Origin of the sequence: Streptomyces sp. 130 (assembly GCF_007096885.1) — a bacterium.
Taxonomy (GTDB): Bacteria; Actinomycetota; Actinomycetes; order Streptomycetales; family Streptomycetaceae; genus Streptomyces.
On record NZ_VJNO01000008.1, the window covers coordinates 114506 to 169680 of the forward strand.

The 55175-nt window shown below is 72.6% G+C and carries 57 protein-coding genes (2 of these 57 running past the window's edge); 27 read left to right on the forward strand and 30 right to left on the reverse strand.

The genetic code is table 11. The features are described from left to right. From FKN01_RS09835 to FKN01_RS09850, 4 genes are all read left to right on the forward strand, one after another. Positions 1-727 carry the 3' portion of an amidohydrolase family protein gene (locus FKN01_RS09835; protein WP_143618607.1) on the forward strand. The gene continues 887 nt to the left of window position 1, outside the view, so only the last 727 of its 1614 coding nucleotides appear in the window; the start codon falls outside the window, past its left edge; its stop codon occupies positions 725-727. Positions 728-907: 180 nt separating this feature from the next. Next, positions 908-1360 carry a peptidoglycan-binding protein gene (locus tag FKN01_RS09840; RefSeq protein ID WP_143618608.1) on the forward strand — a complete coding sequence of 151 codons (453 nt, stop codon included), beginning with the start codon at positions 908-910 and terminating at the stop codon, positions 1358-1360. A 76-nt stretch (positions 1361-1436) separates the two neighbouring features. Continuing rightward, on the forward strand, positions 1437-2300 hold the full coding sequence (locus FKN01_RS09845) for a DUF1206 domain-containing protein (RefSeq protein WP_185992802.1): 864 nt from the start codon (positions 1437-1439) through the stop codon (positions 2298-2300). Positions 2301-2453: 153 nt separating this feature from the next. Further along, positions 2454-3434 carry a helix-turn-helix transcriptional regulator gene (locus FKN01_RS09850; protein WP_143618804.1) on the forward strand — a complete coding sequence of 327 codons (981 nt, stop codon included), beginning with the start codon at positions 2454-2456 and terminating at the stop codon, positions 3432-3434. A gap of 15 nt (positions 3435-3449) precedes the next feature. On the opposite strand, the gene FKN01_RS09855 is transcribed toward FKN01_RS09850, so the two are convergent. The 6 genes from FKN01_RS09855 to FKN01_RS09880 form a co-directional block, all read right to left on the reverse strand. Beyond that, complete coding sequence (locus tag FKN01_RS09855; protein WP_143618609.1) at positions 3450-3653, reverse strand: hypothetical protein; 204 nt, start codon at positions 3651-3653, stop codon at positions 3450-3452. Positions 3654-3837: 184 nt separating this feature from the next. Further along, positions 3838-4704 carry a serine protease gene (locus FKN01_RS09860; RefSeq protein WP_143618611.1) on the reverse strand — a complete coding sequence of 289 codons (867 nt, stop codon included), beginning with the start codon at positions 4702-4704 and terminating at the stop codon, positions 3838-3840. Between the two features lie 126 nt (positions 4705-4830). Then, on the reverse strand, positions 4831-5490 hold the full coding sequence (locus tag FKN01_RS09865; protein WP_143618613.1) for a response regulator transcription factor: 660 nt from the start codon (positions 5488-5490) through the stop codon (positions 4831-4833). Beyond that, positions 5487-6638, reverse strand: a complete 1152-nt coding sequence (locus FKN01_RS09870) for a sensor histidine kinase (RefSeq protein ID WP_143618806.1) — start codon at positions 6636-6638, stop codon at positions 5487-5489. The genes FKN01_RS09865 and FKN01_RS09870 overlap by 4 nt, the downstream gene beginning before the upstream one ends. A gap of 35 nt (positions 6639-6673) precedes the next feature. Further along, complete coding sequence (locus FKN01_RS09875) at positions 6674-7513, reverse strand: CPBP family intramembrane glutamic endopeptidase (protein WP_143618615.1); 840 nt, start codon at positions 7511-7513, stop codon at positions 6674-6676. A gap of 131 nt (positions 7514-7644) precedes the next feature. Continuing rightward, positions 7645-7986 carry a hypothetical protein gene (locus FKN01_RS09880; RefSeq protein ID WP_143618617.1) on the reverse strand — a complete coding sequence of 114 codons (342 nt, stop codon included), beginning with the start codon at positions 7984-7986 and terminating at the stop codon, positions 7645-7647. Between the two features lie 404 nt (positions 7987-8390). Here FKN01_RS09880 and FKN01_RS09885 point away from each other — a divergent pair, with 404 nt between their 5' ends. Both FKN01_RS09885 and FKN01_RS09890 read left to right on the forward strand, forming a co-directional pair. Next, positions 8391-9602 (forward strand): pyridoxal phosphate-dependent aminotransferase, encoded by a 1212-nt coding sequence (locus FKN01_RS09885; RefSeq protein WP_143618620.1) that lies wholly within the window; start codon positions 8391-8393, stop codon positions 9600-9602. A gap of 93 nt (positions 9603-9695) precedes the next feature. After that, on the forward strand, positions 9696-10091 hold the full coding sequence (locus FKN01_RS09890; protein WP_143618622.1) for a hypothetical protein: 396 nt from the start codon (positions 9696-9698) through the stop codon (positions 10089-10091). Between the two features lie 56 nt (positions 10092-10147). Here the strand turns inward: FKN01_RS09890 and FKN01_RS09895 are convergent, their stop codons facing one another. Together FKN01_RS09895 and FKN01_RS09900 are read right to left on the reverse strand one after the other, a co-directional pair. After that, complete coding sequence (locus FKN01_RS09895) at positions 10148-10660, reverse strand: hypothetical protein (protein WP_143618624.1); 513 nt, start codon at positions 10658-10660, stop codon at positions 10148-10150. A gap of 174 nt (positions 10661-10834) precedes the next feature. Beyond that, positions 10835-12661 carry a phosphoenolpyruvate carboxykinase (GTP) gene (locus FKN01_RS09900; RefSeq protein ID WP_143618626.1) on the reverse strand — a complete coding sequence of 609 codons (1827 nt, stop codon included), beginning with the start codon at positions 12659-12661 and terminating at the stop codon, positions 10835-10837. Positions 12662-12889: 228 nt separating this feature from the next. On the opposite strand from FKN01_RS09900, the gene FKN01_RS09905 reads away from it, so the two are divergent. Then, positions 12890-13585 (forward strand): hemolysin III family protein, encoded by a 696-nt coding sequence (locus FKN01_RS09905; protein WP_143618628.1) that lies wholly within the window; start codon positions 12890-12892, stop codon positions 13583-13585. Positions 13586-13637: 52 nt separating this feature from the next. On the opposite strand, the gene FKN01_RS09910 is transcribed toward FKN01_RS09905, so the two are convergent. Next, positions 13638-15647 carry a thioredoxin domain-containing protein gene (locus tag FKN01_RS09910; protein ID WP_143618630.1) on the reverse strand — a complete coding sequence of 670 codons (2010 nt, stop codon included), beginning with the start codon at positions 15645-15647 and terminating at the stop codon, positions 13638-13640. A 172-nt stretch (positions 15648-15819) separates the two neighbouring features. On the opposite strand from FKN01_RS09910, the gene FKN01_RS09915 reads away from it, so the two are divergent. Then, entirely contained in the window at positions 15820-16386 is a 567-nt protein-coding gene (locus FKN01_RS09915) for a Uma2 family endonuclease (RefSeq protein ID WP_143618632.1), read from the forward strand. Between the two features lie 233 nt (positions 16387-16619). Here FKN01_RS09915 and FKN01_RS33700 read toward each other — a convergent pair whose 3' ends face one another. Continuing rightward, positions 16620-16745 carry a nucleotide-binding domain-containing protein gene (locus FKN01_RS33700; protein ID WP_398931720.1) on the reverse strand — a complete coding sequence of 42 codons (126 nt, stop codon included), beginning with the start codon at positions 16743-16745 and terminating at the stop codon, positions 16620-16622. Next, positions 16717-17115 (reverse strand): hypothetical protein, encoded by a 399-nt coding sequence (locus tag FKN01_RS09920; RefSeq protein WP_143618634.1) that lies wholly within the window; start codon positions 17113-17115, stop codon positions 16717-16719. Before FKN01_RS09920 ends, FKN01_RS33700 begins: the two co-directional genes overlap by 29 nt. 115 nt (positions 17116-17230) lie before the next feature. Between FKN01_RS09920 and FKN01_RS09925 the strand changes: the two genes are divergently transcribed. Together FKN01_RS09925 and FKN01_RS09930 are read left to right on the forward strand one after the other, a co-directional pair. Next, on the forward strand, positions 17231-17653 hold the full coding sequence (locus tag FKN01_RS09925; RefSeq protein WP_143618636.1) for a hypothetical protein: 423 nt from the start codon (positions 17231-17233) through the stop codon (positions 17651-17653). Between the two features lie 348 nt (positions 17654-18001). Beyond that, positions 18002-21181, forward strand: a complete 3180-nt coding sequence (locus tag FKN01_RS09930; RefSeq protein WP_143618639.1) for a tetratricopeptide repeat protein — start codon at positions 18002-18004, stop codon at positions 21179-21181. A 45-nt stretch (positions 21182-21226) separates the two neighbouring features. Here FKN01_RS09930 and FKN01_RS09935 read toward each other — a convergent pair whose 3' ends face one another. Together FKN01_RS09935 and mca are read right to left on the reverse strand one after the other, a co-directional pair. Further along, positions 21227-21460 carry a hypothetical protein gene (locus FKN01_RS09935; RefSeq protein ID WP_143618641.1) on the reverse strand — a complete coding sequence of 78 codons (234 nt, stop codon included), beginning with the start codon at positions 21458-21460 and terminating at the stop codon, positions 21227-21229. A 1-nt stretch (position 21461) separates the two neighbouring features. Next, positions 21462-22343 carry a mycothiol conjugate amidase Mca gene (gene mca / locus FKN01_RS09940; protein ID WP_143618643.1) on the reverse strand — a complete coding sequence of 294 codons (882 nt, stop codon included), beginning with the start codon at positions 22341-22343 and terminating at the stop codon, positions 21462-21464. 152 nt (positions 22344-22495) lie between these two features. On the opposite strand from mca, the gene FKN01_RS09945 reads away from it, so the two are divergent. Then, on the forward strand, positions 22496-22912 hold the full coding sequence (locus FKN01_RS09945; RefSeq protein ID WP_143618645.1) for a DUF4307 domain-containing protein: 417 nt from the start codon (positions 22496-22498) through the stop codon (positions 22910-22912). A gap of 183 nt (positions 22913-23095) precedes the next feature. Next, positions 23096-23593, forward strand: a complete 498-nt coding sequence (gene greA / locus FKN01_RS09950) for a transcription elongation factor GreA (RefSeq protein ID WP_143618647.1) — start codon at positions 23096-23098, stop codon at positions 23591-23593. Positions 23594-23692: 99 nt separating this feature from the next. Here the strand turns inward: greA and FKN01_RS09955 are convergent, their stop codons facing one another. The 3 genes from FKN01_RS09955 to ilvA form a co-directional block, all read right to left on the reverse strand. Continuing rightward, complete coding sequence (locus tag FKN01_RS09955; protein ID WP_143618649.1) at positions 23693-24559, reverse strand: ABC transporter permease; 867 nt, start codon at positions 24557-24559, stop codon at positions 23693-23695. After that, positions 24556-25548 carry an ATP-binding cassette domain-containing protein gene (locus FKN01_RS09960; RefSeq protein WP_143618651.1) on the reverse strand — a complete coding sequence of 331 codons (993 nt, stop codon included), beginning with the start codon at positions 25546-25548 and terminating at the stop codon, positions 24556-24558. Before FKN01_RS09960 ends, FKN01_RS09955 begins: the two co-directional genes overlap by 4 nt. 102 nt (positions 25549-25650) lie before the next feature. Continuing rightward, on the reverse strand, positions 25651-26880 hold the full coding sequence (ilvA, locus tag FKN01_RS09965) for a threonine ammonia-lyase (protein ID WP_143618653.1): 1230 nt from the start codon (positions 26878-26880) through the stop codon (positions 25651-25653). 156 nt (positions 26881-27036) lie between these two features. Here ilvA and FKN01_RS09970 point away from each other — a divergent pair, with 156 nt between their 5' ends. From FKN01_RS09970 to FKN01_RS09980, 3 genes are read left to right on the forward strand one after another with little or no spacing between them, the layout of a single operon-like run. After that, positions 27037-27567 carry a MarR family winged helix-turn-helix transcriptional regulator gene (locus tag FKN01_RS09970; RefSeq protein WP_143618655.1) on the forward strand — a complete coding sequence of 177 codons (531 nt, stop codon included), beginning with the start codon at positions 27037-27039 and terminating at the stop codon, positions 27565-27567. 57 nt (positions 27568-27624) lie between these two features. Next, positions 27625-28119 carry a sigma factor-like helix-turn-helix DNA-binding protein gene (locus FKN01_RS09975; RefSeq protein WP_143618657.1) on the forward strand — a complete coding sequence of 165 codons (495 nt, stop codon included), beginning with the start codon at positions 27625-27627 and terminating at the stop codon, positions 28117-28119. Beyond that, entirely contained in the window at positions 28116-28364 is a 249-nt protein-coding gene (locus FKN01_RS09980) for a hypothetical protein (RefSeq protein WP_143618659.1), read from the forward strand. Before FKN01_RS09975 ends, FKN01_RS09980 begins: the two co-directional genes overlap by 4 nt. Before the next feature lie 460 nt (positions 28365-28824). On the opposite strand, the gene FKN01_RS09985 is transcribed toward FKN01_RS09980, so the two are convergent. Beyond that, a complete protein-coding gene (locus tag FKN01_RS09985) occupies positions 28825-29970 on the reverse strand; it encodes a cystathionine gamma-synthase (RefSeq protein WP_143618661.1) in 1146 nt (381 codons plus the stop codon). Positions 29971-30035: 65 nt separating this feature from the next. Here FKN01_RS09985 and FKN01_RS09990 point away from each other — a divergent pair, with 65 nt between their 5' ends. Further along, the gene (locus FKN01_RS09990) at positions 30036-31142 is read left to right on the forward strand and encodes a hypothetical protein (RefSeq protein WP_143618663.1); all 1107 of its coding nucleotides are present in this window, start codon (positions 30036-30038) and stop codon (positions 31140-31142) included. Between the two features lie 73 nt (positions 31143-31215). Beyond that, positions 31216-31881 carry a peptide-methionine (S)-S-oxide reductase MsrA gene (gene msrA / locus FKN01_RS09995; protein ID WP_143618665.1) on the forward strand — a complete coding sequence of 222 codons (666 nt, stop codon included), beginning with the start codon at positions 31216-31218 and terminating at the stop codon, positions 31879-31881. Between the two features lie 61 nt (positions 31882-31942). Here msrA and gdhA read toward each other — a convergent pair whose 3' ends face one another. From gdhA to FKN01_RS10020, 5 genes are all read right to left on the reverse strand, one after another. Further along, complete coding sequence (gdhA, locus tag FKN01_RS10000) at positions 31943-33322, reverse strand: NADP-specific glutamate dehydrogenase (RefSeq protein WP_143618667.1); 1380 nt, start codon at positions 33320-33322, stop codon at positions 31943-31945. Between the two features lie 349 nt (positions 33323-33671). After that, positions 33672-34031 (reverse strand): DUF1330 domain-containing protein, encoded by a 360-nt coding sequence (locus FKN01_RS10005; protein WP_143618669.1) that lies wholly within the window; start codon positions 34029-34031, stop codon positions 33672-33674. Between the two features lie 87 nt (positions 34032-34118). Then, on the reverse strand, positions 34119-34802 hold the full coding sequence (locus FKN01_RS10010) for an ABC transporter ATP-binding protein (protein WP_143618671.1): 684 nt from the start codon (positions 34800-34802) through the stop codon (positions 34119-34121). A gap of 35 nt (positions 34803-34837) precedes the next feature. Further along, positions 34838-36307 (reverse strand): ABC transporter permease, encoded by a 1470-nt coding sequence (locus FKN01_RS10015; RefSeq protein ID WP_143618673.1) that lies wholly within the window; start codon positions 36305-36307, stop codon positions 34838-34840. A 142-nt stretch (positions 36308-36449) separates the two neighbouring features. After that, complete coding sequence (locus FKN01_RS10020) at positions 36450-37715, reverse strand: Ig-like domain-containing protein (protein WP_143618675.1); 1266 nt, start codon at positions 37713-37715, stop codon at positions 36450-36452. Positions 37716-38127: 412 nt separating this feature from the next. Between FKN01_RS10020 and FKN01_RS10025 the strand changes: the two genes are divergently transcribed. Further along, positions 38128-38418, forward strand: coding sequence for a hypothetical protein (locus FKN01_RS10025; RefSeq protein ID WP_143618677.1), 291 nt, complete (start codon positions 38128-38130; stop codon positions 38416-38418). 4 nt (positions 38419-38422) lie between these two features. Here the strand turns inward: FKN01_RS10025 and hutH are convergent, their stop codons facing one another. From hutH to FKN01_RS10055, 5 genes are all read right to left on the reverse strand, one after another. Beyond that, a complete protein-coding gene (gene hutH, locus FKN01_RS10030; RefSeq protein WP_143618808.1) occupies positions 38423-39970 on the reverse strand; it encodes a histidine ammonia-lyase in 1548 nt (515 codons plus the stop codon). Positions 39971-40058: 88 nt separating this feature from the next. Then, positions 40059-41240, reverse strand: coding sequence for a GGDEF domain-containing protein (locus FKN01_RS10035; protein ID WP_143618679.1), 1182 nt, complete (start codon positions 41238-41240; stop codon positions 40059-40061). Between the two features lie 85 nt (positions 41241-41325). Then, positions 41326-42138 (reverse strand): enoyl-CoA hydratase/isomerase family protein, encoded by an 813-nt coding sequence (locus tag FKN01_RS10040; protein ID WP_143618681.1) that lies wholly within the window; start codon positions 42136-42138, stop codon positions 41326-41328. A gap of 329 nt (positions 42139-42467) precedes the next feature. After that, positions 42468-43646 (reverse strand): adenylate/guanylate cyclase domain-containing protein, encoded by a 1179-nt coding sequence (locus FKN01_RS10050; protein ID WP_143618683.1) that lies wholly within the window; start codon positions 43644-43646, stop codon positions 42468-42470. Between the two features lie 125 nt (positions 43647-43771). Further along, a complete protein-coding gene (locus FKN01_RS10055; RefSeq protein ID WP_143618685.1) occupies positions 43772-44635 on the reverse strand; it encodes a biotin--[acetyl-CoA-carboxylase] ligase in 864 nt (287 codons plus the stop codon). Positions 44636-44768: 133 nt separating this feature from the next. Between FKN01_RS10055 and FKN01_RS10060 the strand changes: the two genes are divergently transcribed. From FKN01_RS10060 to FKN01_RS10070, 4 genes are all read left to right on the forward strand, one after another. Then, positions 44769-46352: an acyl-CoA carboxylase subunit beta gene (locus FKN01_RS10060; protein WP_143618687.1), complete on the forward strand. Its 1584-nt coding sequence runs from the start codon at positions 44769-44771 to the stop codon at positions 46350-46352. Between the two features lie 14 nt (positions 46353-46366). Beyond that, positions 46367-46573 carry an acyl-CoA carboxylase epsilon subunit gene (locus FKN01_RS10065; RefSeq protein WP_143618689.1) on the forward strand — a complete coding sequence of 69 codons (207 nt, stop codon included), beginning with the start codon at positions 46367-46369 and terminating at the stop codon, positions 46571-46573. A gap of 77 nt (positions 46574-46650) precedes the next feature. Beyond that, on the forward strand, positions 46651-46779 hold the full coding sequence (gene mmpB / locus FKN01_RS33085; RefSeq protein ID WP_260696836.1) for a morphogenic membrane protein MmpB: 129 nt from the start codon (positions 46651-46653) through the stop codon (positions 46777-46779). A 76-nt stretch (positions 46780-46855) separates the two neighbouring features. Then, positions 46856-47467: a nucleoside triphosphate pyrophosphatase gene (locus FKN01_RS10070; protein WP_143618691.1), complete on the forward strand. Its 612-nt coding sequence runs from the start codon at positions 46856-46858 to the stop codon at positions 47465-47467. Positions 47468-47474: 7 nt separating this feature from the next. Here the strand turns inward: FKN01_RS10070 and FKN01_RS10075 are convergent, their stop codons facing one another. Then, on the reverse strand, positions 47475-47933 hold the full coding sequence (locus FKN01_RS10075) for a hypothetical protein (protein ID WP_143618693.1): 459 nt from the start codon (positions 47931-47933) through the stop codon (positions 47475-47477). A 372-nt stretch (positions 47934-48305) separates the two neighbouring features. Here FKN01_RS10075 and FKN01_RS10080 point away from each other — a divergent pair, with 372 nt between their 5' ends. Together FKN01_RS10080 and FKN01_RS10085 are read left to right on the forward strand one after the other, a co-directional pair. Next, complete coding sequence (locus FKN01_RS10080) at positions 48306-50060, forward strand: biotin carboxylase N-terminal domain-containing protein (protein WP_143618695.1); 1755 nt, start codon at positions 48306-48308, stop codon at positions 50058-50060. Between the two features lie 128 nt (positions 50061-50188). Further along, positions 50189-50809, forward strand: a complete 621-nt coding sequence (locus tag FKN01_RS10085; protein ID WP_143618697.1) for a TetR/AcrR family transcriptional regulator — start codon at positions 50189-50191, stop codon at positions 50807-50809. A gap of 33 nt (positions 50810-50842) precedes the next feature. On the opposite strand, the gene FKN01_RS10090 is transcribed toward FKN01_RS10085, so the two are convergent. Both FKN01_RS10090 and FKN01_RS10095 read right to left on the reverse strand, forming a co-directional pair. Then, complete coding sequence (locus tag FKN01_RS10090; RefSeq protein ID WP_143618699.1) at positions 50843-51802, reverse strand: DeoR/GlpR family DNA-binding transcription regulator; 960 nt, start codon at positions 51800-51802, stop codon at positions 50843-50845. Between the two features lie 197 nt (positions 51803-51999). Beyond that, entirely contained in the window at positions 52000-53439 is a 1440-nt protein-coding gene (locus FKN01_RS10095) for an NAD(P)H-quinone dehydrogenase (RefSeq protein WP_143618702.1), read from the reverse strand. A 261-nt stretch (positions 53440-53700) separates the two neighbouring features. Between FKN01_RS10095 and FKN01_RS10100 the strand changes: the two genes are divergently transcribed. The 3 genes from FKN01_RS10100 to FKN01_RS10110 all read left to right on the forward strand — a co-directional run. After that, a complete protein-coding gene (locus FKN01_RS10100) occupies positions 53701-54138 on the forward strand; it encodes a gamma-glutamylcyclotransferase (RefSeq protein ID WP_026171252.1) in 438 nt (145 codons plus the stop codon). A 108-nt stretch (positions 54139-54246) separates the two neighbouring features. Then, positions 54247-55071, forward strand: a complete 825-nt coding sequence (locus FKN01_RS10105; protein WP_143618704.1) for a purine-nucleoside phosphorylase — start codon at positions 54247-54249, stop codon at positions 55069-55071. Between the two features lie 83 nt (positions 55072-55154). Then, positions 55155-55175 carry the beginning of a phospho-sugar mutase gene (locus tag FKN01_RS10110; RefSeq protein ID WP_143618706.1) on the forward strand. The gene runs 1626 nt beyond the window's last position, so 21 of the gene's 1647 nt are visible here — the first part of the coding sequence; its start codon is at positions 55155-55157; the stop codon falls past the right edge of the window.

The window sequence follows — 55175 nt, forward strand, 5'->3', positions numbered from 1 at the left end:
CGTCGCGATGCTGCCCAGCTGGGCGAGCGAGGGCGGCCCGGAAGCGGTCCTGGCCCGGCTGGCCGACGCGGGGACGGCCGCCCGCATCCGCCACGACCTGGAGGTCGTGGGGTCGGACGGCTGCCACGGCGTGCCGATCGAGTGGGACACCATCGAGATCTCCGGCACCGGCGAGCCCGCACTCGCCGGATACGTCGGGCGTACGGTGGCCGAGTCGGCGGCCCTGCGGGGCGAGGAGCCCTGGGTGACCGCGCGCCGGCTGCTGGTGGAGGACCGGCTCGGGACGACGATCCTCCAGCACGTCGGCCACGAGGAGAACGTCCGGCAGATCATGCGCCACCGCGTGCACACCGGAGGCAGCGACGGCATCCTCCAGGGTGACAAGCCGCACCCCCGCGCGTACGGCACCTTTCCCCACTACCTGGGCCGGTACGCACGCGAGCTGGGCATCCTCTCCCTGGAGGAGTGCGTCGCCCACCTCACCGCCCGCCCGGCGGCCCGGCTGCGGCTCCCCGACCGGGGTCTCGTGCGCGAGGGCTACCGCGCCGACCTGGTCCTCTTCGACCCGGCGACGGTGGCGGCGGGCTCGACGTTCGAGGCGCCCCGCACCCTGCCGGTGGGCATCCCGCACGTGCTGATCGACGGCCGCTTCGTGATCGAGGACGGCCGGCGCACCCAGGTGCTGGCGGGGCGGTCCGTACGGAGCACGGACCGGCCGCGGGGCTGAGCGGCTCCCGGTGCCGGGTACGTACGGGCACCGGGGTGGCCGGATGCTGCCACGGGGGCGCCGGAAGATGCCAGCGGGGGCGCCCGAGGCGGGCCGTGCCGGGTGGAATCGTCGGTGCCGCCGGGCCCGGGCGGCCCGGGGAGCGAGAGCTCCGCGACCCTCGTACCGAACGGATTCCCCATGCGCATCCGCACCAACAGGTTCACCCGTGCCGCCGGTGTGGCGGCTTCGGCCGCCGCCCTGATCGGCGCCTCCGTCGCCCTCGCACCGTCCGCCGCGGCGGCGGACGACCCGTACTTCTGCAACACGTATTACGCCGACACCTCGTCCGACAACGCCAACCATGTCGTCGAGACCGTGAAGATCCCGATGAGCTGGGGCTTCGGCTACAACTGCAAGCTCCACCAGGGCGACCACGGGAGCGGGGTGAGCGCCCTGCAGCTGACCCTGAAGAAGTGCTACGGGCAGAGCATCGCCGTCGACGGCTCCTTCGGCCCGGCGACGTTCGCGGCGCTGAAGAAGGCCCAGACGAAGATGGGCGTCGCGTCCGACGGCGTGTACGGGTACAACACGCGCATGGCCATGAAGTGGGCGCACATGGCGGGCACCACGCTCTTCAAGTGCGCCCGCTGAGCACACCGGCCACTCCTGTCCGGTCCCGGCGGGCCGCGCCTCGTTTCCGAGGCCCCCGCCGGGGCAACCGGCCCCCATGGACATCTCTGCGAGAGCCTCGAAGAGTCACCTGAAGGCGCGGCGGGCGGGCGACAGCACAGCCGTGGAGGCGGCCGGCCGCGCGGGGTTCGCGGCACGCGGGGCCATCTACTTCCTGGTCGGCTTCCTCGCGCTGCGCATCGCGTTCAACGGCGGCGACAGCGACGGCAAGGGCGGCGGCGGGAAGCAGGCGGACCGGGGCGGGGCGCTCGCGGAGATCGCGCAGAAGCCCTTCGGGCACGTGCTGCTGTGGGTCCTGGGCATCGCGCTCGCGGGGATGGCCCTGTGGCGGCTGTCCGAGGCGGCGTTCGGCGCGGCGGGCCCCGACGGGCACAAGGCGACGAAACGGCTGGCCTCCGGCGGACGCGCGGTGTTCTACGGCTTCGTCGCCTACTCGGTGCTGATGTTCGCCGCCGGCGACAAGGGCAGCGGCAGCGGCAGCGGCGACGCCCGCTCGCAGGACGTCACGGCCCGGGCCCTGGACATGCCGGGCGGCCGGTGGCTGGTCGGCGCGGCCGGTGCGGGCATCGCCTGCGCGGGCCTGTGGATCGCGGGCCGCGCGGCGCTGCGCAAGTTCCACAAGCACCTGCGCCTGGGCGACATGTCACCGGCCGTGCGGCGGACCGTCGACATCACCGGGGTCGCCGGCGGTGTCAGCCGCGGGCTCGTCTTCGCGGTCGCGGGAGGTTTCGCGGTGTCGGCGGCGGTGAAGGCGCGGTCCGGCGAGGCCAAGGGCATGGACGACACCCTCCGCTCCTTCAGCGCCACCCCGGCCGGGCCGTGGCTGCTGGGCCTCGTCGCCGCGGGCCTGATCGCCTTCGGCCTGTTCTCGCTGGCGAACGCGCGGTGGCGCAGGATCTGAGCCCCGAGCCGGGGGCCGCCCCGCGCAAGGCGGCATGACGGCCCTCGGAAGATCCTTTACCGATCCCTTGCATGCGCCCTACACTCCCTCGACAAACGGCCCGCGAGGGCCGGCTGACCACGGGGCAGGGGGCATGCCGTGTTGGCGCACACCATGCAGGTACTCGGGCTGACAGCGGCCGAGGAGGACGTCTACCGGCATCTGCTGCGCAATCCCGGCGCCGAACCGGACGACCTGCACATCCTGCTGCGCTGCGCGCCCGAGGAGACGGACAGCGCCCTGCGGCGCTTCCGGGAACTGGGCCTGCTCAGGGAGGACGGCGGCTCCGTGTCCGCCCGCGCCCCCGAGGTCGTCGTGGGCAGGCTGGCCGAGCAGCGGCTGGAGGAGCTGTACGACAGCATCCGCACGCTGTCCCACCTCCAGCCGATCATCGACTCACTGGCCGACGAGGTCCCGGCCGAGGAGGCCGACCCGGCGGACGGGCCGACGGAACGCCTCACCGACATCGCGGACATCCGCACCCGGCTCGACGAACTCTCCTTCTTCGCCCGCTCCGAGGTGCAGTCGGCGGAGCCCTACGACGCGCTGACACCGGAGAACATCGCGCACGCCCGGCCGCTCGACATGCGGTGCCTGCGCCGGGGCGTGGCCATCCGCAATCTGGTCCGGGCCGCGGCGCTCACCGACCCGGCCACGCTGTCCTATCTGCGCGAGCTGAGCGCCGCGGGGGCACGGATCAGGGTCCTGGACACACTGGACGAGCTCATCCTGATCTACGACCGGCACACCGCGCTCGTGCCGATCGACCCGGCGGACACCGCCAAGGGCGCGCTCTGCTCCCGCGAACGCGGCATCGTCACCACGATCATCAACAACTTCGAACGGCTCTGGAGCGCGGCGGAGGACTTCGAGACCGCCGTCGGGCAGGACCGGACCGGTGAGGAAGCCGTCTCGGAGCTGCAACTGCGGGTCCTGGAGGCGATGTGCACGGTCGCCAAGGACGAGACGGGGGCCCGGAAGCTGGGCATCTCGCTGCGCACCTACCGGCGGCACGTCTCGGAACTGTTCCAGACGCTCGGTGCGGAGAACCGCGCCCACGCGGCCCTGCTGGCCCGTGAGCGCGGCTGGGTCTGACCCCGCACGCTCCTGCTACCGGCCGTCCTTCTGCCAGCCGTTGGCGACGCACTTCGCGTCACAGGTCCGGGGGTCGTACCCCACAGCGCCGAGGTGCGTGCCCTTCGCCCCCGGCCCGGCGGGCGCGAACGCCTGCTGGCCCGCCCCGGCGACGACCACCGCCAGCAGTGCGGCGGCCAGACCGCCGAACACCGTACGACGCGTGCTCCTGATGCTCATGTGCCCCCGTCTTTCCCGCCCCGGCTCTCGCGGACGTCCGTCACTCGATCCGGGCGTCGCACCGCCCGGTCCGTCGCGGCAGAGTCTGGCAGCGGAAGGGGCGGGGCGGCGGCGCGCGGAAGGGCAGTCACCTGCCGACGCCGTGCAGGATGCTGCCACGCCCGCCCCTTCTCACGGCCGCGGGTCACGGCTTGGGCAGCGCACACCCCGCGCGGTTCAGGTCGAAGACGTTGCCGGTGCCGACGCACGCGGCGATGCCGTAGGTCTCCTGGGCGTAGTTGATGCCCTGGCGGACCGTCACCTGGCCGTTCTCGTCGACCTCGCACGGGTTGTTGTCCGTGCAGCGCCCGCCGTCCTCGTTGCCGGTGTTGTTGACCGCGACGACCTTGCCGGTGGCGTCGTCGATCACCGGCGAGCCGGAGGTGCCACCGATGGTCTGGCAGGCGGAGGTGTAGCGGACCGAGTCCTTCCAGGTCCAGTCCCCCTCCTTGAGGCGGTAGACGAAGCCGTCCACGGCGCAGCTGTACATGCGCTTCCAGTACCCGGACGCGACGGTGATCGCGGTGCCCGCGACGGGATGCGTGGTGCTGAGCTCCAGCGCCTTGATGCCGTAGCGGCTCTCGATCTGCGCGTACGTGGAGGTGAGCTGGTAGACCGAGATGTCGGTGTCGGTCATCGTCCCGTACGCGATCTTGCTCGCCCGGAGCGTGCCGACGCCGCTGCCCGAGGCGTTGAGCAGGGTGAAGGTGCGGCTGGACGAGCGGTTGAAGACGACCGCGCCGGGGGCCGGGAAGCCGGTCTCCAGGCAGTGCCCGTTGGACAGCACGAGGGCGGGGTCGCCCGGCTGCGAGGAGGGTGTGCGGACGACCGAGCCGGAGCAGTTGCTGAGCGCCACGGTCCCGGCGAAGTTCACCGCCTTGGCGCGTACCGGCTTCTCGGACGCGGTCCGGGCGGCCGGTGCCGCCCCGTGGCTCGTGGCCGCGGTCGCGGGCGCGATGCCCGCTCCCAGGAGCAGCACCGCGAAGAGCGCACCGACGAGAGGCTTTTTCATGTGGGGGTCCCCTCTTGCGACTGAACAGAGCGCGACTGGCCTCTGCGACCGAAGTTCCTTCGGTTTGACATGCGCATGCTGGCGCATGGAGAGGGGGCGCACAAGGGGCGGTTTCCGGCCGCGCGCTCAGGTCGCCAGGCCGTGCCGGTAGGCGTAGACGACCGCCTGGACCCGGTCGCGGAGCCCGAGCTTGGCGAGGATGCGCGAGACGAACGTCTTCACGGTCTCCTGGCTGATCACGAGGGCGGCGGCGATCTCGCTGTTGGAGAAGCCGTCCGCGATGAGGCGCAGGACCTCCAGTTCGCGCGGGGTCAGCGGGATGTCCGAGGCGGTGTCCCCGGCGGGTCGGATGCGGGCGGCGTAGCGGCCGACCAGCCGGCGCGTCACCTCCGGGTCGATCAGCGCCTGGCCCGTGTGCACGGTCCGGATGCCGTGCAGCAGCTGGGCGGGCGGGGCGTCCTTGAGCAGGAACCCGCTCGCCCCGGCGCGCAGCGCCTCGTACACGTACTCGTCCAGGTTGAAGGTGGTCACCACGAGCACCTTGGCGGGCCGCTCCACGCCCGCCCCGGCCAGCAGCCGGGTCGCCTCGATGCCGTCGAGCTCGGGCATGCGGATGTCCATCACCACGACGTCCGGGCGCAGCCGCCCGGCCATCTCGACGGCGGTCCGCCCGTCCCCGCACTCGCCCGCCACCTCCAGGTCCGGCTGGGCGTCGATGATCGTGGCGAGGCCGGTGCGGACGAGCACCTGGTCGTCGCAGACGAGGACGCGGGCGGGCGCGGTCACGAGGCGCTCCCCGAGGGTATGCGGGCCCGCACGGTGAAGCCGCCGTCCGGACCGGGCTCCGCGCGGAACTCGCCGCCGAGGACGCCGACCCGCTCGCGCAGCCCGGCCAGCCCCCGCCCGCTGCCCGGCGGCACCTCGGTGCGCGTCCCGGAGCCGTCCGTACCGACCTCCACGGTGATCTCCCTTCCGCCGTGCCGCACGAGCACCGAGGTCCGGCTGCCGTGGGCGTACTTGAGGGCGTTCGTCAGCGCCTCCTGGACCACGCGGTAGGCCACCAGCTCGGCGCTCCCGGTGGACTCGGCGGGGGCGCCCTCCTCGCTGAAGTCCACGCTCTGCCCGGCCCGGCGCGCCTGCTCGACCAGGACCGGGATGCGGCCGGCGGACGGCGCCCTCTCGCCGGCGCCGTGGCCCGGGTCGAGCAGGTCGAGCAGGTGGCGCAGGTCGTTGACGGCCCGCCGCCCGGTGTCGGTGACGCTGCTCAGGGCGTGGTCGAGCCGGTCGGGCGCGGCGGTCAGATAGCGGGCCGCCTCGGCCTGGACGATCATCGCCGTCACGTGGTGGGTCACGACGTCGTGCAACTCCCGTGCGATGCGGGTGCGTTCGGCGGTACGGCTCTCCTCGGCGACACGGAGCCTGCGGTCGGCCTCGGCGGCCCGGGTGGCGCGCAGCCACGTTCCGACGCCCCACACGAGGGCCAGCACCAGGTAGAACGTCAGGAACTCGTCCACCGGTTCGGTGCCGTACCGGTGCAGGGCGAGCGCCAGCGGCACGTACGCGGCGGTCGCGGCGAGCGCCACCAGGCGCCGGGGGCGCTCCAGGTGGGCCCCCGTGCTCAGGACCGCGAAGGGCAGCGCGGTCCCGGCGACCAGGTGGTAGCCGCCGAGCTGGTCGACGGCGAAGCCCAGCGAGACCAGGGCCAGGCAGAGCACCGGCCACCGCCGCCGCAGGGCGAGCGACAGGCTCTCCAGCGCGGCGGCCGTCGCGGCCAGCGCGTCGAACGGACGCTCCGCCACGGCGCCGAGCTCCGTCCCGTGCCGGTGGAAGGCCGGGATGAGCGAAAGGGCGAGGAGCAGCAGCCCGAACGGCAGGTCGCGGACGGTGGTGTCGAGCCGCTGCCACCGCGCCGGCCGGTGGACGGCGGCGCCCAACCTGCGCCACCGGGCCGGGACTTCGCGGAGACTGATCACCGGGGCACTGTAATGGCGGCCGGGGCCGGGGCGGGGCGCCGTCCGCCACGCGGCACCAGATTGCCGCGCCGGCGGGCCAGCCACAGGAACGCGAGGGTCACGAGCGTCCCGAAGATCACGGAGTACACACTCGCCTCCGGCCCGAAGCCGCCGCCGGTGACCAGCGTGGAGCCGGTGGCCGTGGAGTCCAGGAGGCCCTGGGAGGCGCCGTTGCCCGAGACCTCCGAGCTGAAGATGCCCGCCGCGGCGAAGTTCCAGGCGAAGTGGAGGCCGATGGGCAGCCACAGGCTGCGGGTGGCGGCGTACGCGGCGCCGAGCATGCCGCCCGCCTCGATCGCGATGGCGAGCGCGCCCCAGAGGTTCGCGTCCGGGTTGACCAGGTGCATCAGCCCGAACAGCAACCCGGTCGACGTCAGCGCGATCCAGGTGCCGGCGCGCTCCTCGACGAGCCGGAACAGCACCCCCCGGAACACCACTTCCTCCGTGACGGCGGCAGCGGCCATGAAACCGACGAACCCGACCGCTCCCGTGACCGAGCCCAGGCCGTTCACCTCGTAGTCCCCGAGCAGGGCGATGTTCGCGATGACCGCCGTGAACAGCACCAGCCCGATCAGCGCACCGCGCCCCACGGCCGACGGCGCACCCTCCCGGGCCAGCTCGGTGACCGGGCGGCGTTCGGTGCGCCCCACCACCCACCGGTAGAGCAGGACGGCGAGCACCGACGTCACCAGGCCGGTCACCAGCGTGAGCCACGGATTGCCGTCCACCGCGTTGACGCACTGACCGCCGACCGCCCAGACCGCCACGACGGCCAGAAGTTGCCAGACCACTCTCATGGGTCCCCCTCGGACATGCCCGCGGCGACCTGCCGCGGCTGCCCCTGAACGCTATGGACGTCCGGCGCCGAAAGCGTCACCGCTGGGTGGACACCTGCGCGTAGCTCGCACGGGGGACAGCGCGGCCCGGGCTACGGTTTCGACACCGCCGCCGACACCGCCGCCGCCTCCCGCGACAGCCGCACGGCCTGCCGCAGGCTCAGCCCCGGCTCGGCCTGCCGCAGCGCCCTGACGGCCGCCACCGCGTCGAGGGGGCCGTCGTACCCGCCCGCCCTGATCCGCCGCCCGGCCCAGCGCCCGCGCAGCTCGGCGTCCGGCACCCCGTTCCGCGCCTCGGCCAGGGCCAGGGCCCGCTCCAGGCCGGGGCGGTCCGCGTCCGACGCCCGCCCCAGCTCCTCGCGCAGCGCGGCGGCCACGGCGTCCGCGTCCCGCACCACGATCACGGCCATGTCCTGCTTCCCGTTTCCGATCATGTGCCGACCCTCCCCGAAAGCGCCTTCGCGGTCACGGGGATTGAGCTACTCCAGAGGTACGGGCGGTGCGCAACCGCCGGACCGGGACCGCTCCTCCCCCGGACCGGCGCACCACCGCGGCACCGCGCGACGGCGGCCCGGTGCGAACGCCGGCCGGGGCGCGAACGCTTCCCGCGCGACCCCCTGCGCACACCACTCCGTGGCGTAAGTCACCCGTTCCGGTCCGTCACACCGCCGCGCCACCCCTTTCCAAGCCCCGGGCCCGCCGTGACCGGCGTTCCCACGGTTCGCGGGAGGCGGCGCATGGCGATGAAAGCCCGCGCGGAGGTACGCCCCCGCCCGGGCGGGCCAACCGGCGGGCGAAGCCCGGGCGGCCCGTGGGACACAGTCGTAAGCTCGCTGGCATGCAGGTCATCCAGTCCACGAAGCTCGCCAACGTCTGCTATGAGATCCGCGGCCCCGTGCTCGAGGAGGCGATGCGGCTGGAGGCGGCCGGGCATCGCATCCTCAAGCTGAACACCGGCAACCCCGCCGCGTTCGGCTTCGAGTGCCCGCCCGAGATCCTCGAGGACATCCTGCGCAACCTCTCCGGGGCGCACGGCTACGGCGACGCGAAGGGGCTGCTGTCCGCCCGCCGGGCGGTGATGCAGCACTACCAGACCAAGGGCATCGACCTGGACGTCGAGGACGTCTACCTCGGCAACGGCGTCTCGGAGCTGATCCAGATGTCGATGCAGGCTCTCCTCGACGACGGCGACGAGGTGCTGGTCCCGGCCCCGGACTACCCGCTGTGGACGGCCTCGGTCTCGCTGGCGGGCGGCACGGCCGTGCACTACCGCTGCGACGAGCAGGCGGACTGGATGCCCGACCTCGCCGACATCGAGCGGAAGATCACCGACCGCACCAAGGCGATGGTGATCATCAACCCGAACAACCCGACGGGCGCGGTCTACGACGACGAGATGCTGCGCGGTCTGACGGAGATCGCCCGCCGGCACAACCTGGTCGTCTGCTCGGACGAGATCTACGACCGCATCCTGTACGACGGCGCCACGCACACCCCGACCGCGACGATCGCCCCCGACCTGATGGTCCTCACCTTCAACGGGCTGTCCAAGAACTACCGGGTGGCCGGCTACCGCTCCGGCTGGATGGCCGTCTGCGGCCCCAAGGCGCACGCCTCCTCGTACATCGAGGGGCTGACGATCCTGGCCAACATGCGGCTGTGCGCCAACATGCCCTCGCAGCACGCGGTCGCCACCGCGCTCGGCGGGCGGCAGTCGATCAACGACCTGGTGCTGCCCGGCGGACGCATCCTGGAGCAGCGCGACGCGGCGTACGACCTCCTCACGCAGATCCCGGGCGTGACCTGCGTGAAGCCGAAGGGCGCACTGTACCTCTTCCCCCGGCTCGACCCCAAGGTCTACAAGATCAAGGACGACCGTCAGATGGTCCTGGACCTGCTGCGGGCCGAGAAGATCATGGTGGTGCAGGGCACCGGGTTCAACTGGCCGGACCCCGACCACTTCCGTGTGGTGACGCTGCCCTCGACGGAGGACCTGACGGATGCGATCGGCCGGATCGCCCACTTCCTGGACGGCTACAGCCAGGTGTAGCCCTCCGGCCGCTCCAGCTTCTCTCGAAGACAAACAACTTTAGACTGAATCCAAGGTAGGATGGTCCCTCACAGCACCACCAGGAGGCCATCCATGTACGAACCGATCCGCACCAAATCGGTCCACACACCGGCCGACCACGCCGGCGACTTCCCGCACCGCACCCGCGAGGAGGAGCTGGACATCCAGCTCGCCGGACACCTGGCCGCCCTGCTCGCGGTCACCGACGAGCTGGGTCTCGGCGAGGCGGGCGACCGCATCGCCGGGCAGGTGGCCAGGCTGCGCGGTGCCCCGCCCGTCCGCCACGCCGGACTGAGCGACGCCCCCGCGACCGCCCTCCACCGCCGCGCCCACGCCCTCGCGGGCCGGGCCCTGGTGGTGGCGGCGTCCCGCGCCGACACGGCGGTCGCGATCCTCTCGGCCGAGCGCATGGACGCCCACACCGAGGCGCTCGCCGCCGACGCGCGGACCCCGGTCGGCGCCCGCTGAACGGCCCCGGTCCGCGCACCTCCCGGGGCGCGAGGACCGGGTGCCGCCCAGGCCCCTCACCGGCCGCGCGAAGTCGCCTCCCGGGCCGTGCGCGTGGACTCGAAGGTCACGTCACCGAGCTCGCACTCGGCGCCGCCCCACACCGGGACAGGGCCGGTGACCCGCCGGGACGCCGTGGCGCCCACCGCCAGATCGGCCACGGTCACACCGCCCTCCCCCGCGTCCGCCCCACGCCCCCCGCCGCCCCGCAGGTCCCGGAACACCACGTGCACGGTGTACGTCCCGGGCCGCGCCGCCTCGCTCGTGACCCGTACGCCCGCCACCGGGCGGCCCGTCACCTCGTCCCGGGCACAGGAGGTGACGGTGACGTCCTCGACCGGGAACCGCAGGTTCTCGTGGACCCTGCCGGACACCCAGATGTACGCGAACAGGGTGCCGAGCAGGCCCACCACCGCCGCGCCGACCAGCCCGCCCACGGTGATCAGGGCCACCGTCCCGCCGCCCGTCCGGCGCCCGGGGAAGAGCGGCGGGCCGCCCTGCGACGTGTCCGGGTACGGCGGATACCGCATGCCGACGCCCCCTCCGCCTCCGCGCACCGGCGGCGCGACCGGGGCAACCGTACGGCCGCGCGCATCACTCCCGTAACTCCGTAGGGTCACAACACCAGTACGAACAGGGCGGGTCGGACAGGCCGACGGCCCCCGAAGCGGCTTCGGGGGCCGTCGCCGTGCGTACCCGAGGACTCAGCCCAGGCGCTCGACCAGCGCGCGGTACTCGTCCCACAGCTCCTTCGGCGTGTGGTCGCCGAAGGTGTTGAGGTGCTCGGGGACCAGCGCCGCCTCCTCGCGCCAGACCTCCTTGTCGACCTTCAGCAGGAAGTCGAGGTCGGCCTCGGAGAGATCCAGGCCCTCGGTGTCGATCGAGCCCTTCGCGGGAAGGATGCCGATCGGCGATTCGACGCCCTCCGCCTTCCCCTCCAGGCGCTCGACGATCCACTTCAGGACGCGGCTGTTCTCACCGAACCCGGGCCAGACGAACTTGCCCGCGTCGTTCTTGCGGAACCAGTTCACGTAGTAGATCTTCGGCAGCTTCGACTGGTCCGGCTTGTCGGCGCCGACCTTGAGCCAGTGGCCCATGTAGTCGCCCATGTTGTAGCCGCAGAACGGCAGCATGGCGAACGGGTCGCGGCGCAGCTCACCGACCTTGCCCTCGGCGGCGGCGGTCTTCTCGGAGGCGACGTTGGCGCCGAGGAAGACGCCGTGCTGCCAGTTGAAGGACTCGGTGACCAGCGGGACGGCGGAGGCGCGCCGGCCGCCGAAGAGGATGGCCGAGATCGGCACGCCCTTCGGGTCCTCCCACTCGGGCGCGATGATCGGGCACTGCCCGGCCGGCACGGTGAAGCGGGCGTTGGGGTGGGCGGCGGGCGTCCCGGACGCGGGGGTCCAGTCGTTGCCCTTCCAGTCCGTGAGGTGCGCGGGCGGCTCCTCGGTCATGCCCTCCCACCAGACGTCGCCGTCGTCGGTGAGCGCGACGTTGGTGAAGACGGAGTTGCCCCACATCGTCTTCATGGCGTTGGCGTTGGTGTGCTCGCCGGTGCCGGGCGCGACGCCGAAGAAGCCCGCCTCCGGGTTGATCGCGTACAGCCGGCCGTCCTCGCCGAACCGCATCCAGGCGATGTCGTCGCCGATGGTCTCCACGGTCCAGCCGGAGATCGTGGGCTCCAGCATCGCGAGGTTCGTCTTGCCGCAGGCGCTCGGGAACGCGGCGGCCACGTACTTCGACTCACCGCGCGGCGGGGTGAGCTTCAGGATCAGCATGTGCTCCGCGAGCCAGCCCTCGTCGCGGGCCATGACGGAGGCGATGCGCAGCGCGTAGCACTTCTTGCCGAGCAGCGCGTTGCCGCCGTAGCCGGAGCCGTACGACCAGATCTCGCGGTCCTCCGGGAAGTGCGAGATGTACTTGGTCTCGTTGCAGGGCCAGGGGACGTCCTCCTGGCCCTCTTCCAGCGGGGCGCCCAGGGTGTGGACGGCCTTCACGAAGAAGCCGTCGGAGCCCAGCTCGTCGAGCACGGGCTGCCCCATCCGCGTCATGGTGCGCATCGAGACGGCGACGTACGCGGAGTCGGTGATCTCGACGCCGATCGCGGAGAGCGGGGACCCGAGCGGCCCCATGCAGAACGGGACCACGTACATGGTCCGGCCGCGCATCGAGCCGCGGAAGACGCCCCGCTCCCCCACGAAGATCTCCCGCATCTCGGCGGGGTCCTTCCAGTGGTTCGTCGGACCGGCGTCCTCCTCCTTCTCGGAGCAGATGAACGTACGGGTCTCGACGCGGGCGACGTCGCTGGGGTCGGAGGCCGCGTAGTAGGAGTTCGGGCGTTTGATCTCGTCCAGCTTGGTGAACGTGCCCTTGGCGACGAGCTCCCCGCACAGGCGCTCGTACTCGGCCTCGGAACCGTCGCACCAGACCACCCGGTCCGGCTCGGTGAGTGCTGCGATCTCGTCCACCCAGGAGATCAGCTCCTGGTGGTTGGTGGGAACAGTGAGGGGAGCCGCGAAGTCGCGCGCCACGATCGCTCCTTGGTGAGGGTGTATTCGGTTGGTGCCTGTGCCCCGTGGGGGCTGCGACCCGGATGCGTGTACCCCTTCGAATTCCCCTTGGCGCTCATCCGGTGCCGACCGCACTCATTTGATCATCCGACCCTCGCGCCCATATGTCCAGAGGGCCGCCCATGTGAGCATCAGCACTCGGTCCTCGCCCATATCCGGTCCCTACGGGGGCGTAGGTACGATGCGGGAATGACTGCTGCCGCCGTGCCCGACACCGCCGGTCCCCGCCCGGTCACGCTCGCCGACGCCCCGCTGAAGCCGCGGATGCGCGGCTGGCTGCACGCCGGGATGTTCCCCGCCGTGGTCATAGCGGGCCTGGTGCTCGTCGCCCTCTCGGACAGCCCCCGGGGCCGGGTCGCCTGCGCGATCTATGTTCTGACGGCGTGTCTGCTCTTCGGGGTGAGCGCGCTCTACCACCGGGGCACGTGGGGGCCGCGCGGCGAGGCCGTACTGCGCCGGCTCGACCACGCCAACATCTTCCTGATCATCGCGGGGACGTACACCCCGCTCACCCTGCTCCTGCTCCCCGAATCGACCGGGACGCCCCTCCTGTGGGCGGTGTGGGCGGCGGCGCTGGCGGGTATCGCGTTCCGGGTCTTCTGGGTCGGCGCCCCGCGCTGGCTGTACACACCGTGCTACATCGCGATGGGCTGGGCGGCGGTCTTCTTCCTGCCCGACTTCATGCGGACCGGCGGGGTCGCGGTGCTGGTGCTGGTGGTCATCGGCGGCGTGCTCTACAGCGCGGGCGGCGTGATCTACGGCATCAAGCGGCCGAATCCGTCACCGCGCTGGTTCGGCTTCCACGAGGTGTTCCACTCGCTGACCCTGGCCGCGTTCGTGGTCCACTACGTCGGCATCTCGCTGGTGGCGTACACCCACAGCTGAGCCGCGCCGCCGGACCGCCACGGGGGCGCCCCGGGGCGCCCCCGCCGCCCGATCAGACCCCGCCGAGCGCGCGGGCCAGCGCCTCCGCGTCCGTCGTCGGCGCGTCACAGACGAAGTGCCGGCAGACGTACGCGGTCGGCGCGCCGTCCGCCATCGGCCGGCCGGCCAGCAGCGGGAACTCCGCCCCGCCCGGCTCCCCCGCCGCGACGACCGCGCCGGGCGCCCGCCCGAGCAGGGCCGTACGGTGCAGCTCCCCGCCGACCGGGCCGGCGACGGCCACCTCGCGCGGCCCGTCGAGCAGCGCCTCGGCCACCGCGAGCCCCCAGCCGATGAAGCGCGGGGCGCGCGGGCCCAGCGCCCTCACCACGCCCAGCGCCTCCTCGGCGGCGGTGCGGTGCGGCTCGGAGCCGGTGTGCGCGGCGTACGAGAGGAGCGCCCCGGCGGCGGCCGTCCAGCCGGCCGGGGTCGCGCTGTCGGTGGGGTCCTGGGGGCGCCGGATCAGCCGCTCGGCGTCGTCCGCCGTGTCGTACAGCTGGCCGCCCTCGCCCCGGAAGTGCTGGAGCACGATGTCCAGCAGGAAACCGGCGAACTCCAGCCAGGTGCCCTCGCCGGTGACTCCGGCCAGCGCGAGGAAGCCCTCCGCGACGTCCCCGTAGTCCTCCAGGACCCCGGCGTGGTCACCGGCGCGCCCGTCCTTCGACGTCCGTACGAGCCGGGCGACGGGCCCCATGTGCACCCGGACCAGCAGGTCGGCCGCCTCGGTGGCCCGCTCGACCAGGTCGGGCCGGTCGAAGAAGGCGCCCGCCTCGGCGAGCGCGGCGATCGCGAGCCCGTTCCAGGCGGCGACGATCTTGTCGTCGCGCCCCGGACGCGGCCGCTGCTCCCGGGCGGCCAGCAGCCGCTCCCGCACGCCGGCGGCGCGGGGGTCGTCGAGGTCGCCGGCCAGCTGGAGCACCGAGAAGCCCTCCTCGAAGGTGCCCTCGTCGGTCACCCCGAAGTGCTCGGCGGCGAACGCGGCGTCCTCCTCGCCCAGCACCTGGCGCAGCTGCTCCGGCGTCCACACGTAGTACGCGCCCTCGACGTGCCTGCCGTGCGCGTCCTCGCTGTCGGCGTCGAGCGCGGAGGCGAACCCGCCCTCCGGCGTCCGCAGCTCGCGCACCATGAAGTCGGCGGTCTCCAGCGCCACCCGCCGGGCGAGCCCGGACCCGGTGGACCGCCAGAGGTGCGCGTACACGCGGCAGAGCAGCGCGTTGTCGTAGAGCATCTTCTCGAAGTGCGGGACGACCCACTCCCGGTCCACGGCGTACCGGGCGAACCCGCCGCCGAGCTGGTCGTAGATCCCGCCCCGGGCCATCGCCGCGCAGGTGTCGACGGCCATCTGAAGGGCACCGTCAGCGCCGGTCCGGGCGTGGTGGCGCAGCAGGAACTCCAGCGCCATGGACGGCGGGAACTTGGGCGCCCCGCCGAACCCGCCCCGCTTCTCGTCGTAGTCCCGGGTCAGCCCGAGCAGCGCCTGCGCGAGCTCCGCCTCCCCGGGCGGCCCGTCCCCGCCATGGGCGAGGCTGCGCTCGGACAGGTCCCGCACGATCCGCCCGGCCACCTCCCCGACCTCGTCCCGCCGGTCGGTCCAGGCGGCGGTGACCCCTTCGAGCACCTGCCGGAAGGACGGCATCCCGTGCCGCGCCTCGGGCGGGAAGTAGGTCCCGAAGTAGAACGGCTCGGCGTCCGCGGTGAGGAACACGGTCATCGGCCACCCACCCTGCCCGGTGGCCGCCTGCACCGCCTCCATGTACACCGCATCCACATCGGGCCGCTCCTCGCGGTCCACCTTGACGGACACGAAGTGCTCGTTCATGTACGCAGCGGTGTCGTCATCCTCGAAGGATTCGTGCGCCATGACGTGGCACCAGTGGCAACTGGCGTACCCGACACTCAGCAGGACGGGTACGTCGCGGCGCCTGGCCTCCTCGAACGCCTCGGGCGACCACGGCCACCAGTCGACCGGGTTGTCCGCGTGCTGGAGGAGGTACGGGGAGGTGGTCTGCGCAAGTCGGTTGGCCATGGCCCCCATCCTCGCGCACCCTCCCCCACGGGAGCCGCGCGCCACGGGGCGGGGTGCGAACGGCCGGGCAAGACAGACGCGCGGTGCCGGAGCCGGGCACCTGGGTGCCATCGGTCAGTAGCCTGAACCCAGCAGCGCCAAGACTGCCGATGCCCCTCGAAGGAGGTACACCATGAGCGCCGAGATGGTGGCGCCCGCGTGGATGCACACGCAGATCAGCGCGGAACAGTACGACTCCTGGTCCGAGGAGCAGTGCGCCGGCATCGAGATCGTGGACGGGATGGTCGTCGTGAGCCCGAGCGCCTCCAAGCGCCACAACCGGCTGGCCCGCATCCTGGCCAACGCCCTGGACGCCGCCGCGGGCCCGGACTGGAACGCCGACACCGACTTCGACGTCCGCCTGCAGGACGTTCCCCTCACCAACCGCCGCCCTGACGTCATCGTCTACCGGGCGGAGACCATCGACCTCACACCCACCCGCCCCGAGCACGTGCTCCTGGTCGTCGAGGTCGTGTCGCCCGGCTCGGAGACCACGGACCGGATCGTGAAGGTGGACCAGTACGCCAAGGCCGGCATCCCCTTCTACTGGCGGGTCGAACAGGCCGCCACCGGCGTTCCGATCGTCTACACCTACGTCCTCGACCCAGCCACCAGGGCCTACCGGGACGGCGAGGTGTTCACCGGCACCGTGAAGGCCACCGCGCCATTCCCTGTCACGGTCGGTCTTGGGGCCCTGTGAGCAACGGGGAACCGCCCCCGCCCTCGGCGCCTCCGACGCTCTGTGGGCTGAGACATGTCCGCAACCGGGGACCTCTGGGCATCGGCCCCCAGCTCGGCCCGGACCCGTCGTAGGCGGTCCGGAGGGAAGCCGGACAGCTTCAACCAGGTGCCGACCTGTGCGTTCTCGCCGGGGACGAGCCGCATGGGGAGCCACCCCCGCTTCATGCCCGTCACCCTGATGGCGTGGCGTCGTCAGCGGATCACTACGTCGTGGTGATCACTGGCGACGACCCTGCCGTCCTTGACGATCCATACCTCCACGTAATGCCGCCCCCGATACCTGGTGCGCTCATGCACGCCAGTGCTTTCCGGAAACACCCCAGGTCAGAACTGCCTGGGGTGTTAAGTCATTGGCACCAGTGGCAGGGGGGACCGCCTCCGTCGAGACCAGCTGCCCCGCCTTGGCGATGGAGGCCGCTGCCGTCATGTCGGTGCCCTGAACCCGTCGCCGAAGAGTTCCTGCCGGAGCTCGACGCTCTTGTCTGCGGGCAGTGTCGTAGACCTGGACCCGTTCACCGAGCAAGGCGGTCGGGATCACCGGGGGAATGCGGAAGGTGTCCTTGGAATCCCGCAGCACTTCACCAGGCGAGTCACCTCGCGCCGGTTGATCCGCGCGCAGCGGTTCTTCTTCGTCGCCATCGACTGGTAAGTGTTGCCGCGAGAAGACATCGGGCACCGTGTCCGCCATGCCACCCGGCGCGGTTCCGAGCGACAAGCTCACCGAGTTCTGCCACGGTTACGCGGACGTGCTCGTCTCACGGGCGGCACTCGAGAGCGCGTAACGGCCCGGCAGGGAGACACCAATGCTGAACTTCATCGCCATCGTGATCCTGGTGGCCCTCGTCGCACCGGTCGTACTCGTCGGACGGGGAGTGGGCCTCTGGCGCCGAGGAAGCCGCTGGGCCGCCGGCCTCCTGATCTCCGCAGGGGGCTCGATCGTCGTCTACGCGGCCGGACTCCTCTTCGTGAGCTCGGTCGACTTCGCCAAGGGCTGCGGCCACGAAGCCGTCCGCCCGCCCCGGAACGCCGACTGGTTCGAACAGGGCTCCTTCCCGCTGACCGCCACCTGCCACTGGGACGGGGGACGCACCTACAGCTTCGTCCCGGCGTTCGTGAACCCGCTGGTCTACGCGTGCATCGCCTTCACCCTCCTCTGCGCCGTCATGGCCGTCCGAGGCGGTGGCCTGCGGCGGTGTCCTGAAGGGCGGTCAGGCCGTTCGGCGTAGGTGCGACCCGGGCCCGCCGGCGTGTCTACGTGATCGCCGCCCGGGACGCCCTCGCCAGAGCGGTGAACGGGACGGATCGTTCTGAACGCCGACCGTGACGACTCGTCGAAGCTCTGCGGGAAGCGCGTGATCACAGAGGCGGGTGAGCCCCGTCGACCGCTGGGTCCGCGGTTCGCCGCCGTCAGCGATCATCGGCGTGATCAGGGCCGCCGAGACGGTCCCTCCGGCTCAACCCGACAGCATCCCAACGGCGTTCACGGCCGACGGGCCGGGCCTCTCCCTCGCGTGGGCGGGCCGCACCAAGGACACTGGTATCTCGCGACCACCGGAGCCGGAGGGGGACGACGGATGCGGATGCGGGACGGTCACCGGGCCGACGCGGAGCGGCTGTTGGTGCGGGCCGTGGAGGAGGAAGCACGACGCAGCGGCGGGCGGACCGATCCGTCCGTTCTGCTGACCCGGGCGCGGGCCGCCCTCGACACCATCGCGGAGGGCGCGGCGGAGGAGTACGCGGCGTATGTACGGGCGCTCGACGCCTCGGCGGGCGGGCAGCGCTTCAACCGGGAGAGCATGGCGACGCCGCTGCTGGTCACCGGGGTCGCCGCCGCCGCGGCCTTCGGCGCCGACGTGGCGTTCGGCACGGCGTCCGGCCTCGCGCTCGGCGCTGGGGCGGTCGTGGCCGTGGCGGGGGCGACCGCGACGGTCGCCAAGGCCACCGCGTCGCACCGGCCGGCCGACCGGGCGGGGGCCCGTCCGGATCAGTTGCGGCTCCAGTGGCTGGCCGCCCTCGATGTACGGGGCATACGCCCGTTCCTCGACCAGCAGCGGATGCTCGCCGCCACCACCCGCGCCCCGGCGAAGAAGGCCGCGGCCAAGGCGCGCACCCCGTGGCGTGGCGGGGACCGCAGCGCGGCGGCGCGGCGGCGGTCGCTGCTGGAGCAGTCGTTCGGCCATCTCCCGGCCGCCGAGGGGGTGTTCGCGGGGCGGCGGGGCGAGCTGGCCCGTATCGGGCAGTGGGTGCACGCGGCCCGCGCGTCGACCGAGACGAAGCCGACCGTCGTCGTGCTGCACGGCCCGCCGGGCTCCGGGCGCACCACGCTCGCCGTGCGGGCGGCGCACGAGCTGAAGGACCAGTTCAAGGGCGCGTGCGTGGTGGACCTGCGCGGTGCGGCGGAGGGCGAGGCGCCGCTGCCGACCCGGGACGCGCTGCTGCATCTGCTGAACCGGCTGGGCGCGCCCCGCGAGCAGCTGCTGTTCCGGGACAGCGCGTCCGCCGAGCAGCAGGTGCGCCGGCTCGGCGAGCTGTACCACCAGCATCTGACGGGCACGGCGGTGACGATCGTCCTGGACGACGCCCGGGACGCCGAGCAGGTGGCCGCGCTGATCCCGGAGCGCTCCGACAGCCTGGTCCTGGTCACCGCCGGCGAGCCGCTGGACCTGCCGGACTCCCTGCCCGCCTGGGTGCACCGGCTGGAGGTCGGGGCCCTCGGGCCGGGCGGCGCGGAGGAGCTGCTGCGCGGGATCTCGCAGGAGGCCGAGCCGGGTCCGTACGACTATCCGGCGAGCGAGGCGATCACCGAGCTGTGCGGCGGGCTGCCGCTGGCCCTGCGCGTCGCCGGTTCCGCGCTCGGGGCGCGTACGGCGGACGTGCTGGCGGCCGACCTCGCCGCGTACGGTCCGGTGCCGCCCGTGGAGCGCGCCCTGTGGCTGCGGTACACCGACCAGTCCGAGCAGGCCAGGCGACTGCTGCGGCGCCTCGCGCTGGCCGGCCGGGCGAGCCTGGGCGCGGCGGCGGCCGCGGCGCTGCTCGCGTCCGACGAGCAGGAGGCCGGCCGGCTGCTGACGGCCCTGTCCGGGGCCGGGCTGCTCGACCACGTACGCGGCTCCCGCTACCGGCTGCACGACCTGGTGCGCGGCTTCGCCCTGGCCCGGCTGCTGGACGAGGAGGAGCCGGCCGAGCGCGCCGCCGCGCAGGAACGGCTGATCGCGAACTACGCGGAGCTGGCCGGTGCGGTGATCCGGATGGTGGACGGCAAGATGTCGACCCGGGCCGGCCAGTTCGGCTCGCACGGCTTCAGCTCGCTGGACGCGGCCCTGCGCTGGCTGGACGACGAGTCGAGCTTCATCACCTCGGCCCTGCGCCACGCGGAGGGCGTCGACCAGGCGGCGGTGCTCGCGCTGCTCGGCGCGCTGTGCGACTACTGCCTGCTGCGCGGCGACCTCTACCGGCTGGGCGAGATAAGCGAGCTGACGCAGGCGGTCGACCAGGGGCTGCTGGAACGGTCGGTGCGGTGGCGTACGGGCATCGCCGCCCGGCAGCTCGGTGAGCTGGACAGGGCCCGCACCACGCTGTCCTCCGTCGTCGGCCTGTACCGGGAGGCGCAGAACGACGCCGGTACGGCGCTGGCGCTGTGCTCCCTCGGCATCACGCTGCACCACCAGGGCAATCTGACCGAGGCGGCGGCCCGGCTCCGCGAGGCGATGGGGCTCCAGCTCGCCGCCGGGCAGGACGCGGACCGGGCCTGGTCGCTGCACGCGCTGGCCGCCGTCGAACGCGACCGGGGCGGCCTGGCCGAAGCGGTCGCCCTGCTGGACACCGCGCTCACCCTGCACCGCGAGGGCGAGTCGCTGCACGGGGAGGCGTGGACCCGCTTCCAGCTGGGCCAGGTCCGGCTGCGCCTGGGCGACGCGGAGGGGGCGGAGACCGCGCTGCGCGCCGCCCTCGATCTGTACGGGCGGACCCGGGACGAGCGCGGGGTGGCGTGGGCGACGACCCAGCTGGCCCGGGCCCGGCTGCTGGCCGGCGAACCGGGCGCGGCCGTCGAGCGGCTGACCGCCGCCCTGGCCCGCCACCGCGACAACGAGGACGCGCGCGGCGAGGCGTGGACCCTGTACCACCTGGGCCAGGCGCTGGAGGAGACCGGCGACACGGTGGAAGCCGTGCGGCAGCTGGAGCGGGCCCGGACGATGTTCTCGCGGATGCGCGATGTCTACGGTCTGGCGTGCGCCCGGCACCACTCGGGGCGCGTCACCCGCGACCAGCGGGCCGCGCAGACGGGCAACCTGCGCAATTCCGGCTTCGCCCGCCAGCTGCTGGCGGACGCGCGGGCGGACTTCCGGCGCATCGGGGTCGCGCACGGCGAGGCGTGGGCCTGCCTGGACCTCGCGCTGGTCGACGCGGGCAACCAGCGGACGCCCCAGGCCCTCGGGCTGTGCGACGAGGCGGTCGCCCTGTTCGAGTCGTACGGGGACGCGCGCGGCGCGGACTGGGCGCGCTTCCTGCGCTGCACGCTGCTGCCGTACGCCTCGCCGGGCGGCGCCGAGGTGGGCACGGTCGTCGCCCAGCAGGAGCTGGCCGAGCTCCGCGCGGCCGGCCACCCGGCCAGGGACCCCGAGCTGGACCACTGCGCGGACACCTACCGGGTGGTCCTGGACCGGGGCGCGGACCTGGAAACGGGCTGGCAGGCGTGGTCGCTGGACCTGGTCCCGTCGCGGCGGACCCGGGAGATCATGGGCGTGAGCGTCTGACCCCGGCCGGCGACGGGCGGGGCGCGGCCGGGCGCCCCGCCCGTCCTACTTCCGCTTCGCGGACCCGGACACCGGCTCGGCCGTCTCCTTTGACGCCGGCTCGGCCGACTCCTCGAAGTTCACCCGCCCCATGTGCCGGTTCATCGACTTCATGAGCGCCCACACGCCCACGGCGAGCGCCGCGAAGACGATGAAGCCGAGGACCCCGGGGGTCACCTTGTTCTTGTCGAGTTCCTCGGCGAGCGGGACGAGGTTCGTCAGTGCCTGAGTCGCGTACATATCAGGCATTGTCGCGGATGCCCGCGAAGAGGTCGCTCTCGGGGAGGGAGGTATCGACCAGAGACTTCGCCAGCTCGTACTCCTCGGTCGGCCAGACCTCCTGCTGGACGTCCATCGGGACGCGGAACCAGCCGCCGTCCGGGTCGATCTGCGTGGCGTGCGCGATCAGCGCCTTGTCGCGGATCTCGAAGAAGTCCGCGCACGGGATGTGCGTGGTCAGGGTGCGCTCGGGGCGCCCGAACTCCTTCCAGCGCTCCAGCCACTCCCCGTACGGCGACTCCATGCCGCGCGCCAGCAGCGCCTCGTGCAGGGCGACCGTGCGCTGCCGGTTGAAGCCCTGGTTGTAGTAGAGCTTCTGCGGGGTCCAGGCCGGGCCGAACTCCGCCTCGGGGAACTTCTCGGTGTCCGCCGCGCCCTCGAAGGCGATCATCGAGATGGTGTGGGTCATGATGTGGTCGGGGTGCGGGTAGCCCCCGTTCTCGTCGTACGTGGTGATGACCTGCGGCCGGAACGCGCGGATCTTCGCGACGAGGCGGCCGGCCGCGACGGTCTCGTCCTCCAGGGCGAAGCAGCCCTCGGGGAGCGGCGGCAGCGGGTCGCCCTCGGGCAGGCCGGAGTCGACGAAGCCGAGCCACTCCTGCTTGACGCCCAGGATCTCCCGCGCCTCGTCCATCTCCTTGCGGCGCACCTCGTGGATGTTCTCCTCGATGTAGGCGTCGCCCTGGAGTTTCGGGTTGAGGATGGAGCCGCGCTCGCCTCCCGTGCAGGTCACGACCAGCACGTCCACCCCCTCGGACACATACTTGGCCATGGTGGCCGCGCCCTTGCTCGACTCGTCGTCGGGGTGAGCGTGTACGGCCATCAGTCGAAGCTGCTCAGTCAAGACTCGATCCTCAGTCATTGGTCGCCATCAGTGGTGCCGTCCCGCAGGGACGCCGGTCTCGGGGCGGCGGTCGGGTGACGGGTGGGCAACTTCTATAGTGACCGAACCGGGGGGTGGAAAATTCCTCGATCCCCGGCACGGGAGGAACGATCATGACAGCGGTGCGCGAGGCGCTTCCCGAGAACCGCTACGGCCGCTCCGCGGACCAGCGCGCGGACCGCAGGCTCAAGGTCATCGGCGCGGTGCTCGGCGTCGTCCTGCTGGGCGTGGTCGGCTGGATCGGCTACGACTACGTGGGCGGCAAGGGCCTCAGCGCCGAGATGATCAAGTTCAAGGTCACCGCGGACGACCGCGTCGAGGTGCACCTGGAGGTCCGCAAGGGCCGGGACGACAAGGGCTACTGCACCCTCCGCTCGCTGAGCGAGGACGGCACGGAGGTCGCCCGCAAGGACTTCCGTTTCGATGACGCCAGCGGCCGGATCGACAAGATCCTGACCCTGCGGACGACCTCCCGGGCGACCGCCGTCGAGCTGCTGGGCTGCACGGAGGACGGCGGGGCGTCGAGTTGACCGCAGCGCGCCCGTCGTAACCCCATTTAACCGGCTCTGACCTGCGGTTTCCATGGTCGGGTCTTTTACCTTCTCCCCCTTTTCCCGGTGAATTGTTAGGCTCGTGGTTTCGCCCACCCGTAGCAGCGCATGCTTGCGGGTAGGGCGTTGCTTTGTATTCCCAGTACCGACGAGGAGCACCCTGTGACCCAGACCAGCGATAACGTCACCTGGCTCACGCAGGAGGCGTACAACCAGCTCAAGGCCGAGCTGGAGTACCTGTCTGGTCCCGCGCGCACGGAGATCGCCGTCAAGATCGCGGCGGCCCGTGAGGAGGGCGACCTGCGCGAGAACGGCGGGTACCACGCGGCCAAGGAGGAGCAGGGCAAGATGGAGCTCCGGGTGCGCCAGCTGACCCAGCTCCTCGAGCACGCGAAGGTCGGCGAGGCGCCGGCCGACGACGGCGTGGTCGAGCCCGGCATGGTCGTGACGATCGCCTTCGACGGCGACGAGGACGACACCATGACCTTCCTTCTGGCCTCCCGTGAGTACGCGAGCGCGGACATCGAGACGTACTCGCCGCAGTCGCCGCTCGGCGTGGGCGTGAACGGCAAGAAGACCGGTGACGACGCCGACTACGAGCTGCCGAACGGCAAGACCGCCACGGTGAAGATCCTTTCGGCGAAGCCGTACACCGGCTGACCCGTCGAGCACGGCGAGGAGCCCCGGCCGCATCGCGCGGCCGGGGCTCTTCCGTGTCGGGCTCTTCCGTGTCCCGGGTTCTTCCGTGTCCGGGACCGCTCAGTGGGAGACCGAGCGGTACTTGCGTACGGCCAGGGTCCGGAAGACCACGATGATCAGCACGGACCAGATCAGCGAAGCCCAGACGGGGTGCTCCATCGGCCAGGCGCCGGTCACCGACTTCGGGACGCCCTCGATGGTGTTGCCGAACAGTTCGCGGGCCGCCGCCACCGTCGCGCTGAACGGGTTCCACTCGGCGACGTACTGGAGGAACGCCGGCATGCCGTTGACCGGTACGAAGGCGTTGGAGATGAACGTCAGCGGGAAGAGCCAGATCAGGCCGCCCGAGGTGGCCGCCTCCGGGGTGCGGACGGAGAGGCCGATCAGCGCGCCGATCCAGGTGAACGCGTAGCCGAGCAGCAGGAGCAGGGCGAAGCCGCCGATGACCTTGCCGATGTTCTCGTGGGTGCGCCAGCCGACGAGCAGCGCGACGCCCGCGAGGACGACGAGCGTGACGGCGGTCTGCACCAGGTCGGCCAGCGTCCGCCCGGTCAGCACCGCGCCCCGCGCCATCGGCAGCGACCGGAACCGGTCGATGAGGCCCTTGTGCATGTCCTCCGCGATGCCCGCGCCGGCGCCCGCGGTGGCGAAGGTCACGGTCTGCGCGAAGATGCCCGCCATCAGGAATTCCTTGTAGGCACCGGCGCTGACGCCCGCGCCCGGGATGGCGATCGAGCCGCCGAAGACGTACGTGAAGAGGACCACGAACATGACCGGCTGGATGATCCCGAACAGGATCATCTCGGGAATCCGGGTCATGCGGATGAGGTTGCGCTTGCCGATGACCAGTGAGTCGCGGACCGACTGGCCGATGCCGCCGCCAGGGCGGGGGGCTCCCGCGCGGGCGGTGTCGCTGAGGGCGCTCATTTCTCCGTCTCCGATCCGGGGGTTCCCGCCTCGTCCTTCTCCTGCTCCTGTTCGGCCGCGTGGCCGGTGAGGGAGATGAACACGTCGTCCAGCGTGGGGCGGCGCAGTCCGATGTCGTCGATCTCCACGCCCTGGGCGTCCAGGTCGCGGATGACCTCGGCCAGGAGCTTGGCGCCGCCGTCGACCGGGACCGTCAGCTTGCGCATGTTCGGCAGGACGGCGGTCTCCCCCTTGGCGAGCCGGCTGAGGACGGCGCGGGCCGGCTCGATCTGCTCGGGGTCGTGTACGACGACCTCGACGCGTTCGCCGCCGATGCGGGCCTTGAGCTGGTCGGAGGTGCCGCGTGCGATGACGCGTCCGTGGTCGATCACGCAGATGTCGTGGGCGAGGTGGTCGGCCTCCTCCAGGTACTGCGTGGTCAGCAGCAGGGTCGTGCCGCCGGCGACCAGTTCCTCGATGACCTCCCAGAGCTGCTGGCGGTTGCGCGGGTCGAGCCCGGTCGTCGGCTCGTCCATGAACATGACCGGCGGCGAGACGACGAGCGCCGCTGCCAGGTCGAGGCGGCGGCGCATGCCTCCGGAGTAGGTCTTGGCGGGGCGGTCCGCCGCGTCGGCCAGGTTGAAGCGGTCGAGCAGCTCGCCCGCCCGGGCCTTCGCCGCGCGTGTGCTCATCTGGTAGAGCTGGCCGACCATGCGGAGGTTCTCGCGGCCGGTCAGGTATTCGTCGACGGCGGCGAACTGGCCGGAGAGCCCGATCGAGCGCCGCACCTCGTTGGGATGCTTCAGGACGTCGATCCCCGCCACGAAGGCGCTGCCGCTGTCCGGCCTGAGCAGCGTCGTCAGGACCCGGACGGCGGTCGTCTTGCCGGCCCCGTTGGGGCCGAGGAGTCCGAGCACGGTGCCTTCCGGCACGTCGAGGTCGACGCCGCCGAGTGCTCGTACATCACCGAAGGTCTTGACGAGCCCTTCGGCGTAGATGGCGCCTGGCATATGGGATTCCCCCAGTGCGTTCGAGTGGCTACCTCTGAGGTCCAGATCCTAGGGACGCCGGGGGCCCGATGCCCGACGAACACACAAGTGGGGGCATACGTGTCAGCCCATCACCAGATACCCCGCGTCCCGCAGCGCGGCCTTCACGTCGTCGCAGTGCTCGGGCCCCTTCGTCTCCAGGTGGAGCTCCACCTCCGCCTCGGTGAGGCCGAGCCGGGGGTCGGTACGGGCATGGCTGACGTCCAGGACGTTGGCGTCGGCGACCGACAGGACGCCGAGCATCGCGGCCAGCGCGCCGGGCCGGTCGGTGAGCCGCAGCCGCAGGCTGAGGTAGCGGCCGGCCGCCGCCATGCCGTGGGTGAGGATGCGCTGCATGAGCAGCGGGTCCACGTTGCCGCCGGAGAGCAGCGCCACCACCGGGCCGTGGAACGCCTTCGGGTCGCTGAGGAGCGCGGCCACCGGGCTCGCCCCGGCGGGTTCGACCACCATCTTGGCCCGCTCCAGGCAGAGCAGCAGGGCGCTGGACAGCTCGTCCTCGGAGACCGTACGCACCTCGTCCACCAGGTCCCTGACCAGGGCGAACGGCACGTCGCCGGGGCGTCCGACCTTGATGCCGTCCGCCATGGTCTGGAGCATGCCGATGGAGACGGGGCGGTCGGCCGCCAGGGACGGCGGGTAGCACGCGGCACCGGCCGCCTGCACACCGACGACGCGCACGTCGGGCCGGACGGCCTTGACCGCGACCGCGATGCCGGCCGCGAGCCCGCCGCCGCCCATGCCGACGACGATCGTCCGGACCTCGGGGCACTGCTCCAGGATCTCCAGGCCGACCGTGCCCTGTCCGGCGATGATGTCGGCGTGGTCGAAGGGGTGGATGAACACCGCGCCGGTCTCGCGCGCGTACTCCTGCGCGGCGGCCAGGGTCTCGTCCACGACGGTGCCGTGCAGCCGCACCCGGGCCCCGTACTCCCGGGTGGCGGCGACCTTCGGCAGCGGTGCCCCGACGGGCATGAAGACCGTGGAGCGTACGCCGAGGAGCGCAGACGCGAGGGCGACACCCTGCGCATGGTTTCCGGCGCTCGCGGCCACGACGCCCGCGGCGCGTTCGACCGGGGTGAGTCCCGAGATGCGTACGTAGGCGCCCCGCAGTTTGAACGAGCCGGTCCGCTGGAGGTTCTCGCACTTGAAGAGGACGGGGGCGCCCACCAGGCCCGAGAGATGGCGGCTTCCTTCGAGCGGGGTGACCTTGGCGACCCCGGAGAGCATCTTCTGCGCCCCCCGCACGTCGTCGAGGATCACGGAGGGAAAGCTGCCGGGCGACGGGAAGTTCATCCCACAAGTCTCGCAGCTCGCACGGGCCCCGGCCGCCGCAGGCCGGGCCGTCCTGCGCCGATGTCCGCAGGTTTGTGCAGCGCTGGTACGCGTTGCCCCGGGGCCGCGTACTCTGTCCCCCACCCATCCGACACCGCACGAAGAGAGCCCCCGGCCATGCCCCCTCAGGACATGACGACTGCCTCGCCTCCTTCCGGGGGCGCTGCCCCGGAAAACCCGGGTCCCGACCACGTTCTCGACACCCTCCAGCATCAGGTGGCCGTATTCGCCCGCCGGGCCGAGCAAACCCGCCTCGGGGGTGTGGGCCAGGTCCGCAACTCCATGGACCGGGCGGCGTATCTGCTGCTGAACCGGCTGGACCTGGAGGGGCCGATGGGCGTCAAGGCGCTGGCCGCCGGGATGGGGATCGACTCGTCCACGGTGACCCGGCAGGTCGCCCCGCTGGTGGACACCGGCTTCGTGAAGCGGACCTCGCACCCGGAGGACGGCCGGGCGGTCGTGCTCCAGCTGTCGCCGCGCGGCCAGGCCCGGCTGGACGAGGTCCGGGAGTCTCGGCGGGAGTTGATGTCGCAGGTGACGGACGGGTGGACCGAGGAGGAGCGGCACACCTTCTGCGCGCTGCTCACCCGGTTCAACGCGGCGCTCGCGGCCCGGCAGGCGGCGCACCAGACGGCCTCCGCCAACTGAACACCCGGTGGTTTCCGGGGGGTTGACCTGAGGGCCGCGGCGCGTTCGGATTGACGTGTGCGAGAGCGTCATGCGGGCCCGCTGCGGGGCCGCGCCCAGGACTTCGAGTCCTTCGTCGCGGGCGCGGCGGGCCGTCTGCTGCACACGGCCGCGCTGCTCACCGCCGAACCGGCGGACGGGCCCGGCGCCGGCCCGCACGCGCGGCGGCTGCTCACGGCCTCGCTGGCCCGGACGTTCGCCGACTGGGAGCGGCTGCGGGACGAGGACCCGTACGACCGCACCCGGCAGGAGCTGGCGGCCCGGTTCGCCCGCGAGGCGTGGCGCCACCACCGGCCGCGCGGCGGCCTGCTGTCCCGGCTGACCCCGCAGGAACGCCTCGTCCTGGTGCTGCGGCTGTACGAAGAGGTCCCGGAGGAGCAGACGGCGGCCCTGCTCGGGCTGCCCGAGGACCGGGTGCGCGCGGTCTGCAACCGGTCGGTGGCCACGATGCGCGGCACCAGGACCCCGACCGCGCGCCGGGGCCCGGCGCGCCTCCTCGGGGCCGCCCCGTGAGCGGCACCGGGCGCCGCGAGGACGAGGTGCGCCGGATGCTGGAGGGCCCGCATCCGCAGGTGCCCGCCGATCTCGCGGCGTCGGCGGCGGAGCGGGGGGCCCGGCTGCTGCGGCGCCGACGGGCGCTGCGCCGGCTCTGGGTGCTGGCGCTGGTCGCGGCGGTGGCGGTGTTCGCGGTGTGGGCGCTGACGGCCCGGCCGTGGGAGGAGCCTCCGGGGACGACCCCGCCGGTGGAAACCTGGTGAGGGGGCCGGCACGCCGGCCGAGTCCTGATCCCGGGGGCTTGGCGCACCCGGCCCCGCCCTGGCGCCGGGGGTCGGGCGCACCGACCCACCCTCACGCCGGGGACCGGGCACACCGACCCCGCCCTGGCGCGGGGAGCCGGCACACCCGACCCATCCTGGCGCGGGGAACCGGGCTCACCGACCCCGCCCTGGCGCAGGGAACCGGGCGCACCGGCGCTGTCCCGACGCCGGGGGCCGGGCGCACCGGCCCTATCCCGATGCCGGGGGGGCCGGACACACCGACCCCGCACCGGCGCGGGGAACCGGGCACCCGACCCCACCCCGGTGCGGGAAGCCGGCGCACCCGACCCCACCCTGACGCCGGGGAACCGGGCTCACCCGACCCCGCCCCGGCGCGGGGAGCCGGCGCACCCGACCCCACCCTGACGCCCGGGAGCCGGGGCACCCGGCCCCGCGCGTCTCAGCCCAGCGCCTGCGTCAGGTCCGCCAGCAGGTCGTCCGCGTTCTCGATGCCGACGGAGAGGCGGACCAGGTCGGCCGGGACCTCCAGCGGGGAGCCGGCCGCCGAGGCGTGCGTCATGCGGCCGGGGTGTTCGAGCAGCGATTCGACGCCGCCCAGGGACTCGCCCAGGGTGAACAGCTCCGCCCGGTTGCAGACCTCGACCGCCGCCTCCTCGCCGCCCTCGACGCGGAAGGACACCATGCCGCCGAAGGCCCGCATCTGCTTGGCGGCGACCTCGTGGCCCCGGTGCCCGGGCAGGCCCGGGTAGAGGACCTGGGTGACCTTGGGGTGCCGGGTCAGCAGCTCGGCGACCTTGGTGGCGTTCTCGCTGTGGCGGTCCATGCGGACGGCGAGCGTCTTGATGCCGCGCAGCACCAGCCAGGCGTCGAACGGGCCGGCCACCGCGCCCATCGCGTTCTGGTGGAAGACCAGTTCGTCCGCGAGGTCCGGGTCGTCGACGATCAGCGCGCCGCCGACGACGTCCGAGTGGCCGCCCATGTACTTGGTGGTGGAGTGCACCACGACGTCCGCGCCGAGCGCCAGCGGCTGCTGGAGGTAGGGGCTCGCGAAGGTGTTGTCCACGACGAGGCGGACCCCGGCGGTGCGGGCGACCTGGGCGACGGCGGCGATGTCGGTGACGCCGAGCAGCGGGTTGGACGGGGTCTCCACCCAGACCGCCTTGGTGCGCGGGGTGATCGCCGCCCGCACCGCCGCCACGTCCGAGGTGTCGGCCACGGAGAACTCCACCCCCCAGCGCGAGGCCACCTTCGCGAACAGCCGGAACGTGCCGCCGTAGGCGTCGTTCGGGATGACCACGTGGTCGCCGGGGGTCAGCAGCGTACGGAGCAGGCAGTCCTCCGCGGCGAGGCCGGAGGCGAAGGCGAGCCCGCGCCGGCCGCCCTCCAGGGCCGCGAGGTTCTCCTCCAGGGCGGTGCGGGTCGGGTTGGCGCTGCGGCTGTACTCGTAGCCGCCGCGCAGCCCGCCGACGCCGTCCTGCTTGTACGTGGACACCTGGTAGATGGGCGGGACCACGGCGCCGGTCAGGGGGTCGGCGGTGTTCCCCGCGTGGATCGCGCGGGTTTCGAAGCTGTGCTGGTCGCTCATGGGCCGAGCGTAGTTCGTCACGAGGGGGCTCACGGGTCACATGGCCGTCCGGTGACAATGGGGGCATGGAGATTCTGTGGTTCCTGCTCGCGCTGTGCCTGCTGACCGCCGCACTCGGCCCGTACGTGCTGCGCCGGCGCGGCGGCGGCATCCGGCTGGCCGCGCCCGGCTCCCCCGACGCCGCCGACCCGCAGGACTACGGCTTCGTACGCCAGGAGGAGCTGGACGTCCGGACGCCGGGGCCCGACCAGGACCTGCTGGACGTGCTGGAGGTCGTGCAGCACACGCAGGAGTGGCGGGCCGCGTCCCAGCTGCTGGCCGGGACGCCGAAGGAGGGTGAGCTGCGCTGGCAGCGGGTACAGGCGTTCGCCGGGGCGGCCTCGCTGGAGCTGCTGCGACAGCCGGGCGTCGGCGGGGCGTGGCTGCGCAAGTGGCGCGCGGAGGCGCCGAAGGACGCGGGCGCGGCGGCGGTGCACGCGGAGTTCCTGGTGCAGCAGGCGTGGCGTTCGTCCACGGCGGGTACGGACGACTTCCGGATCATCCTGGAGGAGGCCCGTACGGTGACCGGGGAGGCCGCGCTGCTGGCCCCGGGCGACCCCGTGCCGTACATCGTGGAGCTGGCGGTCGCGCGCGGACTGGGTTATTCCGGCGAGGAGTTCGACCGGCTGTGGGCGAAGATCATCGACCGGGCGCCCGCGCACATGGGCGCGCACATCGCGGCGCTGCACTTCTGGAGCGAGCGGTGGCACGGCTCGCGCGAGGAGGCCGACCGCTTCGCGACGGCCGCCGCCGCCCGCGCCCCGCAGGGCTCGCTGCTGGCCGGGCTGCCGCTGTTCGCGGTGTACGAGCATCTGCCCGAGGTCAATCTGGTGCGCGGCTTCTACGAGAGCCAGGTGGTGACCCGGGCCGTGGAGGGCGCGATGTTCGCGGTGCACGCGGCGCGCGGCGACGACCCGATGCTGCCGCACGTGCGGCACCTGCTGGTGCTGTTCCTGGTGCGGATGGAGCGCTGGGCGGAGGCGGTGCACCAGCTGGTGCGCGTCGACGGGTACGTGGGCGCGCTGCCGTGGACGGCGAGCGAGGACCCGGCCGCCGAGTACGCGGTGTACCGGGCGCTGGCGGTCGCGGGGTACGAGGCGAACGGCGGCAGCCCGGCGTCGCTGCCTCGCTGAGCCCTCGCGAGGAATCCGCGGGGTTCCCGGAACGTTGTACGGACAGCACGTCCGACCCAGGAGGAGCCCCCGCATGTTCCTGTACCGCCGCACCCCTCAGCTCCCCACCCCGCAGGAGGCCCTGCGCGGCCGTCCCGTCCCCGAGTTCACCGTCCCGGCCCGCCACACGGTGCTGGGGAACCCGCTGCTCGGCCCGTACCCGGAGGGTCTGGAGACCGCGGACTTCGCGCTGGGCTGTTTCTGGGGCGCCGAGCGCAAGTTCTGGCAGACGGACGGCGTCTGGACGACGCTCGCCGGCTATCAGGGGGGCTACACGGAGAATCCCGCGTACGAGGAGGTCTGCTCGGGCCTCACCGGCCACACGGAGACGGTCCGCGTCGTGTACGACCCGGAGACCGTCACGTACGCGGAGCTGCTGAAGCTGTTCTGGGAGTCCCACGACCCGACCCAGGGCTTCCGCCAGGGCAACGACGTGGGCACGCAGTACCGCTCCGCGGTCTTCACCCACTCCCCCGGGCAGGCGGCGGCAGCCGAGGCGTCCCGCGAGGCGTATCAGAGGGTCCTGACGGCTTCGGGCCACGGCGAGATCACCACACAGATCCTCCCGGCCGACGGCCGCCCCTTCTACCCGGCCGAACCGGCGCACCAGCAGTACCTGGACAAGAACCCGGCCGGTTACTGCGGCATCGGCGGCACGGGCGTCTCCTGCCCGGTGGGCGTGGCCCCGGCGGAGGGCTGAGCGATACGGGAACGGGCCCGGGGGAGCGTCCCCGGGCCCGTTCCGCGCGTCGTGGGCGGGGTCAGATGAGCCCCTGCGCCAGCATCGCGTCGGCGACCAGTTCGAAGCCGGCGATGTTGGCGCCGACGACGTAGTTGCCGGGGCTGCCGTACTTCTCGGCGGTGGTGTAGCAGGAGTCGTGGATGTGGCGCATGATCTCCGAGAGGCGCTGCTCGGTGTGGGCGAAGGTCCAGGAGTCGCGCGAGGCGTTCTGCTGCATCTCCAGGGCGCTGGTGGCCACACCGCCCGCATTGGCCGCCTTGCCGGGGGCGAAGGCCACCGCGGCGTCCTGGAAGACGCGGACGGCCTCGGGGGTGGTGGGCATGTTCGCGCCCTCGGCGACCGCCTTGACGCCGTTGCGGACGAGGGTGAGCGCGTCGGCCTCGTGCAGTTCGTTCTGGGTGGCGCAGGGCAGGGCCACGTCGACGGGGACGTTCCAGACACCGGTGCCCTCGACGTACTTCACGTGCGCGCCGCGCCGCTCGGCGTACTCGGAGATCCGGCCGCGACCGCGCTCCTTGATCTCCTTGAGCAGGTCGAGGTCGATGCCCTTGTCGTCCACGACGTAGCCGCCGGAGTCGGAGGCGGTGACGACGGTCGCGCCGAGCTGCTGGGCCTTCTCGATGGCGTAGATCGCGACGTTGCCGGAGCCGGAGACGGAGATGCGCTGGCCGTCCAGGGACTCGCCCCGGCTGCGCAGCATCTCGGCGGTGAACATGACGCAGCCGTAGCCGGTCGCCTCGGTGCGGACCAGGGCGCCGCCCCAGCCGAGGCCCTTGCCGGTGAGGACGCCGGACTCGTGGCGGTTGGTGATCCGCTTGTACTGGCCGAAGAGGTAGCCGATCTCCCGGCCGCCGACCCCGATGTCACCGGCGGGGACGTCGGTGTACTCGCCGACGTGGCGGTGGAGCTCGGTCATGAAGGACTGGCAGAACCGCATGATCTCGGCGTCGGAGCGGCCCTTCGGGTCGAAGTCCGCACCGCCCTTGCCGCCGCCGATGGGCATGCCGGTGAGGGCGTTCTTGAAGATCTGCTCGAAGCCGAGGAACTTCACGATGCCGAGGTTGACCGAGGGGTGGAAGCGCAGACCGCCCTTGTAGGGGCCGAGCAGGCTGGAGAACTCGACGCGGAAGCCGCGGTTGACGTGGATGTCGCCCGAGTCGTCCGACCACGGCACCCGGAAGATGAGCTGGCGCTCCGGCTCGCATATGCGCTCGATGACCCGGGCGTCCACGAACTCCGGCCGCTTGGCCAGCACCGGGCCGAGGGTCTCCAGGACCTCCCGGACGGCCTGGTGGAATTCCTTCTCGCCCTGGTTGCGGCGCAGCACCTCGGCGTACAACGGCTCGATGATGCGGTTCTCGGCGGCGTGCGAGGTGGCGGAGTCAGGGGTGACCGGCATCTGATCAAGACCTTCCATGGGTCGGCTCATACGCGGGGGCGCCCCCATCCCGAGGGGCGCCAGGTCCCCCTCCCCATTGAGGGTGTCGCCGGAACATCGCGTGTACCGCTCGCGAGCGCGGCGTGACAGGACCGTCGTGGCGTACCGATTCTCCCAGTGGCCCGCCGTCCGGGCCCGTGGCGTCCACCTGGTGATCGGGCGCCCGGATGCCCCGGACCTGGGCCAACGGCCTTGTACGAGGCCGTTTCCGGGCACGATTGGCCGGTTCGGGGCCTCACCGGGGCCGCCGCCGAAGTGGTGAATCTCACAGCCGCACCGTCTCGGCGGTGAGGTCGCGGAAACCCGGGCGTTACGCCACCGGGGTGGCCGCCGCCTCCGCCCGCAGCGCCGCGGCCGTCGCCCCCGGGTCGTAGTCCGGGGCGACGCCCTCCACGAGCACCACGTCCCCCGCCATGTTCCGGGCCCGCAGCGGCACCAGCTCCTGGTAGGCCGGGGAGGCGTACCAGGCCCGCGCCTCACCGATGGAGGGGAACCCGACGACGACCACCGCGCCGGGCCACGCGCCCTCGGTCACCTCGACCGGCGCGTTGTGGACCAGGAAACGGCCGCCGTAGGGGTCCAGGGTCGCCTGGATGCGCTCGATGTAGTCGATGACCTCCGCGTTGGGGCGGCCTTCGGGGTACAGGTGTGCGATGGCGTAGGCGGTCATGTCGGGCCCTCCGGTTCGTCCGTCGGCTGATGGGCTCCATGCTGCCGGGGACGCCGGAGGGCGTCGATTACCCCTGAGGTCATGCGGTCAGGCCGCGGCGTTCTCCGTGATGGTGACCTTGCCCTTGCGGATGGTGGCCAGGCGCGGGGCGCGGCGGGCGATGGAGCTGTCGTGGGTGACCATGACGAAGGTGAGCCCGTGCTCCTTCCACAGCGTCTCCAGGACCTCCATGATCTCGTCGCGCATGGACTCGTCCAGGTTGCCGGTGGGCTCGTCGGCGAGGAGCACCTTGGGCCGCTTGACCAGGGCCCGGGCGATGGCGACGCGCTGCTGCTGGCCGCCGGACATCTCGCCGGGCACATGGCCCAGGCGCTCGCCGAGCCCGACGGAGTCCAGCGCCTCGGCGGCTCTTCTGCGCCGCTCGGACGCCTTGACGCCGAGGGGGACGAGCGCGGTCTCGACGTTCTCCTGGGCGGTGAGCGTCGGGATGAGGTTGAAGCTCTGGAAGACGAAGCCGATGTTCTCGGCGCGCACCTTGGTGAGCTTGGCCTCGCTGAGCTTCGCCAGGTCCATGCCGTCGAGCTCGATGCTGCCGCCGGTGGGCCGGTCGAGGCCGCCGAGCATCTGGAGCAGGGTGGACTTGCCGCCGCCGGTGGGGCCCTGGATGACGAGCCGGCCGCCGTCCTCGATGGTGAGGTCGACGCCGGCGAGGGCGTGCACGGTGGACTTGCCGCGCTGGTACTGCTTGGTGACGCCGTGAAGCGTGTACATGGGTGTTCTCCTGACGGGGTGTGGGGTCCGGGCTGCTACTCGACGCGGCGCAGCGCGTCCGCCGGGCGCAGCCGGGAAGCACGCCAGCCGCCGAAGGCGCCCGCGATCAGCCCGCCCGCCACGGCCAGGGCGACGGCGGTCAGGATGACGGAGAGCGAGACGGGCGCGGTGAGCGCGATGTCGAGGGCCTTGGACGCGCTCTGCCGGCCGAAGCCGGGCCCGCCGCCGCCCATCATTCCGCCGCGCGTTGCGCCGCCGCCGGAGGAGCCGAGCTCGGCGGTGAGCGTGGGGCTGACGGCGGTGACCGCGTAGGCGCCGGCCAGGCCGACGGCGATGCCGAGCACGCCGCCGATGAGGCCGTTGACCAGGGCTTCGCCGACGACCTGGCGGGTGACCCGGCCGCTCTTCCAGCCGAGGGCCTTCAGCGTGCCGAACTCGCGGACCCGGCGGCTGACGGCGGACGAGGTGAGGAGCCCGGCGACCAGGAAGGCCGCGGCCAGGACCGCGATGGACAGCCACTTGCCGACGCCGGCGGCCAGGTCGGACGCGGTGGACAGGGAGCCGGACACGGTGTCCGCGAGGTCGGCGGAGGTGGTGACCGTGGTGCCGGAGATGTTCTTCTGGATGGCCGACTTGACGCTGTCGATCCGCTGCGAGTCCGCGGCCTTCACGTAGACCGTGGTGACCTTGTCCTTCGAGTCGGACAGGGTCTGGGCCTGCTTGAGCGGGATGTAGAGGTTGGCGGCGGCGTCGCCGCTGTCGGCCGTCGCCACGCCGATGATCTTGAACTCGGTCCCGTGGACGGTCACGGTCTTGCCGGTGGCGAGGCTCTTCTCCTTGGCGTACGCGGAGTCGACCACGGCGACCTTCGCGTTGGTCTCGGTCGTCTTGAACGTCCGGCCGGAGGTGATCTTCGAGGAGGTGAGCGGGCCGAGGTCCTGCTGGGTGACGTCGGTTCCGTACACGGTGTAGGAGTCGACGTCGAAGGAGGCGCCGCCGCCCTTGACCTCGCCCTGCGGCATGCCGCTGCCGCCGCCGGGTCCGCGTCCGCCGCCGCCCTGGCCCGTACCGCCCTCCTGCTTGAACTCGCCGCGCTTGAACTGCCCGTCCACCTTCATGACGGACAGGCTCAGGCCGCCGACCGCGCCGGCGACGCCGTCCTGCTCGCCGACCTTGCCGACCGTGGAGGAGGCCAGGGTCTGGAAGCCCTGGACCATGACCCGGTCGGTGCTCTGGGTCGCGTCGTCGTCGTTGTCCTTGGCGTCGAACCGGAACTTCGGGCGGCCGGTGGTACCCGACTCGGGCGCCTCGGCCGCCTTGGTGACGGTCATGTCGGTGCCGAGCCCGTACAGCGATTCGAGGACCTTGTCCTGGGCCTTGCTCATGCCCGAGGAGACGGAGCTGACGACGATGACCAGCGCAATGCCGAGGGCGAGCCCGGAGGCGACGACGAGCGCCGCCTTTCTGCGGCGGCGCAGCTCGCGCCGGAGATAGGTGAAGAACATGGCGCGAGGCTAGGAACGGCTCGTGATGCTGGGTTAAGGCCACCATGAGAGCCGGATGAGAACAGTGTGTACGCCGAAGGCGGCGGCACCGGTGCGCGGTGCCGCCGCCGTCGGCGTACGGGGTGGGGTTCGGCCCGGCGGGTCAGGCGGTGCTGCCCGCCGTCCATTCGGCCCAGCTCATGTTCCAGCCGTTGAGGCCGTTGGAGGGCTGGATCGTCTTGTCCGGGGAGTTCTTGACGATGACGACGTCGCCGATCATGGAGTTGTTGTAGAACCAGGCGGCGGGCGTGTTGGGGTCGCCGGCGCCCTGGGCGTCCTCCAGGCCCACGCAGCCGTGGCTGGTGTTGACCTTGCCGAAGATGCCCTTGCCCCAGTAATTGCCGTGGATGAAGGTGCCCGACGTGGACAGCCGCATGGCGTGCGGCACGTCCTTGATGTCGTACTCGCCCTTGCCGTCGTCGTCCGTGAAGCCGACGGTGGCGCCGTTCATCCGGGTCTCCTTGTACTTCTCGGAGATCACCATCTGGCCGTTGTACGTGGGGTTGTCGGGCGAGCCCGAGGAGATCGGGATGGTCCTGATCGTCTTGCCGTCCCGGGTGACGGTCATCATGTGCGTCTTGGCGTCCACGGTGGAGACCTGGGCGCGGCCGACCTTGAAGGTGACCGTCTTCTGCTGGACGCCGTAGACGCCGTCCGCTCCCTCGACGCCGTCCAGGGACAGCTTCAGGGTGACGGTCGAGCCGGCCTGCCAGTAGTTCTCGGGGCGCAGGTCGAGGCGCTGGTTGTTGAACCAGTGGCCGACGACCTCCTGACCGCTGCTGGACGTCACCTTGATGCCGTCCTGGACGGCCTTGGTGTCGGTGATCGGCTTGTTGAAGTTGATGGAGACGGGCATCCCGACGCCGACCGTGGAGCCGTCCTCGGGGGTGAAGTTCCCGATGAAGCTGTTGTCGGGCGAGACCGTGGTGAAGGAGGAGTTCTCGTGGGCCTCGCGGCCCTTGGCGTCCTTCGCCGTGGCGCTGACCTTGTAGGTGGTCGAGCGCTCCAGCTGGGCGTCCGGCTTCCAGCTCGTGCCGTCGGCGGAGAGGGTGCCCGCGACGCTCTTCCCGTCCGCCGTGGTCATGGTGACGGAGGTCAGCTTGCCCTTGGCGACGGTGACCTTGGCGGCGTTGTTGATGCTCGCGTTGGTCGCGCCGTTCTTGGGCGCGATCGTTATCTGCGCCTCGGAGGTCTCCTGGGCCGCCGCCTTGTCGACGTCGGCCGCCTGGGACTTCGAGCTCTCGGGGCTGGGACCGCCCTTGTCGCCGCCGTCGTCGCAGGCGGAAAGCACCAGTACGCCGCCGAGCAGTGCGGACGCGGCCATCAGGCCCTTGCGCCGCTTGCTGTCCGTCTTCACACGCTTCTCCATCGTTGCCGAAATCCCCAAAACCCCGAACGAGGCCGTCCACCGGCGAAACCCCGTCAATGTTCCAAGAACCCCTTCTGCGGAATTCCCGTTCCACGTCCGCCGAATGTGTGGGGAACACCACTCTTCGACGCCGTGCCGGAGGCGGTGGTTCCCGCGTCCGCGGCACGGTCCCGCCCCGCTCCGCCACGAGTCGGCGGGGGCGGTTTTTCCGCAGGTCGGGCCCGTCGCTCCGGGCCGCCGCAGCCGTCGGCCTCCCTCCCATTGTGCGGGACGCCCGGTGCGCGCCTCGCCGTGCACGCCTTCCCGGACGGCCCCGCCGCCATGCGTTCCGCGGGGCCCTGGCGTGATCCGGACGGCAGCCCTAGCATCGGGACGAGCCGGACGTCCGGCCGTCGCAAGGGGGTCCGATTCCTTGGCCATCGCCCGCCGCCCGCTCCTGACCGCCACCGCCGCGGGGACGCTGCTGTGCGCCCTGTGGTTCGTCCCGTCGGCCGACGCCACGGCCGATACGGGCGCCGCGCCCGGCACGGCGGCCGGCGCCGCGGCGACGGCGGGCGACGACGCGGACTCCGGCGTACTCGCCGAGACGGGGCCGGGCGTCGCCCCCGCCCCGGACGGGCTCGGCGGGGTCGCCGTCCGGGGCGCGGGGGCCGGCCTTGTGACGTATGCGACCCGTCGGGCGGACCCGCGGCCCGCCCTCTGAGGTCTCAGGCCAGCGGGCCGGTGACCGGCTCCACGGCGGCGACCAGCCCGCCCGCCCGCACGAAGGCGTCGGCGGCGGCCAGGTCCGGCGACAGGAAGCGGTCGGGGCCCGGGCCCTCCACACCGGCGGCCCGCAGCGCCTCGACGACGGCGCGGGTGGCGGGGGCCGGGGTCAGCCCCTGCCGGGCGCGCAGTTCGACCGCGCGGGCCGCCGCGTACAGCTCGACGGCGACGATCCGGGCGAGGTTGTCGACGGCGGTACGCAGCTTGCGCGCGGCCGACCAGCCCATGGAGACGTGGTCCTCCTGCATCGCGGAGGACGGGATGGAGTCGGCGGAGGCCGGGACGGCGAGCCGCTTCATCTCGCTGACCAGGGCGGCCTGGGTGTACTGGGCGATCATCAGACCGGAGTCCACCCCCGCGTCGTCGGCCAGGAACGGCGGCAGCCCGTGCGAGCGGTTCTTGTCGAGGAGCCGGTCGGTCCGGCGCTCGGTGATCGAGCCCAGGTCCGCGGCGGCGATGGCCAGGAAGTCCAGGACGTAGGCGACGGGCGCCCCGTGGAAGTTGCCGTTCGACTCGACCCGGCCGCAGCCGGGGAGCACCACCGGGTTGTCCACGGCGGCGGCCAGCTCGCGGTCGGCGACGGTCGCGGCGTACGCGAGGGTGTCCCGGCCCGCCCCGTTGACCTGCGGCGCGCACCGCACCGAGTAGGCGTCCTGGACGCGGGGCGCGTCGTCCTGGTGGTGACCGGTGAGGCCGGAGCCCGCGAGGACCCGCAGCATGTTGTCCGCGCTGGCGCCCTGGCCGGGGTGCGGGCGGATGGCGTGCAGCTCGGGCGCGAGGACCTTGTCCGTGCCGAGCAGGGCCTCCAGCGAGAGGGCGGCGGTGATGTCGGCCGAGGTGTAGAGCGTCCGCAGATCGGCGAGGGCCATGATCAGCATGCCGAGCATGCCGTCGGTGCCGTTGAGGAGGGCCAGGCCCTCCTTCTCGCGCAGCTCGACCGGGGTGATGCCGTGGGCGGCGAGCAGTTCGCCGGCCGGGCGGACGGTGCCGTCGGGCCCCTCCGCGTCGCCCTCGCCCATCAGGGCCAGCGCGCAGTGCGACAGGGGTGCCAGGTCGCCGGAGCAGCCGAGCGAACCGTACTCGTGGACGACCGGGGTGATCCCGGCGTTCAGCACGTCGGCCATGGTCTGCGCGACCTCGGGGCGTACGCCGGTGTGGCCGGAGGCGACCGTCTTCAGCCGGAGGAACATCAGCGCCCGGACGACCTCGCGCTCGACGCGCGGGCCCATGCCGGCGGCGTGCGAGCGGACGATGTTGCGCTGGAGCTGTGCGCGCAGCTCGGGGCTGATGTGGCGGGTGGCCAGGGCGCCGAAGCCGGTCGAGACGCCGTAGACCGGCTCGGGCTTCGCGGCGAGCGCGTCCACGATCTCGCGGGCGGCGGCCAGCGCGGCCACCGCGTCGGCGGAGAGCTCGACACGGGCGTTGCCGCGGGCCACGGCGATGACGTCCTGAGCGGTGGTACCGGACGTCCCCACCACGACTGTATGCATATCCATATTCAGCAGCGTACGGATTGAAACCCTGCATGTCACCAGTGGTCGGCGGGTTGACCCCTTACGCGGACGCCGGCCGTACGGGTCAGTGGCCGGGCGGGTTGCCGCGCAGCCGGCGGCGGTCGTGCGGGGACTTCGGCGGGGAGTCCGCCAGCCGGATGACCTCGTCGTCGCGCCCCGCCACCACCGGGCGCGCCGAGCGGGCCGCCTTCGCCCGGTACTGCGCCGCGTCCGCCAGCCGGAACAGCCGCCGGGCCGAGACCACCGGGCCGATGTCGTCACCGGTGGACGCGATCCCGCAGGCGACCCCGTTGCCGAACTCCAGCCCGGCCGCCCGCTCGCACAGCTCGGTGGCCACGGTGACCACCTCGTCCGCCCCCGGGCCCACCGCCAGCAGGCAGAACTCGTCGCCGCCCAGCCGGGCCGCCAGCGCGCCGGGCAGTATCGCCCCGCACCGCGACAGCACCGAGCCGAAACGTTCCAGCAGCCGGTCGCCCACCGCGTGGCCATGGGTGTCGTTGACCCACTTCAGCCCGTTCAGGTCGCAGACGACCAGGCTGACCACCGCGCCGTCCGCCCGGTGCCGCTCCAGCGCCTCGTCCAGCCGCACGTCGACGGCCCTGCGGTTGGCGAGGCCGGTCAGCGGGTCCGTGAAGGCCAGCTTGCGGACCTCCTCCAGGCGCTCGGTCTGGGCGAGCCCGGCGGCCACCACGGCCGCCAGCACCGTCGCGAAGTCGGCGTCCGCCCGGCCGAAGACCGGTGCGCCCACCGGCCGCGCCACATACAGCTCGCCCCAGGCCCGCCCGTGCAGCACGATCGGCGCGACCACGCAGCACCCCCGCCCGCGCCGGCGCAGCGCCGCGACCCGCTGGTGGCAGTAGCCGGGCCCGTACCCGTGCGCACCGCTCGCCGCCTCCCCGCCCGGCTCCCCCTCCACCGGGCCCTCGGCGGTCTCCACCCAGGCGTCCGGCTCACCGCCGCCGGCCCACCGCTCGTGCAGGAACTCGGTGATCTCCGGGAACCGGTGGACCGGATAGACCTCCTCCTCGGGGAACTCCTCCTCACCCTCGGCCCGCTCACCCGCGTTGACCAGGACCCTCAGCCGGCCCCGGTCGCGCTCCCAGACCGAGAGCGCGGCGAAGCCGCCGCCCAGCGCCTCGCAGGCCCCCAGGGCGGCGGCTCGCCAGCACCCCCGGGGCGTCTGCGCCGCGGCCATCGTCTGCGCCAGCGAGACCACGGCGCGCAGTCGTGCGTCGTCACCACCCATTGCGCCAGTTTAGGGCGATATGGACGCCGTGATCACTCGGCGACTCCGGAGCGTGATCACTTCGCCCGTGAACGGGCACCCAGGGTCACTCCCCCGGCCAGTTCGCCTTCCGCTTCTCGTTGAACGCGGCCACGCCCTCCGCCCGGTCGCCGGAGAAGGCCACCGACCGCCACGCGGAGTCCTCGACCTCCAGGCCCGCCCGCAGGTCGAGCCCGTGCCCGAGGCGCAGCGCCCGCTTGGCCGCCCGCAGCCCGACCGGCGAGTTCGCGGCGATCCGGCCGGCCAGGGCCAGCGCCTCGGCCCGGTCCTCGCCCTCCGCCACCAGCTCGTCCACCAGACCGAGCTCGCGCGCCTCGGGGCCCGGCACCCGGCGGGCGCTGAAGATCAGCTCCGCGGCGCGCGCGGCCCCGACCCGGCGGGGCAGGAGCTGGGTGCCGCCGCCGCCCGGGATGACGCCGACGGAGACCTCGGGCAGGCCCACCAGGGCGGTCGGGTCGGCGACGATCAGGTCGCAGGACAGGGCCAGCTCGAAACCGCCGCCCAGGGCGAATCCGTGCACGGCGGCGATCGTCGGCATCGGCAGCTCCAGCACACCGGTGTAGGCGGCGCGCGCGGTGGGCCGCTGGCGCACCAGGTCGGCGTCGCTGAAGGAGTTGCGCTCCTTGAGGTCCGCGCCCACGCAGAACGCCCGCTCGTGGCTGGAGGTGAGGACGGTGACGCGTACGTCCCGGTCGGCGGCGAGCGCGTCGCAGGCGGCGGCGATCGAGCGGGCCATGTCCGTGGACACCGCGTTCATGGCCTTCGGCCGGTCGAGAACCAGCTCGGCGACGTGATCGAGCCCCGCGTGGGCCCGGACGGCGACGAACTCCCCGAACCGCTGCTCGGACGTGACGGTCATGGCTGCACCCCTGTCGGTTAACGAGCGTTACCCGACGGATCTTAGAGCTCTCCCCCGAAAGGGTGTCCGAAACAGGTCGGCCCGAGACAGGTCGGTCCGAGACACGTCAGTCCGACGCAGCAGCCCGGGACAGATCGGTCGCGGGACACGCCAGCCCGACGCAGCAGTCCGAGAACAGGCCCGCCCGAGACACGTCGGCCCGAGACACGTCAGCCCGACGCAGCAGCCCGAGAACAGGTCCGCCCGAGACAGGTTCGCCCGGGACACATCAGCCCCAGACACGTCAGTCCGAGACACGTCAGTCCGAGACGGGTCAGGACGTGCCGGCGTCAGGAACCGCGCCGGGCCAGCAGCCAGGGCTCGACCACGCCGAGGCCGCGCACCGGGCGCTGCCACATCGGCTGGAGGCCGTAGCGGTACTTCGGGACCGGGACCACATCGGCGTCCGGGCCCTCCTTCCCGGCCCGCTCGGCCGCCGCCGCGGCCTCCTCCGCCGCCCGCGCCTCGGAGACCGGGGCGTCGCCCGTACGCGTCAGCTCCTCGGCGAACGCCCCGTCGACCAGCACCGCGTCCTTGGGCGCTATCGAGGTGAGGCGGCTGGCCAGGTTCACCGTGGTGCCGAAGACATCGCCCATCCGGGTGGTGACCGTGCCGAAGGCGATGCCGACCCGGAGCGCCGGCATGGTCTCGTCCACGGTCATCGCCTCCACCAGGCGCAGCGCGATCTCGGCCGCGGTCCCCGCGTCGTCGGCGGCGAACAGGACCTCGTCGCCGAGGGTCTTGATGAGCCGGCCGCCGTGCGCCGCGACCAGGTCGGCGCAGGTGGTCTCGAAGGACTCGACCAGCTCGCCGAGCTCCTCCTCCTCCAGGCGGCGGGTGAGCCGGGTGAAGCCGACGAGGTCCGCGAAGCCCACGGCGAGGCGCCGGTCGACCATCTCGTCGTCGTCGGCCGCCTGCACGACCCGGCCCGTGGCGGCGGCCAGCTGGCGCCGCCACACGTACACCAGGAACTCCTCCAGCTCGGGCAGGAGCAGCTCGATCAGGGGGTAGGTGACCTCGGTGCGGGTCATGCCGGGCTCGGGGGGCTCGGTCAGGCCCTCCAGGAAGGAGTCGATCTGCCATTCGGCCAGCCGGGCGGTGGTCTGCCCGGTCGACCGGGCGACCTGGATCGCCATCGGCTCGCTGAGCAGCCCGGCCTCCACGAGACCGGAGAGCCGCCGCAGGGCCAGCACGTCGGCCTCGGTGAGCGCCTTCGCCTGCCCGATGTCCGCGAAGCCCATGGCCCGCCAGAAGCGGGAGGCCAGGTCCATGGAGACGCCGGCCGTGCGGGCCGCCTGGAACGGCGTGTAGCGGCGGTCGGCGCCCAGGATCAGCTGTTCCAGCCGGATCGCGAGGGGGTCGTCGGTCGGCTCGGCCGTGTGGTCGACTTCGTGGTGCGGCGTGGCGTGCACCGAGGAGTCCGGTGACTGCTGCGCGCCATCGCCGGAGGTCGTGTCGTCGACGGTCACCAGCCGCCTCCTGCCCGTTCCCTGCGCACTGCCCTGCCGATCTGTCCGCCGGTGGATCACCTCAACGATACGGCAGGTGTGCCCTACCTCACGTCCTCAGCCCACGAGGCCGGGGCGCTCCCGGTTCAGGTCAGGCCGCCCGCCACGCCCCTCAGGTGCACGATGTCGCCCGCGGAGACCGGTTCGAGCGGTCCGCCGCCGGTGGACAGGACGAGCCGCCCGTCCCCGTCGACGGCGACGGCCTCGCCGGTGAGCGTGCGGTCGCCGGGCAGCTGCGCCCGTACGGACTTGCCGAGGGTCGCGCAGCCCGCCGCGTACGCCTCCTGCACCCCGCTCGCCGCCGCGTCGCCGTCCGCGTCGCGCCAGAGCCCGTACCAGTGCTCCAGCGAGCGCAGGACGCCCCGCAGCAGCGTCTCGCGGTCGGTGGAGACGGCGCCGGCCAGGGCGAGGGAGGCGGCGGTGGGGGCGGGGAGCTCGTCGGCGCGCAGCGAGACGTTGAGGCCGATGCCGACGACGACGCCGTCGCCGGCGCGCTCGGCGAGGATGCCGCCGGTCTTGCGCTCCTGCCCCTCGACCGTGACCAGCAGGTCGTTGGGCCACTTCAGGGCCATGTCGACGCCCGCCGCGCGGGCCAGGCCGGTGGCCGCGGCGACGCCGGTGAGCAGCGGCAGCCAGCCCCAGCGCTCGGCGGGCACGTCGCCCGGGGTCAGGTAGACCGAGAAGAACAGGCCGGAGCGGGCCGGGGCGGTCCAGGTGCGCTCCAGGCGGCCGCGCCCGGCGGTCTGCTCCTCGGCGACGAGGACCGTGCCCTCGGTGAGGTCCGCCGCGCGCGCGGCGAGATCGGTGTTGGTGGAGCCGGTCGAGCCGACCACGTCGAGGGCGGTCCACAGCGAGCCGGGCCGCAGCAGTCCGCGGCGCAGCGCGGGGACGTTGAGGGGCGGCCGGTCCAGGTCCGACCAACGGCTCTGTGGCGCATCCGAAGGTGTCATGCAAGCCACCCTAGGTGTGGCAAAGGACGCACTGCCGAACCGTATCCGCGCCGATACGCTACGGCTCAGTAGCTGTTCGTCAGCAGATCAGCAGCCAAGTCGTCCCCGTGACCAGGCAGGGAGCCGCCACCCGATGTCCGAGCCGGAAGAGACCGACCTCCACACGACCGCGGGCAAGCTCGCGGACCTGCAGCGCCGCATCGACGAGGCGACCCACGCCGGGTCGGCGCGCGCGGTGGAGAAGCAGCACGCGAAGGGCAAGCTGACGGCGCGCGAGCGCGTCGACCTCCTGCTCGACGAGGGTTCCTTCGTGGAGCTCGACGAGTTCGCCCGGCACCGCTCGACCAATTTCGGCATCGAGAAGAACCGGCCGTACGGGGACGGCGTCGTGACCGGCTACGGCACGGTCGACGGGCGTCCCGTCTGCGTGTACTCGCAGGACTTCACCATCTTCGGCGGCTCGCTGGGCGAGGTCTACGGTGAGAAGATCGTCAAGGTGATGGACTTCGCGCTGAAGACCGGCTGCCCGGTCATCGGCATCAACGACGGCGGCGGCGCCCGCATCCAGGAGGGCGTCGCGGCGCTGGGCCTGTTCGCGGAGATCTTCCGGCGCAATGTGCACGCCTCGGGTGTGGTCCCGCAGATCTCGCTGATCGTCGGCCCGTGCGCGGGCGGCGCGGTGTACTCCCCCGCGATCACCGACTTCACGGTGATGGTCGACAAGACCTCGCACATGTTCATCACGGGCCCCGACGTCATCAAGACGGTCACCGGTGAGGACGTCGGTTTCGAGGAGCTGGGCGGGGCCCGTACGCACAACACCACGTCGGGCGTCGCGCACCACATGGCGGGCGACGAGAAGGACGCCGTCGAGTACGTCAAGTCGCTGCTGTCCTACCTGCCGTCGAACAACCTCTCCGAGGCCCCGGCCTTCCCGGAGGAGGCGGACCTGGCGGTCAGCGACGAGGACCGCGAGCTGGACACGCTGATCCCGGACTCGGCGAACCAGCCGTACGACATGCACACCGCGATCGAGCACGTGCTGGACGACGGCGAGTTCCTGGAGACCCAGGCCCTGTTCGCGCCGAACATCATCACCGGCTTCGGCCGGGTCGAGGGCTACCCGGTCGGCATCGTCGCCAACCAGCCCCTGCAGTTCGCCGGCTGTCTGGACATCAACGCGAGCGAGAAGGCGGCCCGCTTCGTCCGCACCTGCGACGCGTTCAACGTGCCGGTGCTCACCTTCGTGGACGTGCCGGGCTTCCTGCCGGGCGTCGACCAGGAGTACGGCGGCATCATCCGGCGCGGCGCCAAGCTGATCTACGCGTACGCGGAGGCGACGGTCCCGCTGATCACGGTGATCACGCGCAAGGCGTTCGGCGGCGCGTACGACGTCATGGGCTCCAAGCACCTGGGCGCCGACATCAACCTCGCCTGGCCGACCGCGCAGATCGCCGTCATGGGCGCGCAGGGCGCGGTGAACATCCTGCACCGCCGTACGATCGCCGCCGCCGAGGACCAGGAGGCCACCCGCGCCGAACTGATCGCGGACTACGAGGACACCCTCCTGAACCCGTATGTCGCGGCCGAACGCGGGTACGTGGACGCGGTGATCATGCCGTCGGACACCCGGGCCCACATCGTGAAGGGGCTGCGCCAGCTCCGTACGAAGCGCGAGGCGCTGCCGCCCAAGAAGCACGGCAACATCCCCCTCTAGAAAGGGTCCTGACCATGATCAAGGTCGTACGGGGCAACCCGACCCCGGAGGAACTGGCCGCCGCGCTCGCGGTCGTCCGGGCGCGTGCCGCCGCGGTGTCAGCGGCGGGCTCCAACACCCCGGAACCACCGGCCGGCTGGTCCCACCCGAGCCGGCTGGCCCGGCGCGGCCGCCACCTGCCGGGCCCGCGCGCCTGGGCCCGTACGTACTGGCCCGGATAACCGCCGGCGACGCGTGGGGCGGCGGCTGAGTACGCGTACTCAGGCGCCGCCCGAGGCCTGAGCAGCAGGATCGGATCATGCTCTGGTCCGACCCCGAGAACAAGCCCCCCGAGGAACTCCGCGACGCGGAGACGATGATGCGCCGGGCGGGACTGGTCCTGGCCCTGGCGATGGTCGTCGCGATGTTCGTCCTGGGCACCCGCTGAGCCGTTCCCGGCCCCACCGGCGACCGAGGAGCGGCGGGCCGGGGGCGGCGCCCCCGAAACGCCCCGCGTCCGTACGATGGCGCCCATGACCGCACCCCGACGCCTCGTCCTCGCCTCCGCCTCGCCCGCCCGCCTCGGCCTCCTCCGCCAGGCCGGCCTCGCCCCGGAGGTCATCGTCAGCGGCGTCGACGAGGACGCCCTCACCGCCCCCACCCCCGCCGAACTCGCCCTCGTCCTCGCCGAGGCCAAGGCGGCCGTCGTCGCCGCGCTCCCCGAGGCCGCCGGCGCCCTGGTCATCGGCTGCGACTCGGTGCTGGAGCTCGACGGACAGGCGCTCGGCAAGCCGGCCGACGCCGAGGAGGCCACCGCCCGCTGGAAGTCGATGCGCGGCCGGACCGGCATCCTGCGGACCGGGCACAGCCTGACGGACACCACGACCGGCCGCACGGTCTCGCGGACGGCGTCCACCACGGTGCGCTTCGGGGAGCCCACGGACGCCGAGGTCGCCGCCTACGTGGCCTCCGGCGAACCGCTGCACGTGGCGGGGGCCTTCACCCTGGACGGGCGCTCGGCACCGTTCGTGGAATCCATCGAGGGCGACCCGGGCAACGTCATCGGGCTCTCGCTGCCGCTGCTGCGCCGCCTGCTGGGCGAGCTGGGGATCGCGATCACCGACCTCTGGGCCTGAGGAGGGGTCAAGCCGGCGCGGGCGCGGCCGGCTGCTCGGGCTCGGGCCGCGGCTCGGCCCGGGCCGGCTCGGGTCCGTACGCCACCAGGGCGAACACGATCAGGCCGAGCGCCACCATCATCCAGGCGAACGCCGCCCAGCCGACGAGGCCGACCGTCAGCGCGCCGAGCACGCCGTGGACGACCGCGCAGCAGACCAGCACGATCCGGGCGACGCGCCCCGGAGCGCGGTCGCGGGCGCCCGCCGGCACGAGGAGCACGGCGCACAGCAGCAGGAAGGCCCCGAAGACCCCGCCGAGCACCCAGGTGCCCCTGGACATCACCTCGGGGTCCGTTCCGGCGAGGGACATCTCCTGGTTCCGCACGACCGTGCCCAGGACCACGTTGACGACCACGACGCCCACGGCCTCCGCGGCCAGCACGAGCGCGGCCAAGAAGGCCACCAGCCTGCGCACCACGACGCTCACCCCCTGTTACCAGCAGTACGTGCGACAGCGCGGACCCTACTAACGAGTAATGGCCACGACAAGAGCCATGCGCAACCCGGACCGGCCCCTACCTCTCCGGGCTTTCGTGGGTCGGGCAAAGAATTCCCCACCCCTTAGTGGAAACCCCACAAAGAATTGCGGCAGGTCGCTGCCCGTGCCGATAGAGACCTGGGCCACACCCGGTCGCTACTGTGCGGTTTCAGTACCCGGCGTACCGTGGTGCCACAAGGGATTCAGCGACTCGAGCACACTTCGAATCACACTCCGTGTGGGCAAGCTCACCATTGGGGACGGGTCGTAGGACCGTGTCGGTAGTCCCTAAACTCAGCTTGTTTCAAGGAGGGAGCCATCGTGCGCAAGGTGCTCATCGCCAACCGTGGCGAAATCGCTGTCCGTGTTGCCCGGGCCTGCCGGGACGCGGGTATCGGGAGCGTGGCCGTCTACGCCGATCCGGACCGTGACGCTCTGCACGTCCGCGCGGCCGATGAGGCGTTCGCTCTGGGCGGTGACACCCCGGCGGCCAGCTACCTGGACATCGCCAAGGTGCTGCAGGCGGCCAAGGACTCCGGGGCGGACGCGGTCCACCCGGGTTACGGCTTCCTCTCGGAGAACGCCGAGTTCGCCCAGGCCGTGCTGGACGCGGGTCTGACGTGGATCGGCCCGCCGCCGCACGCGATCCGGGACCTCGGTGACAAGGTCGCCGCCCGCCACATCGCGCAGCGCGCCGGCGCCCCGCTGGTCGCGGGCACCCCGGACCCGGTCTCGGGTTCCGAGGAGGTCGTGGCGTTCGCCGAGGAGCACGGCCTGCCGATCGCCATCAAGGCCGCCTTCGGCGGTGGCGGCCGGGGTCTGAAGGTGGCGCGGACGCTGGAGGAGATCCCGGAGCTGTACGACTCCGCCGTGCGCGAGGCGGTCGCCGCGTTCGGGCGCGGGGAGTGCTTCGTGGAGCGCTACCTCGACAAGCCGCGGCACGTGGAGACCCAGTGCCTGGCCGACACCCACGGCAACGTGGTCGTCGTCTCGACCCGGGACTGCTCGCTGCAGCGCCGCCACCAGAAGCTCGTGGAGGAGGCCCCGGCCCCCTTCCTGTCCGACGCGCAGAACGCCGAGCTGTACGCGGCGTCCAAGGCGATCCTGAAGGAGGCCGGCTACGTCGGCGCCGGCACGGTCGAGTTCCTGGTCGGCATGGACGGCACGATCTCCTTCCTGGAGGTCAACACGCGCCTGCAGGTGGAGCACCCGGTGACCGAGGAGGTCTCCGGCATCGACCTGGTCCGCGAGATGTTCCGGATCGCCGACGGGGAGGAGCTGGGCTACGACGACCCCGCCTCGCGCGGTCACTCCTTCGAGTTCCGGATCAACGGCGAGGACCCGGGCCGCGGCTTCCTCCCGGCGCCCGGCACCGTCACCCGGTTCGAGGCGCCGAGCGGTCCGGGCGTGCGGCTGGACGCGGGCGTGGAGTCCGGCTCGGTCATCGGCCCCGCCTGGGACTCGCTGCTCGCCAAGCTCATCGTGACCGGCGCGACGCGGGAACAGGCCCTCCAGCGCGCGGCCCGCGCCCTGGCCGAGTTCCGGGTCGAGGGCATGGCGACCGCCATCCCGTTCCACCGTGCGGTGGTGGCGGACCCGGCGTTCACCGCCGACCCGTTCCGCGTCCACACCCGCTGGATCGAGACGGAGTTCGTCAACGAGATCAAGCCGTTCGCCGCGCCCGCCGAGGCGGAGGCCGACGAGGAGTCGGGCCGCGAGACGGTGGTCGTGGAGGTCGGCGGCAAGCGCCTGGAGGTCTCGCTGCCCTCCTCGCTCGGCATGAGCCTGGCCCGTACCGGCCTCGCGGCGGGCGCCAAGCCCAAGCGCCGCGCGGCGAAGAAGTCCGGCTCGGCCGTCTCCGGCGACACCCTCGCCTCCCCGATGCAGGGCACGATCGTGAAGATCGCCGTGGAGGAGGGCCAGGAGGTCAAGGAAGGCGACCTGATCGTCGTCCTGGAGGCCATGAAGATGGAGCAGCCGCTGAACGCGCACCGCTCCGGCACGGTCAAGGGTCTGGCCGCCGAGGTCGGCAGCTCGATCTCCTCGGGCGCCGTCATCTGCGAGATCAAGGACTGACCCCGCCTCTTCGCCGCCGGTGCCCCGGTCATGTCGTCGGACGTGACCGGGGCACCGGCGCATTCGGGGGACGGCGGCCACCCGCGCGATGGCATCCTGGAGACCGGGGAGACAGGAGGGACCGCACGATGGCGACGAGCCAGGCAGGGGCACCGGCCCGGCCCATGCGTGCCGACGCGCGCCGCAACTACGGCCGGCTGCTGGCGGAAGCCCGTGCCGCCTTCGCGGAACACGGCACCGACGCGTCCCTGGAGGACGTCGCCCGGCGCGCGGGGGTGGGCATCGGCACGCTGTACCGGCACTTCCCGAGCCGGCACGCGCTGATGAGCGCGGTCTTCCAGGAGGCGGTGACCGCCCTGATCACCCGCTCCCGCGAACTGGCCGGCTCGGACCGGCCGTGCGCCGCGCTGGTGGAGTGGCTGGGCGCGATCGTCACCCACGCGGGCGAGTACCGCGGTGTGGCCCAGGCCCTCATGTCCACCTGCCGCGACGAGACTTCGGCCCTGGCCCGCTGCAACACCCCGCTGCGCGAGGCGGGTTCGACGCTCCTGGACCGCGCCCAGTCGTCGGGGGCGGTGCGGCCGGACGTCTCCATAGACGACCTGATGCAATTGACGAACGCGATCGCCCTGGCGGCGGAGCAGTCCCCGGACGACCCGGGACTCGCCGCCCGCCTGCTGAGACTGACGCTACGGGGCCTGGCGAACTCAAGCCCCACCGATGGCGGATCAAGCCCCTCCGGCGATTGAGGAGCGGCGGTCCGTGGCGACAGCGCCCCCGGGCTACCGCCGCCGCAGATCCGCCACCCGCGCCCGCTCCCGGTCACCGGCCCCCGGCTCCCCGAGCGCCCGCAACCCCTGCCCCTGCCCCTGCGTACGCCGCTGCCCGGGCAGCGGCATCTCGCGCCGGGCGGGCCGCCCGCCCGCGCCCGGGTCCGCGGCCGACGAGGCCGCGGACGTCCCGCCTCCCGCGACAGCGATCCGTACGCCCTGGTCCGCCAGCGCCTGCAGCTCCGCCGCCGACCGGTCGTCATGCGCGGCGGGCTCGTCGGTCACCAGATGGGTGATGAGGTCCGTCGGCACGGTCTGGAACATGGTGTCGGAGCCGAGCTTCGTGTGGTCCGCGAGGACCACCACCTCCGCCGCGGCCTGCACCAGCGCCCGGTCCACGCTCGCGGAGAGCATGTTGGACGTGGAGAGCCCGCGCTCGGCGGTGAGCCCGCTCCCGGACAGGAACGCGCGGGAGACCCGCAGCCCCTGGAGGGACTGCTCGGCCCCACTGCCCACGAGGGCGTAGTTGGAGCCGCGGAGGGTGCCCCCGGTCATCACCACCTCCACCCGGTTGGCATGGGCCAGCGCCTGGGCGACGAGCAGGGAGTTGGTGACGACGGTCAGGCCGGGGACGCGCGCGAGCCGGCGGGCCAGCTCCTGCGTGGTCGTACCGGCACCGACGACGATGGCCTCGCCCTCTTCGACCAGGCCGGCGGCCAGGTCGGCGATGGCCGTCTTCTCCGCGGTGGCGAGATGGGATTTCTGCGGAAAGCCGGACTCCCGCGTGAAACCGCCCGGCAAGACCGCACCGCCGTGCCGGCGGTCGAGGAGTCCTTCTGCCTCCAGCGCCCGCACGTCCCGCCGTACGGTCACTTCGGAGGTCTGGACGACGCGGGCGAGCTCACGGAGCGATACCGCCCCGTTGGCGCGCACCATTTCGAGGATCAACTGACGACGTTCTGCAGCGAACACGAAACTGACAGTAACGTGACCGCGCGAGACTTTTCAGCAGTTTGCGCCGAATTGCAGAAGTTGCATATACAGCCGGTCACCAAGTGGTATAGGAGGCCGCCTTGTTGTCGCCTCCTGATCGAACGCCGTCGCGGGACGCCCGACTTGGCGGGAGTTGCCGGGGATTGCCGGGCAGCGGGCCCGGGTCCCCGGCCCCGTCACGCCTCGCCCGTGCGCTTACGGCTGTGCAACTGGCGGGCCACTTCGGCGATCGATCCCGACAGGGACGGGTACACAGTGAAGGCGTTTGCGATCTGCTCGACCGTCAGATTGTTGTCGACGGCGATCGAGATCGGGTGGATCAGCTCGCTGGCCCGGGGGGCGACGACGCAGCCGCCGACCACGATGCCGGTGCCGGGGCGGCAGAAGATCTTGACGAAGCCGTCCCGGATGCCCTGCATCTTGGCGCGCGGATTGCGCAGCAGCGGCAGCTTGACGACCAGCGCCTCGATCTTGCCCGCGTCGACGTCCGCCTGGGTGTAACCGACGGTGGCGATCTCCGGGTCGGTGAAGACGTTGGAGGACACCGTCTTGAGGTCCAGCGGGGCCACCGCGTCGCCGAGGAAGTGGTACATCGCGATGCGGCCCTGCATGGCGGCGACGGAGGCGAGCGCGAAGACGCCGGTGACGTCGCCGGCCGCGTAGACGCCGGGTGCGCTGGTGCGGGAGACCTTGTCGGTCCAGACGTGCCCGGAGTCCTTGAGCCGGACGCCGGCCTCCTCCAGCCCCATGCCCGCGGTGTTCGGGATGGCGCCGACGGCCATCAGGCAGTGCGTGCCGGAGATGACCCGGCCGTCGGCGAGGGTCACCTCGACCCGGTCGCCGACGCGCTTGGCGGACTGGGCGCGGGAGCGGGCCATGACGTTCATGCCGCGCCGCCGGAACACGTCCTCCAGGACGGCCGCCGCGTCGGGGTCCTCGCCGGGCAGCACCCGGTCGCGGGAGGAGACGAGCGTGACGCGCGAGCCGAGGGCCTGGTAGGCGCCGGCGAACTCGGCGCCGGTCACACCGGAGCCGACGACGATGAGCTCCTGGGGCAGCTCGTCGAGGTCGTAGACCTGGGTCCAGTTCAGGATGCGCTCGCCGTCCGGCTGCGCGTCCGGGATCTCCCGGGGGTGGCCACCGGTCGCTATCAGCACGGCGTCCGCGGTGAGCGTCTCCTCCGTGCCGTCGGCGGCCGTGACGACCACCTGGCGGGAGCCGTCGGCGGCCTGGAGGCCCTCCAGACGGCCGCGTCCGCGCATGACGCGGGCGCCGGCGCGGGTGACGGAGGCGGTGATGTCGTGGGACTGCGCGAGCGCCAGGCGCTTGACGCGGCGGTTGACCTTCCCCAGATCGACGCCGACCACACGCGCGGCCTGCTCCAGGTGCGGGGTGTCGTCCGCGACGATGATGCCCAGCTCCTCGTAGGAGGAGTCGAAGGTGGTCATCACCTCGGCCGTCGCGATCAGGGTCTTCGAGGGCACGCAGTCGGTGAGGACGGACGCGCCGCCGAGGCCGTCACAGTCGACGACGGTCACCTCCGCGCCGAGCTGGGCGCCCACCAGGGCCGCCTCGTACCCGCCGGGTCCGCCGCCGATGATCACGATCCGGGTCACGAAAAGTCCGCCTCGCGTTTCTCGTCCCACGGCCGTCTGCTGCCCCGGCCGGGGTCCGGGGGATCGCCCCGGGGGAATGCAGTACGTACTTCATTGTCCCGCACGCGCCAAGGTGATTCTCCCCGGGGCCCTCCATACGTGCGCCGGGGCGCACGGCGCACGGGTGCGGCGGACGCGTCCGCCCCGGTTCGCGCCTCCCCTCGGGGGGCGTTCCCCGCAGGAACCGGCGTGCCCGCCGCCACCTCCCGTACCCTCGATCCCATGTCGCTCTACGCCGCGTACGCCGGCAACCTCGACGCGCGGCTGATGACGCGCCGCGCCCCGCACTCTCCGCTGCGCGGCACCGGCTGGCTGAACGGCTGGCGGCTGACCTTCGGCGGCGAGCAGATGGGCTGGGAGGGCGCGCTGGCCACCGTGGTGGAGGCGCCCCGCTCGCAGGTGTTCGTCGCCCTGTACGACCTGGCGCCCATGGACGAGGACTCCATGGACCGCTGGGAGGGCGTCGGCCTCGACATCTACCGGCGCATGCGCATCCGGGTGCACACGCTGGACGGCGAGGAGCCGGCCTGGATCTATGTGCTCAACGGTTACGAGGGCGGCCTGCCGTCCGCCCGTTATCTGGGCGAGATCGCGGACGCGGCCGAATCGGCGGGCGCGCCGCACGACTACGTGATGGAACTGCGCAAGCGACCCTGCTGACGGGCCGCCCCGTCGCCGGTCCGATTGTCGGAAGACACAAACGAATCCCGCAAGACTCTGTGCGGGGGGATCTACGCGCGTAGGGATTCAGCGGTTACGCTCATCCGCGTGAACGCATCAGTTATTCCGGACCACATCCAGGGCGACCCGTACGCCGCCGCCGCCGACGCCGCCGCCCGCCTGCGCGAGCTGACCGGTGCCGAGACTCACGACGTCGCCCTCGTGATGGGCTCCGGCTGGGCGCCGGCCGCTGCCGCGCTCGGCGTTCCGGCGGCCGAGTTCCCCGTGACCGCCCTGCCCGGCTTCCCCGCGCCCGCCGTCGAGGGCCACGGCGGCACGATCCGCTCGCACGTGATCGGCGACAAGCGCGCCCTGGTGTTCCTTGGCCGCACGCACTACTACGAGGGCCGGGGCGTCGCCGCCGTCGCGCACGGGGTCCGCACGGCGGTCGCCGCGGGGTGCCGGACGGTCGTCCTGACGAACGGCTGCGGCGGCCTGCGCGAGGGCATGCGCCCCGGCCAGCCGGTCCTGATCAGCGACCACATCAACCTGACGGCGGCGTCGCCGATCGTCGGCGCGAACTTCGTGGACCTGACCGACCTGTACTCGCCGCGCCTGCGCGCGCTGTGCAAGGAGGTGGACGCGACGCTCGAAGAGGGCGTCTACGTGCAGTTCCCCGGCCCGCACTACGAGACCCCGGCCGAGATCGGCATGGTCCGCGTGATGGGCGGCGACCTGGTCGGCATGTCCACGGTCCTGGAGGCGATCGCGGCCCGCGAGGCGGGTGCCGAGGTCCTCGGCATCTCCCTGGTGACGAACCTGGCGGCGGGGCTGAGCGGGGAGCCGCTGAACCACGAGGAGGTCCTTCAGGCGGGGCGCGATTCCGCGACGCGGATGGGGTCCCTGCTGGCCCGGGTGCTGGACCGGATCTGAGGTTGTCCTGGGGGCGCCGCCCCCAGACCCCCGCTCCTCGATCGCCGGAGGGGCTTACAGGTAGCGCACACGAAAGGCACCCCGTGACGACACCCCCGGACCTC

What these genes read in the sequence shown, in the direction of transcription:
- FKN01_RS09985 (WP_143618661.1), bottom strand. Translation starts at nt 29,970, where the DNA reads ATGAGCGACCAGCACAGCTTCGAAACCCGCGCGATCCACGCGGGGAAC.
- FKN01_RS10100 (WP_026171252.1), top strand. Translation starts at nt 53,701, where the DNA reads ATGTCGCTCTACGCCGCGTACGCCGGCAACCTCGACGCGCGGCTGATG.
- ilvA (WP_143618653.1), bottom strand. Translation starts at nt 26,880, where the DNA reads ATGAACTTCCCGTCGCCCGGCAGCTTTCCCTCCGTGATCCTCGACGAC.
- FKN01_RS09935 (WP_143618641.1), bottom strand. Translation starts at nt 21,460, where the DNA reads ATGTACGCGACTCAGGCACTGACGAACCTCGTCCCGCTCGCCGAGGAA.
- FKN01_RS09860 (WP_143618611.1), bottom strand. Translation starts at nt 4,704, where the DNA reads ATGAAAAAGCCTCTCGTCGGTGCGCTCTTCGCGGTGCTGCTCCTGGGA.
- FKN01_RS09915 (WP_143618632.1), top strand. Translation starts at nt 15,820, where the DNA reads ATGAGCGCCGAGATGGTGGCGCCCGCGTGGATGCACACGCAGATCAGC.
- FKN01_RS09970 (WP_143618655.1), top strand. Translation starts at nt 27,037, where the DNA reads ATGCCCCCTCAGGACATGACGACTGCCTCGCCTCCTTCCGGGGGCGCT.
- FKN01_RS09945 (WP_143618645.1), top strand. Translation starts at nt 22,496, where the DNA reads ATGACAGCGGTGCGCGAGGCGCTTCCCGAGAACCGCTACGGCCGCTCC.
- FKN01_RS10060 (WP_143618687.1), top strand. Translation starts at nt 44,769, where the DNA reads ATGTCCGAGCCGGAAGAGACCGACCTCCACACGACCGCGGGCAAGCTC.
- FKN01_RS10035 (WP_143618679.1), bottom strand. Translation starts at nt 41,240, where the DNA reads ATGGGTGGTGACGACGCACGACTGCGCGCCGTGGTCTCGCTGGCGCAG.
- FKN01_RS09845 (WP_185992802.1), top strand. Translation starts at nt 1,437, where the DNA reads ATGGACATCTCTGCGAGAGCCTCGAAGAGTCACCTGAAGGCGCGGCGG.
- gdhA (WP_143618667.1), bottom strand. Translation starts at nt 33,322, where the DNA reads ATGCCGGTCACCCCTGACTCCGCCACCTCGCACGCCGCCGAGAACCGC.
- msrA (WP_143618665.1), top strand. Translation starts at nt 31,216, where the DNA reads ATGTTCCTGTACCGCCGCACCCCTCAGCTCCCCACCCCGCAGGAGGCC.
- FKN01_RS10055 (WP_143618685.1), bottom strand. Translation starts at nt 44,635, where the DNA reads ATGACACCTTCGGATGCGCCACAGAGCCGTTGGTCGGACCTGGACCGG.
- FKN01_RS09960 (WP_143618651.1), bottom strand. Translation starts at nt 25,548, where the DNA reads ATGCCAGGCGCCATCTACGCCGAAGGGCTCGTCAAGACCTTCGGTGAT.
- FKN01_RS10070 (WP_143618691.1), top strand. Translation starts at nt 46,856, where the DNA reads ATGGCGCCCATGACCGCACCCCGACGCCTCGTCCTCGCCTCCGCCTCG.
- FKN01_RS10010 (WP_143618671.1), bottom strand. Translation starts at nt 34,802, where the DNA reads ATGTACACGCTTCACGGCGTCACCAAGCAGTACCAGCGCGGCAAGTCC.
- FKN01_RS09850 (WP_143618804.1), top strand. Translation starts at nt 2,454, where the DNA reads ATGCAGGTACTCGGGCTGACAGCGGCCGAGGAGGACGTCTACCGGCAT.
- FKN01_RS09890 (WP_143618622.1), top strand. Translation starts at nt 9,696, where the DNA reads ATGTACGAACCGATCCGCACCAAATCGGTCCACACACCGGCCGACCAC.
- FKN01_RS09925 (WP_143618636.1), top strand. Translation starts at nt 17,231, where the DNA reads ATGCTGAACTTCATCGCCATCGTGATCCTGGTGGCCCTCGTCGCACCG.
- hutH (WP_143618808.1), bottom strand. Translation starts at nt 39,970, where the DNA reads ATGCATACAGTCGTGGTGGGGACGTCCGGTACCACCGCTCAGGACGTC.
- FKN01_RS09895 (WP_143618624.1), bottom strand. Translation starts at nt 10,660, where the DNA reads ATGCGGTATCCGCCGTACCCGGACACGTCGCAGGGCGGCCCGCCGCTC.
- FKN01_RS09855 (WP_143618609.1), bottom strand. Translation starts at nt 3,653, where the DNA reads ATGAGCATCAGGAGCACGCGTCGTACGGTGTTCGGCGGTCTGGCCGCC.
- mmpB (WP_260696836.1), top strand. Translation starts at nt 46,651, where the DNA reads ATGCTCTGGTCCGACCCCGAGAACAAGCCCCCCGAGGAACTCCGCGAC.
- FKN01_RS09910 (WP_143618630.1), bottom strand. Translation starts at nt 15,647, where the DNA reads ATGGCCAACCGACTTGCGCAGACCACCTCCCCGTACCTCCTCCAGCAC.
- FKN01_RS09955 (WP_143618649.1), bottom strand. Translation starts at nt 24,559, where the DNA reads ATGAGCGCCCTCAGCGACACCGCCCGCGCGGGAGCCCCCCGCCCTGGC.
- FKN01_RS10065 (WP_143618689.1), top strand. Translation starts at nt 46,367, where the DNA reads ATGATCAAGGTCGTACGGGGCAACCCGACCCCGGAGGAACTGGCCGCC.
- FKN01_RS09840 (WP_143618608.1), top strand. Translation starts at nt 908, where the DNA reads ATGCGCATCCGCACCAACAGGTTCACCCGTGCCGCCGGTGTGGCGGCT.
- FKN01_RS09930 (WP_143618639.1), top strand. Translation starts at nt 18,002, where the DNA reads ATGCGGATGCGGGACGGTCACCGGGCCGACGCGGAGCGGCTGTTGGTG.
- FKN01_RS09990 (WP_143618663.1), top strand. Translation starts at nt 30,036, where the DNA reads ATGGAGATTCTGTGGTTCCTGCTCGCGCTGTGCCTGCTGACCGCCGCA.
- FKN01_RS09880 (WP_143618617.1), bottom strand. Translation starts at nt 7,986, where the DNA reads ATGATCGGAAACGGGAAGCAGGACATGGCCGTGATCGTGGTGCGGGAC.
- FKN01_RS10040 (WP_143618681.1), bottom strand. Translation starts at nt 42,138, where the DNA reads ATGACCGTCACGTCCGAGCAGCGGTTCGGGGAGTTCGTCGCCGTCCGG.
- FKN01_RS10085 (WP_143618697.1), top strand. Translation starts at nt 50,189, where the DNA reads ATGGCGACGAGCCAGGCAGGGGCACCGGCCCGGCCCATGCGTGCCGAC.
- FKN01_RS10020 (WP_143618675.1), bottom strand. Translation starts at nt 37,715, where the DNA reads ATGGAGAAGCGTGTGAAGACGGACAGCAAGCGGCGCAAGGGCCTGATG.
- FKN01_RS09875 (WP_143618615.1), bottom strand. Translation starts at nt 7,513, where the DNA reads ATGAGAGTGGTCTGGCAACTTCTGGCCGTCGTGGCGGTCTGGGCGGTC.
- FKN01_RS09905 (WP_143618628.1), top strand. Translation starts at nt 12,890, where the DNA reads ATGACTGCTGCCGCCGTGCCCGACACCGCCGGTCCCCGCCCGGTCACG.
- FKN01_RS09920 (WP_143618634.1), bottom strand. Translation starts at nt 17,115, where the DNA reads ATGGCGGACACGGTGCCCGATGTCTTCTCGCGGCAACACTTACCAGTC.
- FKN01_RS10015 (WP_143618673.1), bottom strand. Translation starts at nt 36,307, where the DNA reads ATGTTCTTCACCTATCTCCGGCGCGAGCTGCGCCGCCGCAGAAAGGCG.
- FKN01_RS09885 (WP_143618620.1), top strand. Translation starts at nt 8,391, where the DNA reads ATGCAGGTCATCCAGTCCACGAAGCTCGCCAACGTCTGCTATGAGATC.
- FKN01_RS10005 (WP_143618669.1), bottom strand. Translation starts at nt 34,031, where the DNA reads ATGACCGCCTACGCCATCGCACACCTGTACCCCGAAGGCCGCCCCAAC.